Source organism: Methylobacterium crusticola (assembly GCF_003574465.1).
Taxonomy (GTDB): domain Bacteria; phylum Pseudomonadota; class Alphaproteobacteria; order Rhizobiales; family Beijerinckiaceae; genus Methylobacterium; species Methylobacterium crusticola.
The window spans coordinates 1-56,769 of sequence record NZ_QOWC01000006.1 but is presented as its reverse complement, the minus strand read 5'-3'; the positions used below and the strand labels follow the sequence as shown (position 1 = coordinate 56,769).

The following is a 56,769-nucleotide window of genomic DNA, read 5'->3' as shown; positions in this document are numbered from 1 at the left end:
GGGCCACCCCGAGTGGCCGGACGACCCGGACTTCGCGACCTTCGCGGCGCGCCTGCGCAACCGGCCCCGGGTCAACGCCGCGATCGACGAGGCGCTGTCGCACAGGACGACCGCCGCCTGGATGGCGATCCTCGGCGGCAAGGTGCCGGTGGCGCCCGTCCACGACGTGCGCGAGGCGCTGGAGAACCCGTTCGCGCACGAGCAGGAGCGGATCGTCGACTTCGCCCACGAGCGGCACGGCCCGGTCCGCGGCATCGCCTCGCCGGTCAGGGTCGCGGGCGCCGCGCACCCGACCGCGGCCGCGCCCGCGCTCGGCCAGGACACCGAGGCGCTCCTGCGCGCGGCCGGCTTCTCGGCCCACGCGATCGGCGACCTACGCGCGCGGGCCGTGGTGCGCTAAGACCCTCCCTCATGTCCCTGATCACGCCCCAGCCCCGCTACCTCCAGCTCGCCCAGACGCTCATCAGCGAGATCGAGACCGGCCGCTACCCCGTCGGCGGCCTGATGCCGACCGAGCTCGCGCTGTGCGAGCAGTTCGGGGCGAGCCGGTTCACCGTGCGGGAGGCCGTGAAGCGGCTCGTGGAGCTCGGGCTCGTGAGCCGGCAGGCGGGGGTCGGCACCCGGGTCCTGAGCACCCGGGCCCGCACGGCCTACCGGCAGGTCATGCAGGGCATGGCCGACCTCCAGCAGTACACGGCCGAGACCGAGCTCGAGATCGTGGACGTCGAGATGGCGCCCCTCGACCGGGAGATCGCCGCCCTGGCGCAGGCGCCCGCGGGCCAGTCCTGGCTCCACGTCCGGGGCCTGCGCCACCTCGAGGGGGCGCCGGCCCCGCCGCTCTGCGCGAGCGACATCTACATCCATCCGGCCTTCCGCTCCGTGCGCCAGCTCGGCGGGCGCTCCACCGTGCCGGTCTACGTCCGCATCGAGGAGCAGTTCGGCGAGACGGTCTCGGAGGTGCAGCAGCAGATCCGGGCGGTTCCGCTCTCGCCCGAGCAGGCGCGCCGCCTCGACGCCGAGGCCGGCTCGCCGGCCCTCTGGGTCTGCCGCCTCTACCTCAACCGCCGCGGCGAGGTGATCGAGGTGGCGATCAGCACCCATCCGGCCGACCGCTTCAGCTACTCGGAGGTCTTCCGCCGCGAGCGGCCGGGCGCGCGGGGCGGCGGGGAGGCCGGCGATGAGGCGTGAGCGCAGCTACCTGTTCTGCCCGGGCGACCGCCCGGAGCGCTTCGCCAAGGCCCTGGCGAGCGGGGCCGACCGGGTCGTGCTCGACCTCGAGGACGCGGTCCTGCCGGACGCCAAGGCGGGGGCCCGGGACGGGCTCGCGGACTGGCTCGCCGGGGCCCCGCCCGGATCCGCCATCGTGCGCGTCAACGCCCTCGGCACGCCCTGGCACGAGGACGACGTGCGCGCCCTCGCGGGCCTGCCGGGCCTCGCCGGGCTGATGCTGCCCAAGACCGAGGGCTCGGACGGGCTCGCGGCCCTGCGCGCCCGCCTGGCGCCGGAGCGGTCGCTCGTCGCCCTCGTCGAGACCGTGCGGGCCTTCGCGGACCTGCGGGGGCTCGCCGCCGCGCCGGGCCTGCACCGGCTCGCCTTCGGGTCGGTGGATTTCTGCACTGAGGCGGGCATCCGCGGCCACGACCGCGAGCTCGACTACGTCCGCAGCCGGCTCGTGCTCGAATCGGCGCTCGCCGGCCTCGCCCCGCCGGTCGACGGCGTGACCGTCGCGGTCCGCCAGGACGACGTCCTGGCCGGGGACGTGGAGCGGGCCCGCCGCTTCGGGTTCGGCGGCAAGCTCTGCATCCATCCGGGGCAGGTCGCCGCGGTGAATGCCGGCTTCTCCCCGAGCGCCGAGGAGGTCGCCTGGGCGCGGCGCGTGCTCGCCGCCTGCGCGGCCGGTCCCGGCGCGATCGTGGTCGACGGCAAGCTCGTCGACCGCCCGGTCCGCCTCCAGGCCGAGGCCATCCTGGAAGACGCCGCCTGAGCCGCGGGAGCGCCCAAGCGGACGGGGCCCCCGCAGGGCGCTCGAGGCCGTCGCGCAGGCGCTCGGGGGCCTCGACGGCTGCCCCCGTCCTCGACGTCGGCTGCGGCGCCGGCGCCGGCGCCCCCGCCCGGGCGCTCGCGGCCCGGGGCGCGCAGGGCACCGGGATCGGTCCCGAGGGGCCGGCGAGGCGCTGGGCCCCCCGGCGCCCCGGCGTCGGGCTTAGGGGGCGGGCTCAGCCCATCAGGCTCACCAGGGCCGCCATCGCGGCCCGGCCCTCGGGGCCGTCGAACGCGTCGGCGAGCCGGGTCGCGAAGCTCGCGACCGAGCTCGTGACGCCGCCCGCCGCCTCGATCTCCCGCAGGGCCGCCGCCTCGGTGCGGGGTGAGAACCCGCCGCTCGCGTCGAGGAGGACGTGGACGGCGAGGCCGGCCTCGCGGGCGCGCAGGCTCGCGTGCAGCACCACGACCTCGCTCGCGACGCCGGCGAGCACGAGGGTGCGCCGCCCCGTGCCCAGGATCGCGTCGCGGGTCAGGGCGTGCGCGAACACGGACGGCCCGCCGCGCGCGAGCACCGGGACGTCCGGCAGCGCCGCCGTGATCTCGGCGAGCGGACGCGGGTCGTCGGTCCCGAACGGCACCACGGAGGCGACGGCCGGGATGGCGAGGTCGCGGGCGAGCACGGCGAGCGCCCCGGCCGCCTTGCGGATCGCGGCCTCGCCGTTGGTGGCGCTGTGGCCGACGATGCTGTCCTGGAGATCGGCGAACAGCAGGACGACGTCGGAGGGAGCGAGGTTCGGCATGGGGATCGGGACCTCTCGGGTTGGCGGGGCCGCATCGGGGGATCGGGGTCGCGGGGCTCAGGACGGCCCGGGCTCCAGGCCGTCCGGGGGGCGCGGGTCGGCCCGGGGCACGACGGTGCTGAACCCGGCCCGCCCGAGCTGGCCCGGGACCGGGTGCCCGAGGGCGTCCTCGAGCCACGGCGCCAGGGCGGCGACGGCCGGGCCGTCGACACCCGTGCGCACGCCGAGCCCGTCCAGCAGGTAGATCAGGTCCTCGGTCGCGACGTTGCCGGTGGCGGCCGGCGCGAACGGGCAGCCGCCGATCCCGCCGGCGCTGGCGTCGAGCGCCGACACGCCCGCCGTCAGGGCCGCGTAGGCGTTGGCGTAGCCGGTGTTGCGGGTGTTGTGGAAATGCGCCCGCAGCGGGACCGCGCCGGCGACCGCGCGCAGGCGGTGGAACAGGTCGACGACCTGGGTCGGCACCGCGACGCCGATCGTGTCGGCGAGCGCGATCTCGTCCGGCCCCGCCGCGAGGGCCGCCTCCGCCAGGGCGACGACCCGGGCGGGATCGACGAGGCCCTCGAACGGGCACCCGAAGGCGGCCGCGATCGTGACCGTGAGCCGGCGGCCCGCGCCGCGGGCGATGGCGGCGATCCGGGCCCAGTCGGCGAGGGTGTCGGCGACGGAGCGGCCCTGGTTGCGCAGGCTGAAGCTCTCGGTCGCCACGACGACGGAGCCGATCTCGTCGCAGCCGGCCGCGACCGCGCGCTCGGCCCCCCGCGGGTTGAGCACGAGGCCCGCGTAGGCGACGCCCCGGTCCCGGGGCACGCCCGCCATCACGGCCTCCGCGTCCGCCATCTGCGGCACGCGGCCCGGATGCACGAAGCTCGTCGCCTCGATGCGGGTGATCCCGGCGGCGGCGAGGCGGCGGATGAGGGCGAGCTTGTCGTCCGTCGCCAGGCGCCGCGCCTCGTTCTGGAGCCCGTCGCGCGGGCCGACCTCGACCAGGGTCACGCGCCCGGGCAGCACCGGGCCGCGGGCGGGGGCGGCCGGGCTCACGCGGCGGCCGTCCGCGCCGGCGGGGCCGCGCCGACGACGCCCCGGCCCGCGAGCGCCTCGAGCCGGGCGGCATCGAGGCCGAGGAGGTCGCGCAGCACCTCCGCGTTGTGCTGCCCGAGCGCCGGGCCGGGCGTGCGCACCGCGCCGGGCGTCTCCGACAGGCGGGGCGCGACGTTCTGCATCTTGAGCGTCCCGAGCTGCGGGTGGAGGACGTCGACGATCGCCTGCCGGGCCTTGAAGTGGGCATCCTCCAGCATCTCGGGCGCCCGGTAGATGTCGCCCCGGGGGACGCCGTGGTCGTCGAGGAGGCGGCCGAGCTCCTCCCGGCCGAGGGCGCCCGTCCAGGCGGAGACCGTGGCGTCGAGCTCCGCCTGGTTCTCGCCCCGCGCCGTGTGGGTGGCGAAGCGGGGATCGTCCGCGAGCTCCGGCCGCCCCATGGCGGCGGCGAGGCGCTTGAACACGCTGTCCATGTTGGCGGCGATCAGCACGAAGATCCCGTCCCGCGTCGGGTAGACGTTCGAGGGCGCGATGCGCGGCAGGATCGCGCCCGTGCGCTCGCGGATGTAGCCCGTGCGGTCGTAGTCGGTCACGAGGCTCTCCATCACGGCGAGCACCGCCTCGTAGATCGCGCTGTCGACGACCTGGCCGCGGCCCGTGCGGGCGCGGGCGTGGATCGCCATCATCCCGCCGAGGCACGCGAAGGTCGCCGCCAGGGTGTCGCCGATGGAGATGCCGCTGCGCGAGGGCGGGGTCGAGGGGTCGCCGACGACGTAGCGCATGCCGCCCATGGCCTCCCCGATCGAGCCGTAGCCCGCCTTGTGGGCGTAGGGCCCGGTCTGGCCGTAGCCGGACACCCGGATCATGACGAGGCCCGGGTTGAGGGCCGCGAGGGCCTCGTAGCCGAGCCCCCAGCGCTCCAGGGTGCCGGGGCGGAAATTCTCGATCAGCACGTCGGAGCGCGCCACGAGGTCCCGGATCAGCGCCTGCCCGTCCGGCTCGCGCGCGTCGATCTCGACCGACTTCTTGTTGCGGGCGACCACCGGCCACCACAGCGCCGTGCCGGCATCCTTCTGGCCCCATTCCCGCATCGGGTCGCCGATTCCCGGCGCCTCGACCTTGATCACCTCCGCGCCGAAATCGGCGAAGAGCTGCCCGCAGAACGGCCCGGCCAGGAGCTGGCCCATCTCGACGACCCGCAGGTCGGACAGGGGACCGGTGCCCGTCGTCTGCTCAGCCATGTGCTCGCTCTCCCTGATGACGTCTGGTCGACCGCCCGCGCCCAGGCCCGCGGCGGGGCCGCGGGCGGGGGTCTGGCCCGCGGCGGGGTCCGTGCCGCGCGGGGCCCCTCGGCGCGCCCGCCTCCCTCACGGGTGCGCGCCCCGCGCCGCGAGGGGCGCGACCCCCGCCTCGGCGCCGTCCCGCTCCGCCTCCTCGAGGGAGGTAGAGCGCATCTCGACGGGCAGGAGCGCCACGCTCACGGCGAGCAGCGCGAGGGCCGTCACCACCATGCCGACCACGCCCGCCACGCCGAAGCCCGTGAACAGCGCGACGACGACGTAGGGCATCGTGATCGAGGCCAGCCGCCCGCAGGCATTCGCGAAGCCGCCGCCCCGCAGGCGCAGCGCCGTCGGGAACAGCTCGGGACCGTAGGAGTAGAACGCCACCGCGACCAGGAAGTAGATCGCGCTCACGAGCCCGAATCCCACGGCCATCACCGCCATCGGGTCGCTCACGTGGGGGTAGACCAGCGCGAACAGGCTGATGACCACGCAGACGCCGATCATCGAGGTCTTGCGGGGGATGCGGTCGGCGAGCAGGTAGCCCACGAGCGCGCCGAACGGCCCGCCGATGGTCATCAGCGTGGTGAAGCCGAGGGACTGGACCACCGACAGCCCCTGCTTGACCAGGAAGGTCGGGATCCAGGCGATCATCCCGTAGACCGAGACGTTGACGGCGACCTGCGAGAGCGCGGCCACGAAGGTGCGCGGGGCGAGGGCGCGCGAGAACAGCGCCCGCATGGGCATGTCGGGCTGGCGCAGGTCCCGGGTGACCGCGACCGCGGGAAGCGCGCCGACCTGCGCGCCCACCTCCGCCTCGATCCGCGCGAGCGTCGCCTCGGCCTCGGCGGTGCGGCCGCGCGACTCGAGCCAGCGGGGTGATTCCGGCATCTGCTTGCGCAGGATCCAGACGACGAACGCCCCGACCCCGGCGATCAGGAACATCACCCGCCAGGTGAATTGCGGGATCAGGAAGTACCCCGCCGCGTTCGCGGCCGGGAGGCCGACGTTGATCAGCATGCCCAGGAGGGCGCCCCAGCGCCCGCGATGGGAGGGCGGGATGAACTCGCAGAGCGTGCCGGCCGCCACCACGAGCTCGGCCCCGAGGCCGATGCCCATGACGAAGCGGCAGGCGATCAGCACCGTGATGCTGGGGGCAAAGCACGCCGCGAGCGAGGCGGCCCCGAAGATGGCGAGGTTCGCCTGGTAGGAGAAGCGGCGGCCGTAGCGGTCGCCGAGGTAGCCCGACGAGGCCGCGCCGATCAGCATCCCGAAGAAGCCGGAGGAGACGAACATCGCGCCGTGCGCGAGGTCGGAGAAGCCGTCCTTGACGATGGCGGCAACGACGCTGCTCGCGAGGTAGACGTCGAAGGCGTCGACGAAGCCGCCCGCCGCGATGAGCCAGAGCATGCGCCAGTGGAAGCGCGAGACCGGAAGGCGGTCGAGGCGCGCTCCCGCGTTGATGACGTCGGCCATGGGTGTGTCCTCTCCGGTTCGCGCGGCCTGTCCCGGCCGTCTCGATGCCCGTCGGGCGGGCGCCTCCCGCCCGCGCAGGCGGTCAGTGCCGGGCGAGGAAGCCCAGCAGGGCGTCGGCGAACTCGGCCTTGCGGCGGGAGCCGGCGATGACGTGGGCGGCCTGCGGCATGTCGAGGCCCTCCGCGTTCGGGATCGCCTCCTCGATCGGCCGGGTCGTGCGCGGGCCCGTCACCTGGTCGAGGCCGGCGTGCTGGACGAGGGTCGGCGCCCGGATGGCGCCGGCGCGGTCCCGGGCGTCGTGGGCGAGGCAGGCCTCGATGAAGCGGGCATGGGCGCCGACGCGGCCGTTGAGCTCGCTCCAGACGCCGGTCTCGCCGAGCAGCCGGTCGACGTTGCGGGCGTAGTAGTCGGGCTCGAACGACAGCAGCGAGACGATCTTCTGGAAGGGCAGGAAGCCGAAGTCGCGGTGGGCGGACAGGAGCATCGCGAGCTGGTCGCCGAGGAAGCGGTCGACGGCGATCCAGGCCCCGGTGTTCACCATCGACCGGGCGAGGTCGGGCCGGCGGATCGCCACCTCCTGCATGATGCAGGCGCCCATCCCGATGAGGCCGACGAGGTGCGCGCGCGCGACCCCGAGGTGGCTGGCCAGCCCCATCACGTCGTCGGCGTAGAGGGCCGTGGTCGCCGGGACCGCGAGGTCGTCGCCGGATTCGCCGATCCCGCGGTGGTCGAACAGGATCACGCTGTAGCGGTCCGTCAGCCCGGCCGGGAGGTGGCGCTCCTCGCCGTGGCAGAACGTGCCCCACCCGCCCGACAGGATCAGGGGCTCGCCCGTCCCGTGGACCTCGTAGTGCATCCGGTGTCCGTTGATCTGTGCGCTCGGCATGGCGTGTCCGTGGAGGCGGGAGGGATCATCGCGGGGCGGTCGGCGGCTTCGCGGCGGCGGCCCCGGGCGGGCGGTGCCCGGGGAGAGCCCGCCCGTGGCGGGCGCTGCCGGGAGGGCCCGTCCGCGGCGGGCGCTGCCCGGGCGGGGTCACGGAATCCGCCCGGACGCGGCGAAGCGCGCCATGCAGGCCTCGGCGTCGACCACGTCGGCGTAGCGCCGGCCGACGTCGAGGAGGTTCGCCTCGTGCGGCCCGGGCTCCATGTCGCCGCAGCAATCGGCCGGCACGATGGTGCGCAAGCCGTGCGAGAAGGCGTCGATGATCGAGGCGCGCACGCAGCCCGAGGTGGTGCAGCCCGCGACCACCACCGTGTCGACCCGGTTGCGCTGCAGGATCGCGGCGACGGGCGTCCCGAAGAAGATCGACGGCCCGGCCTTGACCAGGGTGACGTCGTAGGCGGGATCGTGGATCCGCGGGTCGAGCTCGGTGCCGGGATCGCCGTGGAACAGGCCCGTGCGCACCGCGGCGGTCTTCCAGGGGATCACGTCGCGCGCGCCGCACCAGGCCGTGCGGCAGGAGACGACGAGGATCCCGGCGCGCCGGGCGGCCGCGAGCAGCGTCGCGGTGCGCCGGACCGCCGCGTGGATGTGGGGCGAGCCGCCCGCCGGGAGGCTCGGGTCCGTGAAGGCGCGCTGGAAGTCGACCACGAGCACGGCCGGGCTGTCGCCGAAGCCGACCGGGATCGCGCCGTAGCCCGCGGCGTCGAAGCGGTCGCTCATCGCGCCCGCCCTCCCCGCTCCGCCAGGACCGCCCGCGTGTGCTCGCCGAGGGCGGGCTCCCGCAGGCGGGGCTCGGGCGGCTCGTCGCGGAAGCGGATCGCCGGCGCGACGTGGCGGCGGCCGGCCTCGTCGGTGAGGATCATGCCGCGGGCCAGGGCGTGCTCGTCGCCGAGCGCCTCCGGCAGGGTCTTGACCGGCGCGAAGCAGACGTCGAGGGGCGCGAACCACGCGATCCACTCGGCCTGGCTGCGCTCCCGGAACACGTCCCGCAGGAACGCGACGAGGGGCGCCTGGTGGGGCCCGGGCCCCGCCTCGCAGAGGGGCAGGAGGTCGAGCCGGTCGAGCCGGCCGAGCAGGGTGCGGACGAACTTGATCTCCTGGCCGCCGAGCACGACGTGGCGGCCGTCGGCGGTCCCGTAGATCTGGTAGAAGGCCGAGCCGCCCATGCTCCGCTCGTGCTTGGGCACGGGCTGGCGCCCCTCGGCGAGGGCGGGCCCGAGGACGTTCGGCATGGAGGCGAGCACGCTCTCGTGCATCGCGGCGTCGATGTAGTCGCCCCGGCCGGTCTGGTGCCGGCGCAGGAGCGCCATCAGCACCCCCGACAGGGCGTGGAGCGAGGCCAGCATGTCGGCCGCCGGGATGCCCGGGATCGCGGGCGCGTCGTCGCGCCCGAGGGTGAGGCCGACCGCCCCGGCGAGCGCCTCGGCGGCGAGGTCGTGGGCCGGGCGCGCCGCGTAGGGGCCGGTCTGGCCGAAGGCGCTGATCGAGCAGTAGACGAGGCGCGGGTTGCGCCCGCGCAGGGTCGGGTCGTCGAAGCCGAGGCGCGCCGCCACGCCGGGCCGGAACGTCTCGACGAACACGTCGGCCTCGTCGCAGAGCGCGAGCAGCGCCGCGCGGCCGGCCTCGGTCTTGAGGTCGAGGACGACGCTGCGCTTGCCGCGGTTGACGTTGCGGAAGAACACCGTCGAGGGCCCGTCCGCCGGGCCGATCTGGCGCCCCGGATCGCCCTCCCCCGGGGGCTCGACCTTGATCACCTCGGCGCCGTGATCGGCCAGCACCATGGTGAGGTACGGCCCGGGCAGGAACACCGAGAGGTCGACGACCTTGAGCCCCTCGAGCTTCATGCGACGCGCTCCGCCGGCGCGGGAGCGGGAGCGGGAGCGGGCGCAGCCGCGGGCGCGGCCTCGGCGAGGAGGCCGCCATCGGCGCCGAGGGCGCTGCAGGCCGCCTGCCCGGGGCGCCGGCCGTCGATCTTGAGGGGGTTGGCGAGCAGCCGCAGGTCCGGCCGCGCCGGGTGGGGCACGCGGGCGATCATCCCGACCTCCGCCACGAACGGGTTGGCGAGCGCCTGCGCCACGTCGTGGACCGGCGCGACGGGGAGCCGGCCCGCCAGGATCGCGAGCCAGGCCGCGGTCGGCTTGGCCGCGAAGGCCTCGTCGAGCAGAGCCGTCAGCGCGTCCCGGTGGTCGCGCCGGGCGGCCGCGGTCGCGAAGCGGGGGTCGGCCGCGAGGTCCGGGCGGCCGAGCCCGTCGAGGAGCGCGTCCCAGAACTTGTCCATCATGCAGCCGACGAAGATCCAGCCGTCGGCGGTGCGCAGGGTCTGGACCGGCGTGCGGGCGAGGTGGGCCCCCCGCGGCAGCCGGGAGGCGACCTCGCCCTCGTTGAGGTGCCAGGTGCCCGGATAGGTGAGCTGGTGCAGGGCGACGTCGAACAGGCTGGTGTCGACGTCGCAGCCCTGCCCGGTCGCCCGCGCCCGGATCACCGCCGCGAGCAGGCCCGTGACGCCGGTCATGCCGGTCATGAAGTCGATCATCGACACGCCCATGCGCGAGGGCGGCCCGTCCGGCTCCCCGGTCAGGCTCATCAGGCCGGCCTCGGCCTGCATCAGGAAGTCGTAGCCCGGCCAGCTCTTGCGGCCGTTGTCGCGGCCGTAGGCCGAGATGTGGAGGCAGACGATCCGGGGGTTGGCGGCCCGCAGGCCGGCGTAGTCGATCCCGAGCTTCTCGGGCTGGTCGCCGCGCAGGTTGTTGAGCACGGCGTCCGCGCTGCCCGCGAGCCGCAGCAGGGCGGCCCGGCCCTCCGGCGTCTTGACGTCGAGGGCGACGCTCTTCTTGTTGAGGTTGAAGGTCTGGAAGTACTGGCTGTCGTTCTCGCCAAGGAGGTGCGGGCCCATGTGGCGGGAGGCATCGCCGCCGGTCGCGGCGTTCTCGACCTTGATCACCTCCGCCCCGAGGTCGGCCAGGAACATGGAGCCGTAGGGCCCGGCGCCGAACTGCTCGAAGGTGAGCACCCTGAGGCCGTCGAGGAGGCTCATGACCTGCTCGCCCGGCGCGTGAAGGCCGCCGCACCGTGGACGATTTGTCCGGACGTATCTGGCACGTCACCCTCCCTGTCGGCTCTTTGTCCGGACAAAGTCGCACCGGTTCGCGGGGCTGTCAATCGCCTTTCCGCGAGCGGGCGCAGGGGCCCGGCTCGTTTTCGCGACCGGGCGCGGGGCCCGGCTTGCCAGGGACGGCGTGCGGGCCGTAGGATCCCGGCCCCATCCCGACGCGAAGGTGTTCGGACAAATTCCGACCCTTCGGCACCCGGAGACTCGGCCCCCGCCGCGATGACCGCCCTCGCCCCGCCCGTTCCCGTCCCGCCCCCGACGGCCGAGAGGCGGTCGGCCCGGGTCGCCCACGCGCTCAGGAGCGCGATCGCGCAGCAGCGCTACCCCGTCGGCTCGCCGCTGCCGACCGAGATGGAGCTCTGCCGCCACTTCGCGGTGGGCCGTCACACGGTGCGGGCCGCCCTGAAGGAGCTGAGCGACCTCGGCCTCGTGGCGCGGCGCCAGGGCTCGGGCACGCAGGTCGTGTCGGCGTCGCCGCGCAGCGCCTACGTCCAGTCGATGCGCTCGCTGCAGGAGCTGACGCAGTACGCCCGCGACACGATCCTGCGCATCGACCGGCTGGAGCCCGTCGCCCTGGCGCAGGCCGACGCGGACCTCGTCCCGGCCGCCCCCGGATCGACCTGGATGCGGATCGACGGCGTCCGCTGGGACGCCGGCGAGACGGCGCGGATCTGCGTCACCACCGTCTTCGTGCACATGCGGTTCCGGGAGGCCCTCGAGGCGGCGGGGACCTTCGGCGGCCCGATCTACGCCCTCGTGGAGGCGCGCTCCGGCGAGCGGATCGTCGGCGCGACGCAGGACGTCACGGCCCACCTGATGCCGCGGCCGGTGGCCAAGCGGCTCGCCGTCCCGGCCGGGCAGCCGGCCCTGCGCTTCGTGCGGCGCTACCTCGACGCCAGCGGCGTCCCCATGGTGGCCTCCGTCAACTGGCACGCGGCGGAGGGCTTCACCTACAGCACGCGCCTGAGCCTGGACGAGCGCTACGCCGGCGCGTGAGGCGGCCCCGCCCGCCCGCCCGCGCCGCGGGCCGGCGCCCCGGTTGCGGCGCCCTCCCTGGCCGCGGCGCCCCGGCGGGCCGGGCCGCCGCCGCGCGGGGACCGGCGCGCCCCGGGTCCTCAGCGCTCGTGCCCGGCCGTGGCGGTGGTCTCGCGGACCGGGGAGAGCACGTAGTCGATCACCCGCCGGCTGCCGGTGCGGATCTCCACCGTCGCGGTCATGCCGGGCGTCAGCGCCACGGTCTGGCCGTCGGCCGCGATGCTGCTGCGCGAGAGGGCGATCGTCACCGGGAAGATCAGGTTCTGCGTCCGCGGCATGCCGCTCACCGGCGAGAGCCCCTGGCCCCGCGCCACCGACAGCGCGTCGCTCGACCCGCTCGCGTCCCTGTCGTCCACCGCGTCGCGCGACACCCGCAGGACCGTGCCCTCGATCGTGCCGTAGCGGGTGAACGGGAAGGCGTCGATCTTCACCACCGCCTCCTGCCCCGGGATCACGAAGCCGATGTCCTTGTTCTGCACCTGCGCCTCGACCTCGATCGGGCCGTCGGAGGGCACCACGATCATCAGCGGCTGGCCCGCCGTCACGACCTGGCCCAACGTCGTCACGGCGAGCTGCTGCACGGTGCCGGCGATCGGCGCCGTCAGGGCCATGCGCGCCTGCTTGAGCTGGGCCTTGACCACGTCCTGGCGCAGGGCGTCGCGCTTCTGGGCCGCCTCGGTGAGGGACTGGTGCTGACGCGCCACCGTCTCGCTCGTCAGCTGCTCGATGCGCCGCTCCAGGGACCGCGCCCCCGCCCGCGCCTCGATCAGCTGGCCGCGGTCGTAGGCGAGGTCGGCCGCCACCTGCTCGACCTGCTGCACCGCGTCGATCACCGCCGCCCGCGTGCCGGCGGCCTTCGCCACCAGGGTCTCGCGCATGTCGGCCCGCTCCTTGAGCACCGCCCGCAGGCGCTCGCGCGCCTCGATGCTGGCCGCGAAGCGCTGCTGCGTCGCCTCCTTCTCGGCGAGCTGGGCCTGGAACGCCTCCCGGGTCGTCACGTACTGGCTGATCTCGGCCGCCATGGCGGCCTCCTCGCGGGCCTGGACCGCCGGCGGGATGTCGGGCGGGAACACCGGCCGGAGCTTCGGGGTGTTGGCCTCGAGCGCCGCGATGGTGGCGCGGCGCCGGGCGATCTGGGCCTCGAGCGCGGCGAGGTCGCCGCTGCGGGCGGCGAGGTCCGCGTCGGCCTCGGTCGGCTCCATGGCCACCAGGAGGTCGCCCGCCTTCACGCGGGTGCCGTTCTCCACGAGGACCGCCTGCACCTTGCCGGTGTCGTAGGGCTGGACGACCTTCGAGCGCCCGCTCGGCTGGATGCGCCCGGAGGCGACGGCGTGGATGTCGAGCCTGGCAAGGCAGCTCCACAGGAGCGCGCCGGCGAACATCAGGCAGATCGTCCAGGTGAACAGGACCGCGTAGGGCGAGGCCGGCGTGTCCAGGATCTCGAGGTGGGCGGGCAGGAACTCCTGGTCCTCCCGGTCGTCGGCGATGCGCCGGACCCGCTCGGTGAACGCGCGGGGGCTCAGGGCGCGCGAGGCGGCGGCGCCCGGCAGGCCGGCGCGCGGCGCACGGGCCGGCAGGCCGGGCTTGGCCGGCACGGGCTTGGCCGGCACGGGCGCGGCGGGTTGGGTGTCCGGGGCCTGGCTCACGCGGCCTCTCCCTGCTCGGATCCGTGGTCGGACTGCATGCGCCAGAGCCGGCCGTAGAGCGAGGCGGGCCGCTCCAGGAGCTCGCGGTGCGTGCCGTCCTCGATGATGCGCCCGTCCTGGAGCGCGATGATGCGGTCGCACAGCCGCACCGCCGCGAGCCGGTGGGCGATGATCACCACGGTGCGGCCGCGCACGATGTGCTTCATGTTGTCCTGGATGATGCGCTCGCTCTCGTAGTCGAGCGCCGAGGTCGCCTCGTCGAGGATCAGGATGCGCGGGTTGGTGGCCAGCGCCCGCGCGATGGCGAGCCGCTGGCGCTGGCCGCCCGACAGGTTGGCGCCGCGCTCCTCGATCGGGGTGTCGTAGCCGAGCGGGAGCCGGTTGATGAACTCGTCGGCGCCCGAGAGCCGCGCCACCTGCATCACCTGGGCGCGCGAGAGCCCCGGATTGGCGAGCGCGATGTTCTCGAACACCGTCTTGTTGAAGAGCAGGTTCTCCTGCAGCACGACGCCGATCTGGCGCCGCAGCCAGGCCGGGTCGACCTGGGCGATGTCGACGCCGTCGACCAGCACCTGGCCCTTCTCGGGCACGTAGAGGCGCTGGAGCAGCTTGGTGAAGGTCGACTTGCCCGAGCCGGAGGGCCCGACGATGCCGATGACCTGGCCGGCCGGGATCTCGAGGGAGATGTCGCGCAGCACCTCCGGGGTGCCGGGCTGGTAGCGGAACGAGAGCGTGCGCACCGAGACCTGGCCCTTGGCGGGGGGCAGGTGGGCCTGGGCCATGGAGCGGGTCTCGGGCGGGCAGTTGAGCACGTCGCCGAGGCGCTCGATGGACACCTTGACCTGCTGGAAGTCCTGCCAGAGCTGGGACAGGCGCAGGATCGGGCCGGTGACCTGGCCCATGATCATGTTGAAGGCGATCAGGCTGCCGACCGTCATCTCGCCGTTCATGACCGCGTAGGCGCCGAAGAACAGCACCAGGGCGGTCGTGACCTTGTTGATGTACTGGATCGCGTTCTGGCCCAGGCTGGCGAGCAGACCCGTGACGAACGAGGTCTTGACGTAGGCGGCCAGCCGCTCCTCCCACTGGTTCTTGAGGGTCGGCTCGACGGCGAGCGCCTTGATGGTGTGGATGCCCACCACCGACTCGATCAGGAACTGGTTGGAGAGGGCCGAGCGGTTGAAGCGCTCCAGCGTCTTCTCGCGCAGGATCGGGCGCAGCAGCACCGCCACCAGGATGTAGCACGGGATCGACAGCGTGACGATGAGCGCCAGGACGGGCGAGTACAGGAACAGGATGGCGACGAAGAGGAGCGTGAACGGGATGTCGATGGCCGAGGTCAGGGCCTGGCCGGTGAGGAAGCTGCGCACGGTCTCGAGCTCGCGCACCCGGGCCACGGTCTGGCCGGCGGGCCGGGTCTCGAAGTAGCCGAGCGGCAGCCGCATGAGGTGGTCGAACAGGCGCGCGCCGAGCTCGACGTCGATGCGGCTCGTGGTGTGGGTGAGGATGTAGCCGCGCAGGTACTGGAGCACGACGTGGAACAGGCCGAGCACCACGAGGCCGACCGCCACCAGGGTGAGGGTGGAGTAGCCGCGGTGGACCAGGACCTTGTCGATCGTGATCTGGAAGAAGATCGGCGTGATGAGGGCGCAGACCTGGATGAAGAACGAGGCGACCAGGACCGTGGCGAGGGGCCGGCGGTAGCGCCAGATCGAGGGCGCGAACCAGGTCAGGCCGAAATCGTGGATGACCTTCTGGAGGCTGGCGCGCCGGGCGACGAGCACGATGGCGCCGGTCCAGCGGGCCGCGACCTCGGCGGCGGGCAGGTGCTCGGCCGACCGGGCGGCGGCGTCGACGACGCGCAGCTTGCCGTCGTCGAGGCGGCGGCCGAGGACGAGGAAGCGCCCGTCGTCCATCTCCAGGATGGCGGGGAGCGGGATGGTGTCGAGGCGCTCGGGCTTCTGGGCCTGGAGCAGGCGGGCCTTGAGGCCGACCTTGCGGGCGGCGCGGACCAGGTCGACGACGCCCGCGGGCTGAACGCCGAGGCCGAGCTCGTGGCGCAGCTGGGCCGGCTCGCAGGCGACCTGGTGGAAGGAGGCGACGAGGGCGAGGGCGCTGAAGCCGGGATCGGGCCGGGCGCCGGGCAGGCCGGCCTCGGGGCCGGCACCCTGGCCCGGCGGCGGGCCGCCCGGGGGCGGGCCGGCCGGCGGCCGATCCGCAGGGGGGCGGCCGCCCGCCGGCACCGGTGCTTCTCCCGACATCCGCGTCTCCCTCACGATCCCACCCTCTCGCAGACCGCGGCTCGGTCAAGGGGCCGACGGCTCATCCATTCGTGGAAGCGACGACATGAAGCGACGGGGAGGCCTCGGCGTCCGTGATGTGTATCACATCGAACCCGCGACGCATGCCGCGCCCGCCAGCCGACGCAGCGAAGACGCCTGGGCACGCGCTTCCTTTAGCACGGCGCGCGCGGGTGCATCGACGACCCAGCCCGTCAGCCGGTCGGCCACCGCCCGATATCATCGTCCTGTGGCCATCATGTGACCACACCGCCCCGCCACGCGCGGAACAGGCAAGGCCCAGTGCCGGCAGGAGGCGGATGCAGTGCGTTTACCATGGCACGCCGCGGCGCGATCAGCCGTTCCTTGGTTTTGCGAGGCGCTCGACGAAAGCATCACAGGCCGACTTCGCAGCCGCACATCGAACCTCCACGCGCATCTTGTATCCATCACCGACGGGCTCGGGGATCTGGCACGCGACGGCGGGATGCGCAGGATTCGCACGCCTTGTGAATATGTATGAAGCCAATCTCTGTTTGTCCAAATAGATCACTGCCATAGCATCATCTGCGACTGGCTGATTTCTTGTTTCCAACATCAGACTTACACCTAGTTTCTCCAATGAATCGAATTGCCTGCCACACAGCATATCCGCAACGGCCTTACTTGGAACACTCACTGTCGTGAGCACGACGGCTGCGAGGACGTAGACCGCGTCCCTCTTTCGCGAGATCGCCATGCTCATCACCCCGGCTGAATATCAAGCGCTAGTTTATCTGGTCATTTTAACGCGATATGCTCTTTGTAAAAAAAATAGAAGACCCAAAAAAACGTCGATAATCCAATGATAATGGCGATCAATAAGAATCCTACGCCAATCAATGTTTTGTAACTTTGAATAAACAATGTGGTACTGCTTATGAATTTGTACGCTGTTACTAGAACAACAGCAATGACAGACGCTAAAAAACCAAATACAGTTAGAACAAGATAATTCGTTTTGGAGACAAACCTAAACAAAATGAATATGAAAAACCAAAATATCGGCAGAGGAGCGAAAAATAACGAACTTGTTATCCATGTCCATATCCAGATCCCAGAATGAAACCTGTAAACGGCAGAAGTATTTTGTCCATCAATCGATAGATATGAAAGCGACGCCCACGTTAGAACTGAGAACCCGGTTGCAATGATATAGGATGATGATATCGTTAGAATTAATACTATGATAAATTTCGTCTCATGTAGCACATTATCGTGAGGTGTACTTCGATAACGAGAATGTTGAACGGAATGCCACATTCTTTATCTATTAAAAAATGGATGTTGATACAATTAATTACAACAAGCATCAGATGCTGTCAAACAATTCCGATCTGAACGATCAAGTTGTTGTTTTTGTTTAATGCAACTTCCTGTATCAAAATTTGATCAAACCCTACTGATGCGGCAATACGTAGCGGAAATCAGTGCCATCCTGAAGCATTATCCCATGTGGCAGGCACTGCGTAATCACTGAAGAACCCCGGCAGTCCCATACTCTCGCCGACAGTCAGGGCACTCCATGCACCGCTGCTATTTTCCATCCGCGTGCGAGCCACGAAACCTGAACTAGGAAGGCGGCCTCCATCAGCGGAAAAACCGGGCGTCCGTCCGTTTGTGATCTACGCAGAGCCGACGCCAGCCGCATACCAGATATCCAGCCTTCGCCGCTGCTCGCGACGAAACAATGATTGATCTGTGGGTCCCGCAGATTATCGGAGCATAAATCAAGGACCCCAGATACCAAAAAACTCTCTTGCGCGTACCAGAACCTCAGATCGTCTGGTTGTAGGCGCCGACCTGCGGGTTCTCGCGCAGGATCGCGTCGAGACCGTGGAACATCGCCTTGAGGCGCGCCTCGGAGACCGGGCTCTCGACCACCACCACCAGCTCCGGCTTGTTGGAGGAGGCCCGCACCAGGCCCCAGGTGCCGTCCTGCGTCATCACCCGCACGCCGTTCACCGTCACGAGGTCGGTGATCGCCTCGCCGGCCACGGGCTCGCCCGCCGCCTGCATGGCGCGCAGCCGCGCCGTCACGGTCTCGACCACGCCGTACTTCACCTCGTCGGCGCAGTGCGGCGACATCGTCGGCGAGCCCCAGGTCTTGGGGAGCGCCGCGTAGAGGTCGGACAGGCTGCGGCCGGGGTTGCGGTCGAGCATCTCCAGGACCGCGATGGCCGTGAGCAGGCCGTCGTCGTAGCCCCGGCCCACCGGCTCGTTGAAGAAGAAGTGGCCGGACTTCTCGAAGCCCGCCAGGGCGTTGAGCTCGTTGACGCGGCGCTTGATGTAGGAGTGGCCCGTCTTCCAGTAGTCGGTCACGACCCCGCGCCCGCGCAGCTCCGGGTCGGTGGCGAACAGGCCGGTCGACTTGACGTCCACGACGAAGCGCGCCCCGGGGTGCTGGAGCGAGAGGTCGCGGGCCAGCATGACCCCGACCTTGTCGGCGAAGATCTCGTGGCCCTTCTCGTCCACCACGCCGCAGCGGTCGCCGTCGCCGTCGAAGCCGAGGCCGAGGTCGGCGCCGGTCTCCCGCACCGTGTCGGCGATGGCGTGCAGCATCGCCATGTCCTCGGGGTTGGGGTTGTAGCGCGGGAAGGTGGCGTCCGCCTCGACGTCGAGGGGCACCACCTCGCAGCCGAGGGCCTCGAGCAGGCCCGGCGCGAAGGCGCCCGCCGTGCCGTTGCCGCAGGCCGCCACCACCTTGATCTTGCGCGTGAGCGGCCTGGCCCGGGCCAGGAGGTCGTCGAGGTAGACCTTGGGGAAGCCCTCGACGAACTCGTAGGCGCCGCCGCTGCGGTACTGGAACGCGCCCGAGAGCACGATCTCCTTGAGGCGGCTCATCTCGTCGGGGCCGAACGTCATCGGGCGCTCGGCGCCCATCTTGACGCCGGTCCAGCCGTTGTCGTTGTGGGAGGCCGTCACCATGGCGACGCAGGGGCAGTCGAGGGCGAACTGGCCGAAATAGGCCATCGGCGAGAGGCAGAGCCCGATGTCCTTCACGCGCAGGCCGGCCGCCTGCATGCCGGCCACCAGCGCGAGCTTGATCGCGGCGGAGTAGGCCCGGAAGTCGTGGCCCGTGACGATGTCGGGCCGCACGCCGCGCTCGTGGATCAGGGTGCCGAGGCCGAGGCCGAGGGCCTGGACCCCCATCAGGTTCAGGTCCTTGGGGAAGAGCCAGCGGGCGTCGTACTCGCGAAAGCCCGTGGGTGCGACCAGAGGCAGGGCCTCGAACGCGAAGGTGTTCGGGGTCAGCGACGGGTGCGGCTTCGGAAACATCGACGGCCCTCGGGGAATGCTCGGATGGGTTGCGTCTCTAGCAGATCCCCGCAGCCGAGCCAAAACCGGCCCGGCCGGGTGCCGGCGCCGCGGGGGCGTCCCGCGGGCGGTCGCCCGTGTTATTCAGGCCGCCGCCGGGGCCCGCCCGGCCCGGGGGCCGCCCCCGGAAGGCCGGGCCGGCCCGCATCCTGCATCGGCGCCGGCCCCGAGACGACGAGGGTGACAGAGTGCCGACACGGACCGGACCGCGCCCGCCCGCCCTGCCGCCGGGGGGGCCGGCATGACCGTCGTGGTCCTGGGGGGTGCGGGCTTCGTCGGGCTCAACCTCGCCCGGGCGCTGCTCGCCCGGGGCGGCGCCGTGCGGCTCCTCGACCGCGCCGCCCCTCCGCCCGCGCTCCTGCGCGCCCTCGCGGCGCCGCCCGGGGCGCTCGAGGTGCGGACGGGCGACGTCACCGATCCGCGGGCGGTCGCCGAGGCGATCGGCCCCGGCACCGACGCCGTGGTGCTGGCCGCCGCCGTCACGGCGGACGCGGCCCGCGAGGCGGCGGCCCCCGGGGGCATCCTGGCCGTCAACCTCGACGCCGTGGTGCCGGCGCTGGAGGCCTGCCGGCGGGCGGGCGTGCGCCGCGTGGTCAACCTCTCCTCGGCGGCCGTCTACGGCGCCGCCCGGGCCGACCGCCTCGCCGAGACGCTGGCACCCGAGCCCGAGAGCCTCTACGCGGTGACGAAGTTCGCGGCCGAGAAGGTGGTGGCGCGGCTGTGCGCGCACTGGGGGCTCGACGGGGTCAGCGCCCGGCTCAGCGCCGTGTTCGGGCCCTTCGAGCGCGACACGGGCTGGCGCGACACCCTGAGCCCGCAGGCGCAGATCTGGGCCGCCATGGCGCGGGGCGAGGCCGCCCTGCTGCCGCGGCCGGGCCTGCGCGACTGGCTCTACGCGCCCGACGCCGCCGAGGCGGTGGCGCGGCTGATCGCGGCGCCGCGCCCGGCGCACCGCCTCTACAACGTCTCCGCCCCGGAGGCCTGGCCGGTGCTCGCCTGGGGCGAGCGCCTCATGCGGGCGAGGCCCGGCTTCGTCTGCCGCCTCGCGCAGCCCGGCGAGGCCCCGACCATCGCGCTCCACGGAGACGCCGACCGGGCGCCCCTCGCGGTCGCGCGGATGCGCGACGAGTTCGGCTGGCAGGCGGCGCACGGCCCGGCCTCCTCCCTCGACCACCTCGTGGCCTGGCATCACGGCGTACAGGAGCGTGCCGCGTGACCCTGGAAGGCAGAATCGCCGTCGTCACCGGCGGCGGCTCCGGCATCGGGGCGGCGACCGCCCGGCTCCTCGCGGAGGCGGGCGCCCGGGTGGCGGTGATCGACCGCGACCGGGACGCCGCGCAGGCGAGCGCGGCCGCGATCGCCTCGGCCGGCGGCACGGCGCTCGCCCGCGCCTCCGACGTCGGCGATCCGGCGGCCTCGCTCGCCGACGCGGCGGCGGTCGCCGCGCAGTGGGGCGGGATCGACGTCCTGGTGGCGGCGGCCGGCTTCTCCTGCGGGGGCACCGTCGAGACCACCGACCCGGCCGACTGGGACGCGGTCTTCCGCACCAACGTCGGCGGCACCTGGCTCTGGGCGCGGGCCGTGATCCCGAGCATGCGGGCGCGGGGCGGCGGCGCCATCGTGACGCTCGCCTCCCAGCTCGCCCTGGCGGGCGGGCGGGGCAACAGCGCCTACATCGCCGCCAAGGGCGCGATCCTGAGCCTGACCCGCACCATGGCGCTCGACCTCGCGGGCGACCGCATCCGGGTCAACGCCCTCGTGCCGGGCGCCATCGAGACGCCGATGCTGGCGCGCAGCTTCCGCCGGGCCGCCGACCCGGACGCCGTCCGGGAGGCCTCGCGGGCCCGCCACCCCCTCGGGCGCTTCGGCCGGGCCGAGGAGGTGGCCCGCGCGGCCCTGTTCCTGGCCGGCGACGCCTCCTCCTTCACCACCGGGGCGGCGATCCCGGTCGACGGCGGCTGGCTCGCCGCATGAGCGAGGCCTGCCGCCCGCGCCTCGACGCCCTCGCGGCCCGGATCCGCGACGACCTCGCCCGCACCGCCCACCCGCGCGCGCCCTGGCTCGCCCCCCGGGCCGGGCCGGACGGCGCGCCCGCCCGCGACGTGATCGTGGTCGGGGCCGGGCAGTCGGGCCTCGCGGTGGCGTTCGGGCTCCTGCGCGCGCAGGTGACGAACATCCTGGTCCTCGACCGGGCCGGGCCCGGGCGCGAGGGGCCCTGGCTCACCTACGCCCGGATGCGCACCCTGCGCAGCCCCAAGGATTTCACGGGTCCCGACCTCGGCCTGCCGAGCCTCACCTACCAGTCCTGGCACGAGGCGCGGTACGGGGCGGCGAGCTGGGCCGACCTCGGCCTGATCGCCCGGGAGGACTGGGCCGCCTACCTCGCCTTCGTGCGCGAGGTGACCGGCGTGCCGGTGGAGAACGGCGCCGCGGTGTCCGGGATCGCGCCCGCCGGCGGCCTCCTCGCCGTGACGGCGGCGGACGGCCGGGTGTGGCACGCCCGCAAGGTCGTGCTCGCCACCGGCCAGGAGGGGGCCGGGCGCTGGTCGCTGCCGCCCGCGCTCGCCGGCCTGCCGGAGGCGCGGCGCGCCCAGGCGTCGGAGCCCATCGACTTCGCGGGGCTGGCGGGCCGGCGCGTCGCCGTGGTGGGGGCGGGCGCCTCGGCCTTCGACAACGCCGCCACGGCCCTCGAGGCGGGGGCGGCGAGCGTCCACCTGCTCTGCCGGCGGCCCGAGCCGCAGGTGATCCAGCCCTACCGCTGGCTCACCTTCGCGGGCTTCCTGCGCCACCTCGGCGACCTCGACGACGCCTGGCGCTGGCGCTTCATGAGCGCGATCCTGCGGATGCGCGAGGGCTTCCCGCAGGCGACCTGGGACCGCTGCGCGCACCACCCGCGCTTCCGCTTCGAGCCCGGGGCGCCGGTCCTGTCGGCCGCCCTGGCGGACGACGCGGTCGTGCTCGCGACGCCGCGGGGCCGGCTCGCGGTCGACTTCGTCATCGCGGCGACCGGCATCGAGATCGACTTCGCGGCCCGGCCCGAGCTCGCGGCCTTCGCGCACAACATCGCGACCTGGGGCGACCGCTACGACCCGCCGGAGGAGGAGCGGGACCCGCGCCTCGCCGCCTACCCCTACCTCGCCGACGACTACGCCTTCGTGGAGCGCGAGCCGGGGCGCACCCCCTACCTCGCCGACATCCACCTGTTCGGCATCGCCTCGACCATGAGCCACGGCCCCTCGGGCTCCTCGATCAACGCCATGACGACCGCGGTGCCGCGGCTGGTGGCGGGCCTCACCCGCGGGCTGTTCGTCGCCGACCTCGACCGCCACTGGGCGGATTTCCGGGCCTACGACGTGCCGCAGGCGGTGCTCCAGGGCCGCCGGCCCGACCCCCGCGACCCCCTCGGCGCGCCCGAGGCGGGCCCGGCGCCGAGCCCCGGCCGGCACGGGGCCCGCGCGGAGCCGTAACCGCGCGGCCTCCCGCGGCGAAGAATCCGGCCCGCGGCGGGGAAGCCCGCGCCGCGCCGGCGCCCCCGCCCGATCCCCCGCCCCATGAGAGGACCGCCATGCCGCGCGCCCGACGCCCCGCCCCGCTCCCCGCCCTCGCCGCCCTCGCCCTCGCCGGGGGGCTCGGCCTTGCCGCCGCGGGCGGCCTCGTCAGCGCCGGGGAGGCGGGCCGCCGCCTGCCGGAGGCCATCGTCCCGGCCCGCGGCGAGGCGGGCCTCCGAACCGCCGTCCTGGCGGGCGGCTGCTTCTGGGGGGTGCAGGGCGTGTTCCAGCACGTGCGCGGCGTGCGCCAGGCGGTCTCGGGCTACGCCGGCGGCGACCGCGCGAGCGCCGATTACCGCGCGGTCTCGTCGGGGCGCACGGCCCACGCGGAGGCCGTGCGCGTCACCTACGACCCGGCGGTGATCCGCTACGACGAGCTCCTGCGGATCTTCTTCTCGGTCGCCCTCGACCCGACGCAGGTGGACCGGCAGGGGCCGGACGCGGGGCCGCAATACCGCTCGGCCCTGTTCCCCCTGGACGACGAGCAGGCGCGCGTCGCCCGGGCCTATATCGGGCAGCTCGACGCGGCCGGGACCTACGCCCGGCCCATCGCCACGCGGATCGAGCCGGCCGCCGCCTTCTACCCGGCCGAGGATTACCACCAGGACTACATGGCCCTGCATCCGACACACCCCTACATCGTGGCGAACGATGCCGGAAAGGTGCGCGACCTCGCGCGCCTCTTTCCCGAGTACGCGGCGCCGGCCCCCGTCCTCGTCGGCCGCCCGCCGGCCTGATGGCGCGCGCGCCGGCCGGGGGGCGGGGCCGCGGGCCGCCCTCCCCATCGCCCCTGGAATGTGATTTGCTTGATCTCCGGCGCGATCACACGCAGGAAGGGATCGGCGTGACGAAGACCAGCATACAGGCCCGCGGCCTCGCGGCGGCGGCGCTCCTCGCGGCCAGCCTCGGCACGGTGGGCGCGGCCCGGGCCCAGAGCCGGGCGGAGACGCTGCGCTACGTCACCGGCGCGGCGGTCAACACCCTCGACCCGACGATGCCGGGCACCACCCGCGAGGCCTTCGCCATCAGCCTCAGCACCTACGACCGGCTCGTCACCTTCGGCCGCAAGAAGCTCGGCGACAGCTTCGTGTTCGACCTCGACAGCGTGCGCGGCGAGCTCGCCGAGCGCTACGAGGTCAGCCCGGACGGCCTCACCCTCACGTTCGTCCTGCGCCCCGACGCGAAGTTCCAGGACGGCACCCCGGTCACCGCCGAGGACGTGAAGTGGTCCCTCGACCGGGCGGTGTCGGCGAAGTCGCTCGCCGCGCCCCAGCTCCTCACGGGCTCGCTCACCAGCCCCGACCAGTTCAAGGTCGTCGATCCCCGCACCTTCCAGGTCACCCTGCCGAAGCCCGACCGGCTGGCGCTGCCGAACCTCGCGACCGTCTACGCCATCATCATCAACGCCCGGGCCGCCAAGGCCCACGCCACGCCCGAGGACCCCTGGGCGCAGGGCTGGCTCAAGGACCACGCCGTGGGCAGCGGGGCCTACAGCGTCGACGTGTTCAAGCCCGGCGAGCAGGTCGTGCTCCGGCGCAGCGAGGCCTGGACCGGGGCGGCGCCGGACAAGCCCGCCGGCTTCAAGCGCATCATCGCCCAGACCATCCCCGACCCGGCGACCCGCGCCAACCTCGTGGAGAAGGGCGACGCCGACATCGTCATCGACCTCCAGGCGAACGACGCCCAGGCCCTCAAGGAACGCGGCAAGCTCAAGGTGATCGCGACGCCGCAGTTCAACGCGCTGACGCTGATCTCCTTCAACACCCGCCTGCCGCCCTTCGACAAGCTGGAGGTGCGCCAGGCCGTCGCGTCCGCCCTGCCCTACGACGCGATGTTCAAGGCGGCCCTGTTCGGCCGCGGCAAGCCCCTGTTCGGCGCCACCTGGGGCGAGGGCGACCCCAAGCCCGTGTTCCCGGTGCCCCAGCCGGTGACGCTCGACCTCGACAAGGCGAGGACGCTCCTCGCGGCGGCCGGGCTGCCGGACGGGTTCTCCACCACCTTCAGCTTCAACCTCGGCCAGGCCGCCACCGCCGAGCCCATGGCGGCGCTGATCCGCGAGTCGCTGGAGAAGATCGGCGTCAAGGTCGAGATCCAGAAGCTGCCCGACGCGCAGATGTCGACCCAGATCAGCGAGAAGAAGCTGCCGTTCTTCACCGAGGGCATCGTCGCCTGGCTGCCCTCGCCGGACTACTTCTACCGCAACTTCTACACCGGCAACCAGCGCTGGAACTACAGCTCGGTCGACGACCCGGTGATCAACGAGCTGGCCAACAAGGCCCGCTTCGAGCGTGACGCCGCCAAGTACGACGAGGACGCCCGGGCCCTGAACCTGCGCCACCTCGCCCTGATGCCGCAGATCCCGATCTGGCAGCCGAACCAGGACGCCGTGATGGCCCCGTCCGTCGAGGGCTACACCTACCAGTTCCACCGGCAGGTCGATTATCGCGACCTGTCGCGCAAGTAGCCGGATGAGCGCGGTCTCGGGCATCGCCCGGCGCGCCGGGCGGCGCCTCCTGTCGTCGCTCCCGGCGCTCCTTGGCGTCCTCGTCCTCACCTTCCTGCTGATGCGGGTGCTGCCGGGCGATCCCGCGGTGTTCTTCGCCTCGGGGCCGAATGCCGGCCAGGCCGAGATCGAGGCCATCCGCCACCAGATGGGCCTCGACCGGCCGGTGCCCGAGCAGCTCGTGCGCTACCTCGGCGACGTCGCGACCGGCAACCTCGGACGCTCGATGACCACCGGCCAGCCGGTGCTCGCCGACCTCCGCCAGCGCCTGCCGGCCTCTCTGGAGCTCACCGTCACGGCCCTCGTGCTCGCGCTCGCCCTCGCGCTCCCCCTCGGGATCGCCGCGGCCCTGCGGCCCGGCTCGGCGGTCGACCACGCCGTGCGCTTCCTGTGCGCCCTCGGGGTCTGCGTGCCGACCTTCGTGTCGGGTCTGCTCCTGATCTACGTCTTCTACTACCTGCTCGGCCTCGCCCCCGACCCGACCGGGCGCATCGACGTCTTCGCCTCGAGCCCGCCCGACATCACGGGCTTCTACCTCGTCGACTTCCTCCTCGTGGGCGACCTCGAGGGCTGGCGCACCGCCGCCGGCCAGCTCGTGCTGCCGGCCCTCACCATGGCGCTGTTCGTGCTCGCGCCGCTGGCGCGCATCACCCGCGCCTCGATGCTGGCGGTGCTCGGCGCCGACTTCGTCCGCACCGCCCGCTCCCTCGGCCTGCCCCGGCGCCGGATCGTCGTCACCTACGCGCTGCGCAACGCGATCCTGCCGGTGCTCACCATCGCGGGCATCGTGTTCTCCACCATGCTGGGCGCCAACGTGCTGGTGGAGAAGGTGTTCTCCTGGCCGGGCGTCGCCTCCTACGCGCTCGACGCGCTCTTGTCCTCCGACTACGCGCCGGTGCAGGGCTTCGTGCTCCTGATGGCGAGCCTGTTCGTGCTCGTGAACCTCACGGTCGACGTGCTCTACGGGCTGGCCGACCCGCGCATCTCGGTCGAGTGAGGCGCCCCATGAACGTGCTGAGCCAGCCCCTCGCGCGGCCCGCCCGGCCGAGCACCCTGCGGCACGCCGCCTTCGTCCTGCGCCACAACCCCGTCACGGCGCTCGCCGCCGCGGGGGCGGCGGGGCTCTGCCTCGTCGCGCTTCTCAGCCCCTGGCTCGTCCCCTACGACCCGGTCGCCTCCGACGTCTCGGTGGCGCTCCAGGCGCCGAGCGCCGCCCACTGGGCCGGAACCGACCAGCTCGGCCGCGACGTGCTGAGCCGGATCATCGCGGCGACGCGCCTCGACCTCGCCATCGCGCTCTCGGCCGTCGGCCTGTCCTTCGCGGCCGGCGCGGTGGTCGGGGCGCTCTGCGGCTACGCCGGCGGCCGGCTCGACCGGGTGGTCGGGCGCGTGGTCGACGTGCTGATGGCCTTCCCGCTCTTCGTCCTGGCGATGGCGCTCGTCGCGGCCCTCGGCAACCGGGTCGAGAACATCGTGGTGGCGACCGCGATCATCAACCTGCCGTTCTACGTCCGCTTCGCCCGGGCGGAGGTCAACGTGCGCCGCGACGCCGGCTACGTCGAGGCGGCCAGGGCCGGGGGCGAGGGCCATGTCGGGGTGGTGCTGCGCTTCCTCCTGCCCAACGTGCTGCCCGCCATGGCGGTGCAGATCTCGCTCAACCTCGGCTGGGCCATCCTCAACGCCGCCGGCCTGTCCTTCATCGGCCTCGGGGTGCGGCCGCCCACGCCCGAATGGGGCATCCTCGTCGCGGAGGGCGCGCGCTTCATCACCACCGGCAAGTGGTGGCTCGTCGCCTTCCCGGGCCTCGCCCTGATGCTGGCGGTGCTCTGCTTCAACCTGCTGGGCGACGGCCTGCGCGACATCCTCGACCCGCGGATGCGCACCTGATGCCGGCGCCTCCCCTCCCGACGCCACTCCTCCCGACGCCTCCCCTGGCGGCGCCCCTGCTCGCCCTCGACGACCTGCGGGTCACCTTCGCGACCCGCCAGGGCCCGGTCGAGGCCCTGCGGGGCGTCACCCTGGCGGTCGCGCCGGGCGAGACCCTCGGCCTCGTCGGCGAATCGGGCTCGGGCAAGTCGGTGACGGCCTTCGCGGCGGCCCGCCTCCTCGACCGGGCCGGGCGCATCGCCGGGGGCCGCATCCGCTTCCGCGGCGGCGACGTCACGCGCCTCTCGGCGGCCGACCTGCGGGCGGCGCACGGGGCGGCGATCGGCATGATCTTCCAGAACCCGCGCGCGGCCCTCAACCCGATCCGCACCGTCGGGCGCCAGCTCGCCGACGTGCTGCGGGCGGGCGGCCTCTCGGGCGCGGCGGCGCGCCGGCGCGCCCTCGAGAGCCTGGAGGCGGTGCGCATCCGCGACGCCGTCCGGCGCCTCGACGCCTACCCGCACGAGCTCTCGGGCGGCATGTGCCAGCGGGTGATGATCGCGCTCGCGCTCGCCGGCGCGCCGGCGCTCCTGATCGCCGACGAGCCGACGACGGGCCTCGACGTCACCACGCAGAAGACCGTGATGGACCTCGTCGCGCGCCTGATCGCCGAGCGCGGCATGGCGATGATCCTGATCACCCACGACCTCGGCCTGGCGGCGCAGTATTGCGGCCGCATCGCCGTGATGGAGGCGGGCCGCCTCGTCGAGGAGGGCGCCCCCGACGCGCTCTTCGCCGCGCCGCGCCACCCCTACACCCGCCGCCTCGTCGCCGCCTCGCCGACCCCGACCTCGACGCTCGACGCGCTGGTGCCGGAGGCGCCGCGCGCGGTGCCGCTGGCGCCCAGGCCCAGGCCCGCCCCCGGCACGCCGCCCCTCCTCGAGGTGCAGGGCCTGGGCAAGCGCTTCGCCGGCGCCGTGGCGGTGGAGGACGTCTCGTTCAGCCTCCGGGAGGGCGAGAGCCTCGGCCTCGTCGGCGAATCGGGCTCGGGCAAGAGCACCACCTCGCGGATGATCTGCCGCCTCCTCGACGCCAGCGCCGGCGAGATCCTGTTCGAGGGCGGCTCGATCGGCGGCATCCCGGCCCGGGACTTCCACCGCTCCCCCCACCGCCGCGCGATCCAGATCGTCTTCCAGGACCCGACCGACAGCCTCAACCCGCGCTTCAGCGCCTTCGAGAGCATCGCCCACCCGCTGCGGCGCCTGACGGACCTGCGCGGGGCGGCGCTCCACGGGCGGGTGGTCGAGAGCGCCGAGCGCGCCGGCCTCGGCCTCGGCCTCCTCGAGCGCTTCCCCCACCAGCTCTCCGGCGGCCAGAAGGCCCGCGTCGGCATCGCCCGGGCCATCGCGGTGCGGCCCCGCCTCCTGGTGCTCGACGAGCCGACCGCGGCCCTCGACGTCTCGGTGCAGGCCGGCGTGCTGCGCCTCCTCGACGATCTGCGCCGGCAGGACGGCCTCGCCTTCCTGTTCGTGAGCCACGACCTCAACGTGGTGCGGATGATGTGCGAGCGCACCATCGTGCTCCAGGGCGGCCGCGTCGTCGAGGCGGGCCCGAGCGCCGAGCTGTTCCGCGCGCCCCGGACCGCCTACACCCGCGAGCTCCTGGCCGCGATCCCGCACTTCCGGCCGGGCGTCCCGCGGGAGGCCGTCGCCGGGGCGGGGTCGGTGGCGTGAGACCACCCCCCCGCGCGGGCCCGCGCGGGCCGGGGCCGACGGCGCCCGCCGCCCGGGCCGGGGTCCCGCCCGCGGCGCGGCCCGGCGCGCGCCGCCCTCGCCCTTCACCCACCCCGCGGGCCCAGCCCCAGGAGTTCCCATGCGCGTGATCCGCACCGCCGCCGCCCAGCTCGGGCCGATCCAGAAGGCCGAGGACCGGGACAGCGTCGTCGCCCGGATGATCGCCCTGATGGACGAGGCCAAGCGCCAGGACGCCGACTTCGTCGTCTACCCGGAGCTCGCCCTCACGACGTTCTTCCCGCGCTGGTACCACGCGGACCGGGCCGAGGCCGACCCCTGGTTCGAGGCCGCGATGCCCAACGCCGCGACCGCGCCGCTCTTCGCCCGGGCCCGGGAGCACCGGATGGCGATGTCGTTCGGCTACGCCGAGCTCACCCCGGAGGGGCGCCACTTCAACACCTCGATCCTGGTCGACCGCGACGGCCGCATCGTCGGCAAGTACCGCAAGGTCCACCTGCCCGGGCACGAGGAGTACGACGACGCGCGCAGCCACCAGCACCTGGAGAAGCGCTACTTCGAGCCCGGCGACCTCGGCTTCCCGGTCTGGCGCATGCTCGGGGGCATCCTGGGCATGTGCATCTGCAACGACCGGCGCTGGCCCGAGACCTACCGGGTGATGGGCCTCCAGGGCGTCGAGATGGTGGTGCTCGGCTTCAACACGCCGTCCGTGAACGCGCAGCGCGGCGCGGAGGGGCTCGGGCAGCGCCTGTTCCACCACCGCCTCTCGGTCCAGGCCGGCGCCTACCAGAACGCCACCTGGGTGGTGGCGGTGGCCAAGGCCGGCGACGAGGACGGCCACCACCTCACCGGCGGCACGCTCATCGTCGACCCGAACGGCAGCGTCGCGGCCGAGCTCGAGGGCGAGGCGGACGGCGTCATCGTCCACCCCTGCGACCTCGACGAGACCCGGTTCGGCAAGGAGACGATCTTCGACTTCGCCCGCCACCGCCGCGTCGAGCATTACGGCCGCATCACCGGCCAGACCGGCGTCGTGCTGCCGGAGTGAGGCCCTCAGCCCACGGCGACGAGGCCGAGCGCCATCGCGACCGCCGCCTGGGTCGGGTCGATCACCGGCACGCCGAGCTCGTCCTCGAGGGCGCGCCGGTGCGCCGCCATGCCGGCGCAGCCCATCACGACGGCGCCGGCCCCGTCGCGGTCCCGCAGGTCGCGCCCGACCGCGATCATCCGGGCGAGGGTGTCGCGCCCGCCCGCGGTCTCGGCCACCGACATCTCGAGCGCCCGCTCGCCCGCGAGCCGGTCGATCACCGCCATCTGGCGGAGCTGGCGCAGGTGGCGCGGGATCGAGCGGGCGCGGATCGCGATCACCCCGAACCGGTCGGCGCGGGCGAGCGCGGTCAGGACGCCGCACTCGGCGATGCCGAGGACCGGCCGGGGGGTCGCCTCGCGGCAGACATGCAGGCCCGGATCGGAGTAGCAGGCGATCACGGTGGCGTCCGCGGCCTCGCGCACCACGAGGTCGCGCAGCGGCAGCGTCACCCGCTCGACGTCGGCCTGGGTCTCGATGCCGAACGGGCCTTCCGCGAGGGTGCGGCACGCGATGGCGATGTCCGGCCGGGCGAGGGGCGCCAGCGCGGCCTCCAGCCCACGGGTGACCGCGTCGTTGGAATTGGGGTTGATGACGAGGATGCGTCGCGCGGCCGGCATGGGACCTCCGGGTGTGCCAAGGCCCGATCCTAGCAAGTTTCGGGCGCGCGCGAGGTCTGGACGAGGAGCGTTGCGATGACTGAGCCTGCCTTCGACACCGTGATCCGCGGCGGCACCGCCGCCACCGCGAGCGACGTGTTCCGGGCCGATATCGGCATCCGGGACGGGCGCGTGGCGGCCCTCGGCCTCGGCCTGCCGCCGGGCCGGCGCGAGATCGACGCCGCCGGCAAGCTGGTGCTGCCGGGGGGCGTCGACAGCCACGCCCACATCGAGCAGCTCTCGGCCTCAGGCCTCATGAACGCCGACACCTGGGAGAGCGCCACCCGCTCGGCGGCCCTCGGCGGCACCACGAGCGTCATCGCCTTCGCGGCCCAGCACGTCGGCATGGACCTCGCCCGGGTGGTGGAGGATTACGCGGCCCTCGCGGCCCGGGGCGCCGTCGTCGACTACGCCTTCCACCTCATCATCGCGGACGCGACCGAGAAGGCCCTCAAGGTCGACATCCCGGCCCTGGTGCGGGCCGGGCACACCTCGCTCAAGGCCTTCATGACCTACGACCGCCTGCGCCTCGCCGACGAGGCGCTGCTCGACGTCATGGCGGTGGCCCGCGACGAGGGGGCCCTCGTCTGCGTCCACGCCGAGAACCACGGGCTCATCGCGTTCGCGAGCCGGCGGCTGCTCGCCGCCGGCAAGACCGCGCCGAAGTACCACGCCGAGAGCCATCCCCGCCTGTCGGAGACCGAGGCCTTCGAGCGCGTGGTGCGCTTCTCGCTCTTCCTCGACCAGCCCGTGATGGTCTTCCACGTCTCGACGCAGGAGGGCGCGGCGATCCTGCGCCGGGCCCGCGGCGAGGGCGCCCGGATCCTGGCCGAGACCTGCCCGCAATACCTGTTCCTCACCGCGTCCGACCTCGACCGGCCGGGCACCGAGGGCGCGAAGTGGATGTGCTCGCCCCCCTTGCGCGAGGCCCGCGACCAGGAGGCCCTGTGGCGCGCCCTCGACCTCGGCGACCTCCAGACCGTCTCGTCCGACCACGCGCCCTACCGCTACGACGAGACCGGCAAGCTCTCGGCCGGCGCGAACCCGACCTTCAAGCAGATCGCCAACGGCATGCCGGGCCTGCAGATGCGCCTGCCGCTCCTCTTCGACGCCATGGTGTCGGGCGGGCGCCTGGGCCTGCGCAAGTTCGTCGACCTGACCGCGACGGCGCCGGCGCGGCTCTACGGCCTCAGGGACAAGGGCTCGGTGGCCCTGGGGGGCGACGCCGACCTCTGCGTCTGGGACCCCGCCCGGCGCGTGACGCTCAGCGACGCCATGGTGGCCGACAACACCGGCTTCACGCCCTATGTCGGCCGCACCCTCACGGGCTGGCCGGAGACGGTCCTGTCCCGGGGCCGGGTGATCGTGGAGGAGGGCCGGGTCACCGCGGAGGCGGGCACGGGCGGGCTGATCCCGCGGGGGTGAGGCGGTCCCGGGCGCGCGGCGCCTCCTGAGCCGCGGCGCCTCCTGAGCCGCGGCGCCTCCTGAGCCGCGGCGCCTTGCGCTGCGCGCAGCGCCGGTGGAACAATCGGGCACAACCGCGACCCGGCGGTCCGCCGGGCGAGGTCGCGGCCGGCACCGGCTTTCGCACGCGGCGGCGAGCAAGGGGCGACGCGCCGGGCTGGCTGACGGAGGCGCGCCATGGAGCACGACCCGGCCCCGGAGGACGGCCTCTCGCGGGAGCAGTACGCGGCCATCGCGGCCTTCCGCTACCAGCTGCGGCGCTTCCTCGCCACCAGCGAGGCGGCGGCGATGCAGGCGGGCCTGCCGCCCCAGCAGCACCAGGCCCTCCTGGCGGTGGCGGGCCACGCCGGCGGGGAGCCGCCCACGGTCGGGGTGCTGGCCGACCAGCTCCTGGTCGCCCCCCACACCGCGGCCGAGCTGGTCACCCGCATGGTCCAGGCCGACCTGATGACCAAGACGCCCGCCGTCCGCGACCGCCGCCGCATGGAGCTCGCCCTGACCCGGAAGGCGGAGGCGCTGCTGCGGCACCTGACGGCGGCGCATCTCGACGAGCTCGGCACCCTGGAGCCGGCCCTGGTGCGCGCCCTCGGGCGCCTCGGGCGGGCGCGGCCTTCTCCCTGAGGGCCCCCTCGCGGGCGCCGGGGCGGGACGGCCGGCGGGGCGCCGGCCTGCCCTCCCGCAAGTTGTCCGTATTGACAGACAGGAAGCTGTCTTCATATTAGGACAGGAGGCGGGCTCCCGAGGGGCCTTGCAAGCCGCGAGCCAGGGATGGCCCCGTGACCTCCGCGATCGAGCCCCACAAGGCGCGCAGGCTCTACCTCCTGCTGCGCGACCAGATCTCGAGCGGCCGCCTGGCGAACGGGGCGCGCCTGCCGGGCGAGCCGGCGCTCGCGGCCGAGCACGGCCTCTCGCGGGCGACGGTGCGGCGCGCCCTCGACCTGCTGGCGAGCGAGGGACTGGTGCGCAAGCGCGCGGGCTCGGGCACCTTCGTGCAGTGCGCCGCCGGCAGCCGGCCGGTGGTGGCCGACCTGCCGAACCTCCTCTCGGGCCTGATCGCGATGGGGCGGGCGACGGGGGTGCGGCTGCTCGCCTTCGAGTACGCCCCCGCCCCCGCCCCCATCGCCGAGGCCCTGGTGCTGGCGCCCGGCGAGCGGGTGCAGCGCTCGGTGCGGGTCCGCCTCATCGACGGCCAGCCCTTCTCCTACCTCACCACCCACGTGCCGGAGCGGGTCGGGCTGTCCTACTCGGAGGGCGACCTCGCGGCGACGCCGCTCCTCGAGCTCATGGAGCGCTCCGGCGTCACCGCGGCGCGGGCCACGCAGGCGATCAGCGCCACGCTGGCGGGCCCCGAGGCGGCGGAGGCCCTCGACCTCGACCTCGGCTCGGCGCTGATCGCGCTCACCCGGGTGGTCTACGACCCCTCGGGCCGCGGCGTCGAGCATCTGCACGCCCTCTACCGGCCCGACCGCTACGCCTTCCAGATGGACCTCGTCCGCACGGGCGACGCCGGGCAGCGGCGCTGGGCGCCGGCGAGCCCCCGTTCGCTCAAGCCCGGCCTCAAGCCCGAGCCGGGGGTCCGCCCGGTCCGCCACGCCCCGCACAGGAGACCCACGCCATGACGCCCTTCGACGCGAAGCCCGGCCGCCGCTCCGTGCTGCGGGGCGGCCTCGCCGCCGCCTCCCTGGTGGCGATGCCGGCGGTGCTGCGGGCGCAGGCGCCGGTGGTGAAGCTCGGCATCATCCAGCCCGTCACCGGGGCGCTCGCCAACGACGGCGACCTCGGCCGCCTCGGCGCCGAGCTCGCCATCCAGGACCTCAACGCGGCCGGCGGCCTGAAGGCGCTCGGCGGCGCCAGGCTCGAGATGGTCTTCGCCGACAGCCGCTCGAACCCCGAGACCGCCGCCCAGGAGACCGAGCGCCTGAACGGCGAGGGCGTCGCCGCGATCGTGGGCGGCTTCGCCAGCGGGCTCTGCGCCACCGCCACCCAGGCGGCGGCCCGCTACGACCTGCCCTACATGATCGACGTCGGCGTCGCCGACCAGCTCACCCAGCGCGGCCTCAGGAACACCTTCCGGTTCGCCCCGAGCTTCGGCATGGTCACGGGGGCGGCCCTCGACCGCCTCGTGGCGCTGAACGAGGCGGCGGGCAAGCCCGCCCGCACGGTGGTGATCGTGCACGAGGACGGGCTGTTCGGCTCCGGCCTCGCCAAGCTCCTCCAGGCCGAGCTGCCGAAGCGCGGCTTCGAGATCCTCGAGACCATCGCGCACCCGACGCCGGCCCGCGACATGGCCAACGTCGTGCTGCGCATCCGCTCGCTCCAGCCCGACCTCGTGATCCCGTCGCACTATTACGGCGAGTTCGTGCTGATGGCCCGCACGCTCCAGCAGCAGCGGGTGCGCCCGAAGGGCATCTACGCGATCCTGGGCGGCGCCGCCTCCAGCCTGCGCTTCGTCAAGGAGTTCCCGCAGGCGGCCGAGGGCGTGATGGACTGCAACCACTGGCCCGATCCGCGCAACCCGAAGAGCGCCGAGCTGCGCCGGCGCACCGAGGCGGCGGGCCGCTCCTTCGCCTACAACGTGCCGATGAACTACTCGGCCGTGTGGCTGATGGCCGAGGCCATCGAGAAGGCCGGCGGCGCCGACCGGCTCAAGATCATCGAGGCCCTGTCCACGGGCAGCTTCGGCAGCGGCGTGATGCCCTACGGCCAGTCGAGGTTCGACAAGGGCCAGAACACCAGCGCGATGCCGCTCAACACCCAGGTCCAGGGCGGCGACGTCAAGGTGATCGCGCCGGCCGAGTACGCCGAGGCGAAGCCCAACTTTCCCCTTAAGGCGTGAGGCGGGATGTACGCCCCCCAGATCCTGATCGAGGCGGCCCTCAACGGCCTGATGACGGGGGCGGTCTACGCGCTCATCGCCCTCGGGCTGACCCTGGTCTACGGGGTGCTGCACATCATCAACTTCGCGCACGGCGCGCTCCTCACCTGCGCGATGTTCGCGGTCTGGGGCGCCTCCGCGTGGCTGCGCCTCGACCCCTACGCGGCCATGCTGGCGGTGGTGCCGCTGATGTTCGGGGCCGGCTACGCCCTCCAGCGCTGCGTCATCGGCCCGGCGAGCGGGGGCAGCGACAACAACATCCTGCTCGTCACCCTCGGGCTCTCGATCGTGCTCGAGAACGGGCTGCTCGCGATCTTCCGGTCCGACACCCGCACGCTCGATTCCGACGCCGCCCTCCAGGTGGTGGAGGTCGGGCCCCTGCTCCTGTCGACCCCGCGGCTGATCGGCTTCGCCACGGCGCTCGCCGTGACCGGGCTGCTCTGGCTCCTCCTCGAGCGCACGGACACGGGCCGGGCGATCCGCGCGGTGGCGCGGGAGAAGCTCGGCGCCCGCCTCGTCGGCATCGACGTCGACCACGTCTACGCGGTGACCTTCGGGCTCGGCTGCGCCTGCCTGGCGGTCGCGGCCTGCCTGCTGATGCCGACCTTCTACGTCAACCCGCGCTCGGGCGCGGCCTTCGTGCTCGTCGCCTTCACGATCGTGGTGCTCGGCGGCATGGGGTCGATCGCCGGGGCGCTCGTCGGCGGGCTCGTGGTCGGGGTGGTCGAGAGCTTCTCGGGCCTGTTCCTGGGCGACAGCCTCGGCCAGATCGGCATCTTCCTCATCTTCATCCTGGTGCTGCTCGTGCGGCCGACGGGCCTGTTCGGGGTGCGCGGATGACGCGTCGCGATGCCCTGCCGCTCGTCGCCGCCCTGGCGCTCCTCGCCGTGCTGCCCTTCTGCGGCCTCCCCGGCAGCGCGCTCAACTTCCTCGTCACGACGCTGATCATCGCCCTCGCGGGCCTCGGCTGGAACGTGCTCGGCGGCTTCGGCGGCCAGTACTCGTTCGGGCACGCGGCCTTCTTCGGCACCGGCGCCTACGCGACGGCGGTGCTGCAGCTCAGGTTCGGCTGGAACGCCTGGGGCGGGCTCGCCGCCGGGATCGGGCTCGGTACCCTGGTCGGGCTCGCCATCGGCTACCTGAGCTTCCGGGCGGGCCTGCGCGGCTCCTACTTCGCCCTCGTGACCCTCGCCTTCGCGGAGGTCTTCCGGATCCTCGCCAACGCGGCCGACCTCACGGGCGGCGCCGCCGGGCTGCTGCTGCGGCTCGAGCCCGGTCTCGCGACCCTGCAGTTCAGCGACCGGCGCCTGTTCTACCTCCTGGTCCTCGCCTTCGTGGGAGCGGCCCTCCTGGCGTCCCGCTGGATCGAGCGCTCGCGCTTCGGCGCCCACCTGATCGCCGTGCGGGAGAACGAGGAGGCGGCCCGGGCCCTGGGCGTCGACGCCCTGAGGGTCAAGCTCGGCGCCATCGCGCTCTCGGCCGGCATCACGGCGGCGGCGGGCTGCCTCTACGTGCAGCACTTCCTCTACCTCGACGCGGGCGTCGCCTACGGCACCTGGATCTCCGTCGAGGCCCTGCTCGCCCCGATCGTGGGCGGCATCGGCACGGCGCTCGGCCCCCTCGTGGGGGCGCTCGCCCTCCAGGGGCTCGGCGAGGCGACGAAGCTCCTCGCCGGCGGGGTGCCGGGGATCGACCTCGTGGCGTTCGGCGCCTGCCTGATCGCCGTCATCGCGTTCGCGCCGCAGGGGGTGGTCGGGCTCGTCCGGCGCCTGCGCGGCCGGCGCCCGGCGGAGGCGTGACGATGCTCGCCGTCGAGGCCCTCACCAAGCGCTTCCAGGGGCTCGTCGCCGTGCGCGAGGCCTCGCTCGCCGTGCCGGCGGGCTCCATCACCGGCCTCATCGGCCCCAACGGCGCCGGCAAGACGACGCTGTTCGGCATGATCTCGGGCTTCCTCCAGCCGACCTCCGGCCGCGTCCTGTTCGAGGGGCAGGACATCACCGCCGAGGCCCCGCACCTGCGGGCGCGCCGGGGCATCGCCCGCACGTTCCAGATCGTGCAGCCCTTCGCGGGCCTCACGGTCGCCGAGAACATCGCGGTCGGCGCCTACCTGCGCCACCCCCGGCGGGCGGACGCCGTGGCGCGGGCGCGGGCCGTCGGCCGCCGCGTCGGGCTCGGGGCGGAACTCGACAAGCCCGCGTCCAGCCTGACGGTATCGGGGCGCAAGCGCCTCGAGGTCGCCCGCGCGCTCGCCACCGAGCCGCGGCTCCTCCTCCTCGACGAGGTGCTGGCCGGCCTCAACCCCTCGGAGATCCGCGACATCCTCCCGGTCATCCGGGCGATCCGGGACGAGGGGGTCACGATCCTGATGATCGAGCACATCATGCAGGCGGTGATGAGCCTGTGCGAGGCGGTGCACGTGCTGGCCGAGGGCCGCATGGTGGCCTCCGGCCCGCCCCGGGAGGTCTGCGCCGACCCGCGGGTGATCGAGGCCTATCTCGGCAAGGGCGCGGCCGCGCGGCTCGGCGCGGAGGCGGCCGATGCTTGAGGTGAGGGGCCTGCGCGCCGGCTACGGCGGCACCGAGGTCCTGCGGGGCATCGACCTCGCGGTCGGGGCCGGCGAGATCGTGGCGGTGCTCGGCGCGAACGGCGTCGGCAAGACCACGCTCAACAAGGTGCTGTCGGGCCTCGTGCCGGCGGCCGCCGGCGAGATCCGCTTCGAGGACCGCCCGATCGCCCGCGCCTCGGCGGCGGCGATCGTCGAGGCCGGGCTGATCCACGTGCCCGAGGGCCGCAAGATCTTCCCCAACCTGAGCGTGCGCGAGAACCTCGTGCTCGGCAGCTACCGCCGCGGGCGGGCGCGCCGGGGCGCCAACCTCGAGCGCGTCTTCGCGCTGTTCCCGCGCCTGAAGGAGCGCGCGCGCCAGGCCGCCGGCACGCTCTCGGGCGGGGAGCAGCAGATGCTGGCGATCGGCCGCGGCCTCATGGCCGAGCCCCGCCTCCTCATCCTGGACGAGCCCTCCCTCGGCCTCTCGCCCCTCCTCGTCGAGGAGATGTTCGCCCTCGTCAAAGACCTCAACCGGGAAGGACTGCCGATCATGCTGGTGGAGCAGAACGTGGTTCAGTCGCTCGACCTCGCGTCCCGCGCCTACATCCTGGAGAACGGCACCGTGGCGCTCTCGGGCGCGGCGTCGGCGCTCGCCGCCGACCCGGCCCTGCGGCGCGCCTACCTGGGGCTCTGAGGCCATGGGCATCGTCACCCCGGGCGTGGTCCCGGCCTCCCGCCTCGTCGCCGACGCCGCCCCGGCCTGGCTCGAGGACTGGACGGCCTTCGCGGCCGGCCTGTCCTTCGCCGACCTGCCCGAGCCCGTCGTCGCCCGCACCCGCCTCGTCCTCCTCGACTGCCTCGGCGTCGTCGCGGCCGGGATGCAGGAGCCGGAGATGCGCGCCCTCGTGGACCGCCTCGCCGGGCGGCGGCCGGGCGCGGCGGTCGCGATCGGGTCCGGGCGCGGGCTCGACCCCCGCGACGCCGCCCTCGCCAACGGCGCGGCCGGCACCATGCTGGAGCTCGACGAGGGCAACCAGTACGCCCGCGGCCACCCGGCCATCCACGTCGTGCCGGCGGCCCTCGCGGCCGCGCAGGAGCGCGGCGCCTCCGGGCCCGCGCTGATCGCCGCGATCGCCCTCGGCTACGAGATCGGGGCGCGGATCGGCATCGCCTCGCGGCTGCGCGTCACCATGCACCCCCACGGCACCTGGGGCACGGTCGGCGCCGCCCTCGCGGTGGCCAAGCTCCACGGCGCCGACGCCGCCGCCATCGGCCAGGCGATCGGCATCGCCTCCTCGCTCGGCCTCAGCACCAGCCGGCGCACGATGCTGGAGGGCGCCAGCGTGCGCAACACCTACGCGGGCTTCTCCGGCCAGCTCGGCCTCGCCGCCTGGGACCTCGCCGCGAGCGGCTTCACGGCGGAGCGCGACGGGATCGGCACCGTCTACGGCAGCGTCATCGCGGAGGACTTCTCCGCCGCCGCCATGACGGAGGAGCTCGGGCGGCGCTGGGAGATCGCCCGCAACTACTTCAAGCGCCACGCCGCCTGCCGCTACACCCACGGCGCCCTCGACGCGCTGGCCGCGATCGTGGCCGAGGCCGGCGGCCGCATCGACCCGGAGGCCGTGCGCTCGATCGAGGTCGAGACCTACGTCTGGGCGGCGCAGCTCGACCACCCGGCGCCCCGGACGATGCTGGCGGCGAAGTTCTCCCTGCCCTTCGCGCTCGCCGCCGCGCTGGTGCGGGGCGCGGCCGACGTCGCGGCCTTCCGGGACGCGGCCCGGGCCGACCCCCGCATCCTCGCCCTCGCCCGCCGGGTCGCGGTGCGGGAGGACCCGGCCCTGACCGCGCAGCTGCCCGGCCTGCGGCCCGCGCGGGTGAGCGTGACCCTGGCGGACGGGCGCCGCCTGACGGCCGAGACCCTCACCAACCGGGGGGATGCCGAGGACCCCTACGCCGACGCGGAGGTGGTGGACAAGTTCCGCGACCTCGCCCGGCCGGTCTGGGGGACGGCGCGGGCGGAGGCCGTCGTCCGGGCGGTCGCGGAGCTCGACCGGGCCGAGGACCTCCGCCCCCTCCTGGCGCTGATCGCGTGAGGGCGGCCCGCCCCGCACGGGCAGAGACGACGCGCGACCACGACGCGCAACCCGCCGCCGGATTCCGGGCGAGCCCGGGGCGGGACCCGATGAACCCCGATCCCCTGCGGTCGCGGCGCACCCCGGAGCCCGGGGCCGGCGCGCCCGGGGGCCCCGCGCCCTCCGACCCGCTCCCCGCGCCGCCGACCGCGCCAGGAACACCCGAGCCATGAGCCTGAGAACCCGAGCCATGAGCCTGAAGACCCGCCTTGCCGAGGACCGCGTCCTCGTCGCCCCGGGCGTCTACGACGCCCTCACGGCCTCGCTCGCCGCCGATGCGGGCTTCGAGGCGCTCTACCTCTCGGGCGCCGCCATCGCCTACACCCGGCTCGGCCGGCCCGACATCGGGCTCGTCTCGATGAGCGAGGTGGCCGAGGTCGTCGCGCTGGTGCGCGACCGGGTCGCGACGCCCCTCGTGGTCGACGCCGACAACGGCTACGGCAACGCGCTGAACGTCGAGCGCACGGTGCGGCTGTTCGAGCGCGCCGGCGCGAGCGCGATCCAGCTCGAGGACCAGAGCTACCCCAAGCGCTGCGGCCACCTCCAGGACAAGTCCCTGATCGCGGCCGACGAGATGGCGGGCAAGATCCGGGCGGCCCTCGACGCCCGGCTCAGCCCCGAGACCCTGATCGTCGCCCGCACGGACGCGGTGGCGGTGGAGGGCCTCGAGCGGGCCCTGGACCGGGCCCGGCTCTACGCCGAGGCGGGGGCGGACGTGCTGTTCGTCGAGGCGCCGCGGTCGGCCGGCCAGCTCGCCGCCGTGACGGCGGCGCTCGGGCCCGTGCGCCCCCTCGTCGCCAACATGGTGGAGGGCGGCGACACGCCGCTCGCGGCGGCATCCGACCTCGGCGCCCTCGGCTTCCGGCTCGTGATCTTCCCGGGCGGCATCGTGCGGGCCCTCGCCCGCACCGCCCGGGACTACTACGCCTCCCTGGCGCGGGCGGGCACGAACGCGCCCTTCGCCGAGCGGATGTTCGACTTCACCGAGCTGAACGCCCTCATCGGCACGCCCGAGATGCTGGCCCGCGGCGAGGCCTATGCCGGCCGCCAGGAGGATGCCGCGTGAGCGCGATCGACCCCGTCACCCTGGCGGTCCTGAAGGGGCGCCTGGAGCAGATCGCCGACGAGATGGACGCGACGCTCTACCGCTCGGCCTTCAACCCGATCATCGCCGAGGCCCGGGACGCCTGCCACGGCCTCTACCACGCCGAGACCGGCGACACGCTGGTGCAGGGGACCAAGGGCCTGCCGATCTTCGTCGGCGCCATGGCGTTCGCCGTGCGGGCGGTGATCGCCAAGGTGGCCCGCGACGGCGGGCTCGCGCCCGGCGACACGTTCCTGTTCAACGACCCCTACGACGGCGGCACCCACCTCAACGACTTCCGGCTGGTGCGCCCGGTCTTCCGGGCCGGCCGGCTGTTCTGCTGGCTCGCATCGGTCGGCCACTGGCTCGACATCGGCGGCAACGTGCCGGGCGGCTACAACCCCAAGGCCACGGAGAGCTTCCAGGAGGGCGTGCGCTTCCCGCCCGTGAAGCTGATCGCGGCCGGGCGGCTGAACCAGGACCTCGTCGACATCCTGGCGGCCAACACCCGGGTTCCGACCTCGAACTGGGGCGACCTCAACGGCCAGCTCAACGCCCTCGACCTCGGGGAGCGCCGCTTCGGGGCGCTCCTCGAGGAGTACGGCGACGCCACCGTGGAGGCCGCCTTCGCGGCCTTCTCGGAGCGGGCGGACGCCCTGATGCGCGCCGCGCTCCGGGCGCTCCCGGACGGGACCTACGCGTTCGAGGACGTGCTCGACAACGACGGCATCGTCGACGCGCCGCTCACCATCGCGCTCGACCTCACGGTCGCGGGCGACCGCATGGTGCTCGACTTCGCGCGCTCCTCGCCCCCCGCACAGGGGCCGATCAACATCTCGTACGCCACCGCGGTGGCGGCCTGCTACGTCGCGCTCAAGCACGTCTTCACCGACGTGCCGGCCAATGCCGGCTGCCTGCGGCCGATCACCTTCGTGATCCCCGCCACCACGCTCCTGGGGGCCGGCGCCCCCAAGCCGATGGCGGGCTACACCGAGACCATCCTGCGCCTCATCGGCGTGATGCTGGGCGCCCTCGCGCAGGCCGACCCGGCCCGGGCCACCGCCGCGCCCTTCGGCACCATCAACGCGCTCTCGCTCGCCGGCCACCGGCCGGACGGCAGCCGCTGGGTGATGTTCTCGTTCTTCGGCGGCGGCCTCGGCGGCAACCCGGAGACCGACGGGCTCAGCCACGCCAACAACCCGATCTCGACGGCCACCATCCCGCCGGTCGAGATCCTGGAGGCCGCCTACCCGGTGCTGTTCACCGAGTGGGCCCTGCGCCCCGACAGCGCCGGCCCCGGCACCCATCGCGGCGGCCTCGGCGCGGTCTACGAGATCGAGGCGCTCACCGACGCGGACGTCTTCCTGCTCGGCGAGCGCGGCAAGGTCGCGCCCTTCGGGGTCGTGGGCGGCGGCCCGGCCGCCCTCAACCGCTTCGCCTGGCAGACCCGGGAGGGCTGGGCGAGCCCCCCGATGGTCTCGAAGGTCACCGACGTGCGCATCGAGGCCGGCCAGCGGGTGCGCCTGGAGACCCCCGGCGGCGGGGGGTGGGGACCGCCCGGCGGGCGGGCGCCCGAGGCCCTCGCCCGCGACCTGCGCCTCGGCTACGTCAGCCCCGGGGGGGCGGCGCGCGATTACGGGCAGGAGACTGGGCAGGACACTCGCCAGGAAACTGGGCAGGAGGCCGGGCATCAGCCCGGGCGCGAGACCGGAGAGGCCCGATGAGCGCGGCAGCGAGGACCATCGTCGGCGTCGACGTCGGCGGCACCTTCACCGACCTGTTCTTCTACGACGAGGCCCGGGGGCGGTTCCGCACCGGCAAGGTGCCGTCGAACCGGGGCGACGAGGCGGTCGGGTTCCTGGCCGGCCTCAGGGGGTTCGGGCCGGTCGCCGACCTCGCCTCCATCGTGCACGGCACCACGGTCGGCACCAACGCGCTCCTCGAGCGCAAGGGGGCCCGCATCGGCCTCATCACCACGCGGGGCTTCCGCGACGTCCTGGAGATGCGCCGGCGCGACCGGCGCCACACCTGGGGGCTCTGGGGCGACTTCGTGCCGGTGGTCGAACGCGACCTCAGGGCGGAGGTGGACGAGCGCACCCTCGCCGACGGCACGATCCGGACGCCGGTCGACCCCGCCGAGGTGGCGCGGGCGGCGCGCCGCCTCGCGGCGGAGGGCGCCGAGGCCCTGGCGATCTGCTTCCTCAACGCCTACGCCAACCCGGAGAACGAGCGCGCCGCCCTGGCGGCCGCGGCCGCGGTCTGGCCGAACCCGAACGTCGCCTGCTCGTCGGGCATCCTGCCGGAGATCCGCGAGTTCGAGCGCACCTCCACCACGGTGCTCAACGCCTACCTCCAGCCCGTCGTCGGCAGCTACCTCGAGAAGCTCGACGGCGCCCTCGCCTCCGAGGGCTTCTCCGGCCGCTTCCACATCGTGCAGTCGAACGGCGGCGTGATGTCCACCGCCACCGCCCGGCGCCTGCCGGTGCGCACCGCGCTCTCGGGCCCGGCGGCCGGCGTCATCGCGGCGGCGGCGATCGCCAAGGCGGCGGGCTTCCCCAACGTGATCACGGGCGACCTCGGCGGCACCTCCTTCGACGTCTCCCTGGTGGTCGAGGGCGAGACGGCGCTCAGCCCCCAGACCACGATCGATTTCGGCCTCGTCATCCGGACCCCGATGATCGAGATCAGCACGATCGGGGCCGGGGGCGGCTCGATCGCCCACGTGGACGCGGGCGGCCTGCTGCAGGTCGGGCCCGAGAGCGCCGGCTCGCGCCCGGGCCCGGTCTGCTACGGCCAGGGCAACACCCGCCCGACCCTCACCGACGCCAACGTGGTGCTCGGGCGCATCAACGCCGAGCGGCCGATCGGCGGGGCGCTCGCGCGCCTCGACGTCGCGGCCGCGCGGGCGGCCATCGCCCGGCACGTCGCCGAGCCCCTCGGCCTCGACCCGATGGCGGCCGCGGAGGCGATCGTGCGGGTGGCGGACGCCAAGATGGCGGGGGCGATCCGCCTCGTCTCGATCGAGCGCGGGCACGACCCCCAGAAGTTCGCCGCCGTGCCGTTCGGCGGCGGCGGCGCGCTGCACGTCGGCGCCCTCATCAAGGACGTGGGCCTCAGGGGCGCCCTGGTGCCGCGCTACCCGGGCGTGACCTCGGCGCTGGGCTGCGTCATCGCCGACATCCGGCACGACCAGGTCCAGACCGTGAACCTGAGCCTCGCGGGCCTCGATGCCGCCGCCCTCGACCGGCGCATGGTGGCGGAGGCCGCGGCCGCCCGCGCGGTGGTCGAGGCGGCCGGCCTCGCGGTCGAGCGCATCGACACCGTGTTCGAGCTCGACATGCACTATGTCGGCCAGACCCACACGGTCGCCGTGGCCCTGCCGGTCGCCGTGCGGGACGGCACCACGGGCCTCTCCGGGGCGGCCATCCAGGCAGCCTTCGAGGCGGCCTACCAGACCTCCTTCAGCCGGCTCCTGCCGGGCGTCCCGGCCCGGATCGTCAACCTGCGCACCGCCGCGATCGGGCGCCGGCCCCACTTCGACCTGGCGGCCCTGGCGCCCGGCCCCGAGGCCTCCCTGGCGGCCGCGGGGCTCGGCACCCGGCCGGTCTGGTTCGGCGGTGCCTGGCACGAGGCGGCGGTCTACGCCCGCCTCTCGCTGCCGGTGGGCGCCGAGATCCCGGGCCCCGCCATCCTGGAGCAGCCGGACGCCACCACGGTGGTGGATCCGGGCCTCACCGCGCGGGTGGACCGCCTCGGCAACGTCGTGGTCACGCGCAACGGAGCCGCCGCATGAACCAATCCGCGATCCCGGCCGCCCGCACGGCGCTGCTGCTCTGCGACCTCCAGAACGACTTCCTGCACCCGGACGGCGCCTACGGCCGCGCCGGCCAGGGCGCCCCCGAGATCGCGGCCGTGCCCGGGCGGGTGCGGCCCCTCGCCGACCTCGTCCGGGCGCGGGGCGGCACCATCGCGTCGACCCACTTCACCCTGGTGCCGGGCAAGGGCGGCGAGCCCCTGATCGCCCCCCACCTGCGGGAGCTGCGGCCGTTCCTCGGGCGCGGCGACTTCCTGCCCGGGGCCTGGGGCCACGCCCTCGTGGACGCGCTCCAGCCCGCCGACCTCGCGGTCGAGAAGGTCGCCTACTCGGCCTTCTACATGACGCGGCTCGAATGGGTGCTGCGCCGGTGCGGCATCGAGCGGCTGCTCGTCGCCGGCATCGTCACCAACGGCGGCGTCGCCTCGACGGTGCGCGAGGCCCACGTGCGCGACTTCGCCGTCACGGTGGTGGCGGATGCCTGCGCGGCCTTCTCGCCGGCCGTGCACGCGACGGCGATCGAGGCCCTGCGGCCGGTCTGCCGCGTGGCGGACGTGGCCGAGCTCCTCGGGGAGCTCGGCGCATGAGCGTCGCGCCCGCCGCCTCCGCCCGCTTCGATGCCGCAATGCCGGTCGTGGTGATCGGCGCGGGCGCGGCCGGCCTCGTCGCGGCGCTCTCGGCCCGGGAGGCCGGCGCCGAGGTGCTGGTGCTCGAGCGCGACCCCGTCCCGCGCGGCTCCACGGCCCTCTCGGCCGGCCTCGTGCCGGCGCCCGGCACCCGCTGGCAGCGCGCGGCCGGGATCGCCGACGACCCGGAGCGCTTCGCCGCCGACATCCTGCACAAGGCCGCGGGCGAGCCCGACCCGAGCCTCGTCGGGCTCCTCGCCCGGCAGGCCGGCCCGGCCCTCGAGTGGCTCGCCGACGCCCACGGCCTCGCCTTCTCGGTCATCACCGACTTCCGCTATCCGGGCCACTCCGCCCACCGCATGCACGGCCTGCCGACCCGCTCGGGCGAGGAGCTGGTCGACCGCCTGCGCGGGGCCGCGGAGGCTGCCGGCATCCCGATCCTGTGCGAGGCGCGGGTCGAGACCCTGTTCACCGAGGCGGGGGCGATCCGCGGCGTCGGCTTCGCCCGGCCCGACGGCTCGCGCGAGGCGGTGGCCTGCGAGGCCCTGGTGCTCGCCTGCAACGGCTACGGCGGCAGCAAGCCGCTCGTCGCCGCCCACGTGCCGGAGCTCGCGGGCGCGCTCTACTTCGGCCATCCGGGCAACCAGGGCGAGGCGATCCTGTGGGGCGAGGCCCTCGGCGCCGCGACCCGGCACCTCTCGGGCCACCAGGGCCACGGCTCGGTGGCGCACCCGCACGGCATCCTGATCACCTGGGCGACGATCACCGAGGGCGGCGTCCAGGTGAACCAGGAGGGCCTGCGCTTCTCGGACGAGAGCCGGGGCTATTCCGAGCAGGCCGCCGAGGTCCTGCGCCAGCCGGGCGGGACCGCCGTCACGGTCTTCGACGCGCGCATCGCCGGGATCGCCCGCCAGTTCGAGGATTTCCGCCGGGCCGAGCAGGCCGGTGCCATCGTGGAGGCCGCCACGGCGGCGGACCTCGCGGCGCGCCTGCGCCTGCCGGCCGAGGCGCTCGCCGCGACCCTCGGGGCGGTCGAGGCGTTGAAGCGGGAGGGCGGCACCGACGCCTTCGGCCGCGCGTTCTCCGGGGTGCCCCCGCTCGCGCCGCCCTACCGGGCGGTGCGGGTCACGGGGGCGCTGTTCCACACCCAGGGCGGCCTCGTGGTGGACGGGGCCGCCCGGGTGGTGCGGCGGGACGGCGGCTGCGTGCCCAACCTGTTCGCGGCCGGCGGCGCCGCCTGCGGGGTGTCGGGGTCCGGGGCGGCGGGCTACCTCTCGGGCAACGGGCTCCTGTCGGCCGTGGCGCTCGGGCGCGTCGGCGGCCGGGCCGCCGGAGCGATGGCGGCCGGCGGCTGAGGGCCCGGCCGCCGACGAGGCCACGACGGATCGAACCCCGGAGGAGACGCCCATGACAGCAGAGCCCCGCACGCTCCTCGACAAGGTCTGGGACGCCCACGTCATGGCGACGCGCCCGGACGGGCAGGCGCTGCTGGCCATCGACCGCCACCTGCTGCACGAGGGCTCGTTCCACGCCTTCGGGATGCTCGACCATGCCGGCCGGGCGGTGCGCCGGCCCGACCTGACCTTCGCGGTGGCCGACCACTACGTGCCGTCCCGGGACAGGGGCGCGCCGATCCCCGACCCCGAGATCGCCACCATGGTGTCGGGCCTCGCCGGGAATGCGGGCCGGCACGGCATCCGGCATTTCGGGCTCGAGGATCCCGGGCAGGGCATCGTGCACGTGATCGCCCCCGAGCAGGGCCTGACGCTGCCGGGCCTCACCGTGGTGTGCGGCGACTCGCACACCTCGACCCACGGCGCCTTCGGGGCCCTCGGCTTCGGCATCGGGGCGACCGAGGTGGCGCACGTCCTGGCGACCCAGGCCCTGTGGCAGCGCCGGCCGAAGTCCCTGCGGGTCACGATCGACGGCAGGCTCGGCCCCCACGTCGCCGCCAAGGACGTCGTCCTGGCGATCATCGCGGCGCTGGGCGCCGGGGGCGCGGTCGGGCACGTGCTCGAATACGCCGGCAGCGCGATCCGCGGCCTCTCGATGGAGGGCCGGCTGACGATCTGCAACATGTCGATCGAGGCCGGCGCCCGGGCCGGCATGATCGCGCCCGACGACACCACCTTCGCGTTCCTGGAGGGGCGCCCCTTCGCGCCGCGGGGCGACGCCTTCGCGCGCGCCGTCGCCGCCTGGCGCGCGCTGCCGACGGACGACGGCGCGCGCTTCGACCGCGAGGTCGTCCTCGAGGCGGGCGCCATCGCGCCGACGGTGACCTGGGGCACGAGCCCCGAGACCGCCGTCCCGGTCACCGCCGCCGTGCCGGACCCCTCGGCCGAGGCGGACGGGACCAAGGCCGGCCAGATGCGGGCGATGCTCGACTACATGGGGCTCGCGCCGGGTACGCCCCTCGAGGCGGTGGCCATCGACCGGGTGTTCATCGGCTCCTGCACCAACTCGCGCATCGAGGACCTGCGGGCCGCCGCCGGCGTGCTGCGGGGCCGGCGGGCGGCGGTGCCGGGCCTCGTCGTGCCGGGCTCCGGCCCGGTGCGGCGCCAGGCCGAGGCCGAGGGGCTCGACGCGGTCTTCCGGGACGCCGGCCTCGAATGGGGCGAGCCGGGCTGCTCGATGTGCGTCGGCATCAACGGCGACCTCGTGCCGGCGGGCGAGCGCTGCGCCTCGACCACCAACCGCAACTTCCCCGGGCGGCAGGGCCCCAACGCCCGCACCCACCTCATGAGCCCGGCCATGGCGGCGGCGGCCGCGCTCACGGGGCGCCTCACCGACATCCGCCGCCTCGGAACGCCCTGACGCCATGCAGCCCTTCACCACGCTCCGGGCCGTCGCGGTCGCGCTCGACGTCGCCAACGTCGACACCGACCAGATCCTGCCGGCCCGCTTCCTCAAGAAGCCCCGCAGCGCCGGCTACGGCGGCTTCCTGTTCCACGACGAGCGCCGCCGGGGCGACGCCTTCCCGCTCGACCGGCCCGGGAATGCCGGCGCCGGCATCCTGGTGGCGGACCGCAACTTCGGCTGCGGCTCCTCCCGCGAGGGCGCGGTCTACGCGCTCGTCGATGCCGGGATCCGCTGCGTCGTGGCCCCGAGCTTCGGCGACATCTTCGCGTCGAACGCCGCCAAGAACGGCCTCCTGACGATCACCCTGCCGGAGGACGCGGCGGCGGCCCTGCGCGCGCGCCTGGGCGCGGAACCGGGCACCGTCCTCACGGTCGACCTGCCGGCCGAGACGCTGACCGGCCCGGAGGGCGGGGCGATCCCGTTCCCCATCGACCCGTTCCGGAAGCGCTGCCTCGTGGAGGGCCTCGACGACGTCGACCTGACGCTCGAGCACGCCGACGCCATCGCGGCCTACGAGGCGGCGGTGGCGCGGGACGAGCCCTGGCGGGTGCCGGCGCGCACCTGAGGGCGGCCCGGGGTTCCGGCCGGCTCACGCCCCGGCGGAGCCGGGCGCCTCGCCCTCGCCCTCGAGCGCGTCCGCGATGCGGCGCAGGAGGTCGACCAGCTCGGCCTTGCGCTCCGGGCCCACGATGGCGTCGAGGCGGGCGTCGTGGCGGCCCGCGCAGGCGCGCAGCGCCGCGAGCCGGGCCTCGCCCGCCGCCGTCAGGCGCACCTGGCGGCTGCGGCGGTCGCGCGGGTCGGTGCTGCGGGCGACCGTGCCGTCCGCCTCCAGCTCCCTGATGAGCGGCGTCAAGGTGGTCTTGTCGAGGCCGACGCCGCGGCTGAGGTCGGTCTGGCTCAGGCCCGGGTTGTCGTGGACCAGTTGCAGCAGGGCGTAGTGGCCCGGCTTCAGGCCGCCCGAGCCGGCGGCGGCCGCGAAGGCCGCGAACGAGGCCTGCTGGGCGAGGCGCAGGTTGTAGGCGATGGCCCCGGCGAGGCTCCCGAGGCGGAGCGGCCGGGGCGCGGCCGCGGCCGCGCCATCCTCCGGCGTCCTCACCGCGCCGGCCCCGCCAGGGGAGGCGCGTGGGCCGGGGCGGCCGGCGCCGCGCCGTCGAGAGGCGGCAGCGGGTTGCGCAGGGCGGCGAGGCCGAGGGTCGCCCCGAGCATCGCCAGGGCCAGGACGCCCAGGAAGGCCGTGCCGCCCCCCGCCGTGATCACGGCCGCGCCCGCGAAGGCGCTCAGGACGGCGCCGAGGCGCCCGACGGCGAGGGCCGAGGCCGTGCCGGTCGCCCGCACGCCCGTGGGGTAGACGTGCATGCAGACCGCGTAGAGCGTCGACTGCACGGCGTTGACGAACAGCCCGTGCAGGCCGAGGCCGACGACGAGCAGCGTCGGGTCGTGGATGCCCCGCAGGAGGAAGGCGCTCAGCGCGCCGCCGAGCCCGCACAGGATCTGCGGCCCCCGCGAGCCGAAGCGCGCGATGGCGGCCGCGCAGCCGAGTGCGCCGAACACGCCGCCGAGGTTGTAGGCGGTCAGCCCGGCGCCCGCCGTCGCCACGTCGAGCCCCTCGGCGGTGAGCATGGCCGGCAGCCAGCTGAAGGCGCCGTAGACGGCGAACAGGCAGAGGAAGAACGCGGCCCACAGCGCCAGCGTGTCCCGCCGCCGGGCCGGCGCGAACAGGGCCGCGAAGCCGGGCTTCGCGGGGACGCAGGGCCTGGCGGGAAATCCTGGCTTCACGGGAAGACCGGGCTTCACGGGAAGGCGCGGCTCGGCCGCGTCGGTGAACACGCTGTCGCGCGGGACGGGCCGGCCGAAGCGGTGCAGGAGCCCGACGAGCTCGTCCCAGCGCGCCGGCCTGCGGGCGAGGAAGCGCGGGGATTCCGGGAGCGTCGCGGCGAGCAGCAGGCTGTAGGCGACCGGCAGGGCGCCGCCGACGAGGAAGAGCCCGCGCCAGCCGAGGGCCGGGAGCACCAGCGCGGCGAACAGGCCCGCCAGCATGCCGCCGAGGGGCACGCACACGATGGTGGCGGTGACCGCCAGGGTGCGCCGGCGCGCCGGCGTGAACTCGGCCGCGAGCGTCGTGCAGGACGGCAGCGCGCCGCCGATGCCGAGCCCGGCCACGAAGCGAAGGAGCGCCACGGCCGCGAGGCTCTGCGAGAGCCCGATGGCGCAGGTGGCGACCCCGAACACGAGCACGCTCGCCAGCACGGCGACCCGGCGCCCGACCCGGTCGCCGACGGGCCCCGCGACGGCGCAGCCGATCCCCATGCCGATCAGGCCCGCGGCCACCACCGGGGCGAAATCCCCCCGGGTCACGCCCCACTCGCGGATCAGCACCGGGATGGCGAAGCCGATGAGCTGGCCGTCGAAGCCGTCGAGCACGACGGACAGGGCGGCGAGGACGACGACCCGCTTCTGGAACGGGGTCCAGGGCCCGGCATCGAGGGTGCGGCCGATGTCGACCGTCAGCGGGCGTGCCGTCATGCGGCGCCTCCCGGGCCGGGGATCCGGGCGCGCGGCGGGACGGGGGGCGTGACGACGGCCGGCACGGGGACGGTCGGCTCGGGGCCGCTCGGCATGGGCGTGTTCCTCTCACCTCGGGCCGCCCGTGTGTCCGGAGCGTGCCCTCCGGCAGAGTAGCGCCGGACCCCGCCGCGGGGCAAGAAAGTAGGGGGTCAAACCATCTTGGCGGCGGGAGCGGGCGCGCCTACAGCGCCGCGAGCAGGGCCCGGGCCTTGGCGGCCACCGTGGCGGGCGCGTCGCCGGGCTTGTAGAGCGCGGAGCCGCAGCCGTAGCCGCTGGCGCCGGCGGCCCGCCAGGCGGGCAGGCTCAGGGCGTCGACGCCGCCCACCGGCAGCAGCGGCACGTCCCCCGGCAGCACCGCGCGCAGGGCCCGCAGCATGGCGGGACCGCCCGCCTCGGCGGGAAACAGCTTGAGGGCGTCGGCGCCGGCATCGAGCAGCGCGAAGGCCTCCGCCGGGGTGAGGAAGCCCGGCATCGCCACCATGCCGCGGGCCTTGGCGGCGCGCACCAGGGCCGGGTCGGCGTGGGGCGTCACCAGGAGGCGGCCGCCGGCCTGCGCCACCGCCGCGACCTCGGCCTCGCGCCGGAAGGTGCCGGCGCCGACGAGGGCCCGGTCGCCGAGGCGGGCGGCGAGCCGGCGCACGCTCTCGACGGGCTCGGGCGAGTTGAGGGGCACCTCCAGGATCACCACCCCCTCGCCCACCAGCGCCTCGCCGACCGCCTCGACCTCGTCGGGCCGGACGCCGCGCAGGATCGCCACCAGGGGGCAGCGGCGAAGCCAGTCCATCACGTCCATGCGGTTCTCTCCCCGATCAGCGCGAGGCCGCGCGCCGCGGCGTCCGGATCGCCCACGAGGGCGCTCCCGCCCCTCAGGCCGATCGCCCGGGCGTAGAGCGCCGTCAGGGGCCCGGCCCCCACGAGGCGCACCGCCTCGCCGGCGGCCGGCGCGTCCCGCGGCGTCCCCCCGGCCGGAAGGGCCGCCGCGGCCGGAAGGGCCGCCGCGACTTCGTGGCCGATGAGCAGGCCCGACAGGTAGCTCGCGGCATCCGCGGGCCCGAGGCGGCCGAAGAGGCCGAGGCTGCGCGCGCCGAACAGGTGGTGCAGCAGCCCGCCCGCCTCGGCGGCCCGCGCCACGCCGGCATCGAAGGCGGCGCCGGGCTCGGCCGGTCCCTCCATCATGCGGCCCAGGATGGTGTGGCCGCGCAACGCCGCGTAGGCCTCGCCCGTCATGCTGGTGGAGAAGCCGGCGATGCGGCCCCTCTCGACGCGCACCCACTTGGCGTGGCTGCCGGGCAGGCAGAGGAGCGCGTCCTCGTCCGGGCGGGCAAGCGCCCCGAAGGCCTGCACCTCCTCGCCGCGCATCACCTCGGGCACCCCGGCCGCGTCCTCGGCGCTCAGGCCCGGCACGAGGCGGACCACCGCGCCCTCGAACGGCACCGCCGCGAGGCCCGCCGCCAGCGCGTCGAGCCCGACCGGGCAGGCGAGGTAGGGCGCCTCCTGCCAGCCCTGGCGGCTGCCGACCATGCCGGAGAGCAGCACCCGCGCCTCGCCGTCCTCGAGCCAGTCGCCCACCATGGCGCGCAGCTCCGCCCCGAAGCCGCCGGCCGCGACGTGCAGGATGCCCCGCGCCCCCTCGCGCCGCGCCAGGACGGCGCCGTCCCGGCCGAGCCGGTAGGCGCGGGCGCTGCTGGTTCCCCAATCGATCCCGATCATGCCGGCACGCTGCCTGACCCGGGCGCCGAGGGCAACGGGTCGCGGCGCGGTTCGCGGCGGCGCGGTTCGCGCCGGCGGAGGGAGCGCGGCGGCGGGCCCGGCTCCCGCCGCAGGCCCCCGGGCCCGGCGCCGGCCTGGCGGCGGCGCGCGCAGGTGCGATTAGTCACGGGCGAGGATCGGCGGCCGCGCAAACTCCTCGCCAAAATACAAAACTGTGGTAATACTAGAAGATCCACCGTTCAGCGCTCGGCATGCTGCCGCAGCGCAAGTCGCCGCCGCCAATGAAGCAAGCGTGGTCGACATGATTTGCTGGATATCACAACGAATGCTCACCTTCGTCAAGCAGTGCGTGCCTGCTGCCATCATAGGAGCCCTGGCCATGACCTCACCCGCGTCCGCTCAGACGAGCCAAGACGGTCACCAGATCATCCAGCTTCTGCTGAATGCTCCCGACCTGCAGCAGTACTACCACTTCGCCGAGAGGCCCGAGCGGGTCCCGCTCCGGGTGGTGAACCTCAGCGGCACGGAGGTGGACGGGTCCGGCTGGACGGTCGCCGGCGAGAAGGCCGTGCTGTCGAGCGGGAAGGATCCGAAGGCGCTCGAGATCAGCGCGCTCGAGCTGTCGGGCGACACCGCGGTGGTCAAGTTCGCGTTCGGGGCCGAGGGGCTCCTCGGCGAGGGCCGCTTCAGCCGCCGCGGCGGGACCTGGGCCGTCGACAAGGTCGAGGTCGGCGAGCGCTGAGCGGGCCGGTGCGGCCTCGCACAGGCGCGCCGGACGCGATCTGCTTCAATAGCTTCGTCCTCGGAACATCGACGTCCACGAGCTGCCGGATCCTCGCGCACGATGCGCGCGGGGGCTTCGCGCAGGTGCGTGGGAACCGCCTCGACGCCCGCCCGCGGCGCTCCCCCGGGTTGCGTCGCGCGCGGTCGATGCGGACCGCAGCGAGCCGGACCGTCTCCCGCGCCCGCGGGGTCGCAAGGCCCGTCCGGGCGCCGGGAGGATCGCCATGGGCTGGCCCGAGCCTCGGGACAGACGCAACGGGTTTTTCCAGCAACCGGGAGAGTGCGCGATGATCATGAGCAGGTCCGACCAGACGCGATTTCCGAAGTTCACCAAGTACGTCCGCTACTCGCTGCCCCAGGTCGTCGACGTGAAGGCGATCGTGGCCGGCTTCGCGAAGTACGGCCAGATCGACCGGGCGACGCTGAAGCGCGCCCTGACCTGGGGCAACGAGCCCCACATCGTCATCAAGCCGCTCAGCGGCGCCATCGGGCTGTTCAACGCCTCGGTCGATCCGAACGTCATCAACATCCACACCCGGATCGTGCAGGAGTTCGAGGACGGACACGGGCTCCGCAAGACGAAGTGGAACAAGGACGTCTTCCTGGTCGGCGTCACCCTGCTGCACGAGCTCGTCCACTGGGCGGACAACCTGGACGGCATCGACTTCCCCGACGAGGAGGGCGAGCAGTTCGAGACCGACGTCTACGGGATGGTGATCAACGAGTGACGCCGCGGCCGGGACCGGGGTTTCCTCCCCGGGGGCCTCGCCCACGGGCAAGGCCCCGGAGACCCGCGGGCCGCCCCGTGCTGCGCCCCCGGGCCGCGCCCGCCACGCCGGCCGGACCCCTCGAGAATTCCGGGCCGCGCGGCTGGACGAACGCGACCGGGTGCCGTCCTATGTCCTCCCGACACCACGATCACGCCAGAACACGATCGAGGGAGGAAACGACATGCTGCGCTGCGTGGCGGCCCTGGCCGCCCTCGCCCTCGCGGTCCCGGCCCTGGCCGAGGAGCCGCTGCGCTTCGAGGTCGACCCGGCCTGGCCCAAGCGCCTGCCGAACGACTGGATCATGGGGCAGGCCGCGGGCGTCGCGGTCGACGCGCAGGACAACGTCTGGGTGGTCCAGCGTCCCCGCACCCTCACGGACGACGAGAAGGCCGCGAGCCTCGACCCGCCGCGGACCCGCTGCTGCAAGCCCGCCCCGCCGGTCCTCGTCTTCGACCAGGCCGGGACGCTCGTGAAATCCTGGGGCGGTCCCGGCCCGGGCTACGACTGGCCCCAGAACGAGCACGGCATCCACATCGACCACAAGGGCTTCGTCTGGCTCGCCGGCAACGGCGACAACGACGGCCAGATCCTGAAGTTCACCCAGGACGGCCGCTTCGTGATGCAGATCGGCAAGCAGGGCCCGCAGACCGACAGCCGGGACACCACCCGGCTCGGCAAGCCGGCCGGCATGATGGTCGATCCGGCGACGAACGAGCTCTACGTGGCCGACGGCTACTACAACCACCGGGTCATCGTGTTCGACGCCGAGACGGGCGCCTTCAGGCGGATGTGGGGCGCCTACGGCCGGCCGCCGACCGACGAGAAGGTCGGCCCCTACGACCCCGCCGCCGCGCCGGCGCAGCAGTTCCGCAACCCGGTCCACTGCGTGCAGGTGGCCCGCGACGGCCTCGTCTACGTCTGCGACCGCACCAACAACCGCATCCAGGTCTTCCGGAAGGACGGCACCTTCGTGAAGGAGATGTTCGTCGAGCCGGGCACGCGGGCCAACGGCTCGGTCTGGGAGCTCGCGCTGTGGCCGGACGAGCGCGAGACCTACCTCATCAACGCCGACGGGGCGAACAACGAGGTCCGCACGCTCAGCCGCGAGACCGGCGAGATCCTCGGCCGCTTCGGCCGCAACGGGCGCATGGCCGGGGACTTCCACTGGGTCCACAACCTCGCGGTGGACGCGAGGGGCAACGTGTTCACGACCGAGGTCGACACCGGCAAGCGGGCGCAGAAGTTCCTGTTCCGGGGCGACATGGTGCTGCGCAAGCGCGCCGCCGCGCCGTGAGGAGGCCGCCGATGATCAGTGCCTCCGAGCCGCCGGGCGCTCCCGGCTGCGCCTGCTGCCAGCCGCGCCGCGGCTTCCTGCGCGGCCTCGCGGGCGCCGGCGCCGCCGCGGCGCTGGCCGCCCGGCCCGGCCCGGCGGCGGCCCAGCCCGCGCCGGGCGCGCGCTACGCCGGCCTCGTGATCGACTGCCACGGGCACTACACCACCGAGCCGCCCGCCATGCTGGCCTGGCGCAAGCGCCAGGTCGACGCCGTCAACGACCCCGCGCAGTCGCCCTCGCCGTCCGCCCTCAAGGTCAGCGACGACGAGGTGCGGGCGAGCGTGGCGGACCGCCAGCTCAAGCTCCAGGCCGAGCGCGGCATCTCGCTGGCGCTGTTCTCGCCCCGGGCCGGCGGGATGGGGCACCACGTCGGCAACGCCCGCACCAGCCTCGACTGGTCGATCGTGTCGAACGACATGATCCACCGGGTCGCGACCCTGGCGCCGCGCAACTTCGTGGGCGTCTGCCAGCTGCCGCAGACGCCGGGCGTGTCCCCGGCGAACTGCACGGCGGAGCTCGCGCGCTGCGTGACGGAGCTCGGCTTCGTCGGCTGCAACGTCAACCCGGACCCCTCGGGAGGCTACTGGACCGACCCGCCGCTCTCCGACCGCTACTGGTATCCGCTGTGGGAGAAGATGGTCGAGCTCGACGTTCCGGGTATGATCCACGTCAGCGCCTCGGCCAACCGCAACTTCCAGGCGACGGGGGCGCATTACATGAACGGCGACACCACCGCCTTCATGCAGTTCGTCACCTCCGACCTGTTCCGGGACTTCCCGACCCTGCGCCTCATCATCCCGCACGGCGGCGGGGCGGTGCCCTACCACTGGGGCCGCTACCGCGGCCTCGCCCAGGACATGAAGCGCCCGCCCCTGACGGAGCTGATGCGCAACGTGTTCTTCGACACCTGCGTCTACCACCAGGCCGGCATCGACCTCCTGCTCAAGGTCGTGCCGGTCGACAACGTGCTGTTCGCCTCCGAGATGGTCGGGGCGGTGAACGGGATCGACCCCGAGACCGGCCACGCCTACGACGACACCAAGCGCTACGTCGAGGCCGCGGCGGTCTCGGACGCGGACCGGGCGAAGCTCTACGCCGGCAATGCCGGCCGGGTCTATCCGCGCCTCGCCGCCCGCCTCAGCGCCGCCGGGGTGTCGCCGTAGCGTCCCGGGGCGCCGTCACGGTGCCGCCGTCACGGGGCGCCGTCACGGTGGCGCCGTCATGGCGCGGGCCCGGCGCAGGAGCGCCGCGATGAGCCCGTCGAGGGCCGCCCGCTCGGCGGGCCCGAGATCCGCGGTGAGCCGCTCGGCGTAGTCGAGGGCGAGGGGCACGATCTCGGCGTAGACCCGCTCTCCCTCGGGGGTGAGGGTCAGGAACGCCTCGCGCAGGTCCTCGGCGTTGGGCCGGCGCCGGATGTAGCCCCGCGCCTCCAGGGCGGCGGCGGCGCGGCTGACCTTGACCTTGCCCATCTCGGCGTGGCGGCCGACCGCCTTGGCGGTGATGGCGCCGAACTCGCCGACCGTCGCCAGCACCCGCCATTCCGGGATGCCGATGCCGAAGCGCGCGCCGTAGAGCCGCGCCAGCCCGTCGCTCACCACCGCGGTCACCACGCTCAGGCGGTAGGGCAGGAACGTCGCGAGCGCGAGGCCTGCGGGGCTCCCGGGCGTCCGGGCGCTTGACGTCCGTTTCAAGTGCAACTATCCACTCGGCATCGGTTTCGAATGAAACTAAATGCCGGGGCAGGAAAGGGCAACCGCCATGAACATCCAGGCGCCATCCGGGCTGACCGCGGCCGCCACGGGGTCAGGCCTCACGCCGGGCTACATGTCGGGCTTCGGCAACGGCTTCG

The 56,769-nt window shown here is 74.2% G+C and carries 50 protein-coding genes (1 of these 50 only partly in view); 33 read left to right on the top strand and 17 right to left on the bottom strand.

Going from position 1 to position 56,769, the window contains the following annotated elements:
- The 3 genes in view from DT057_RS08710 to DT057_RS08700 are tightly spaced (at most 11 nt apart) and all read left to right on the top strand, a layout consistent with a single transcriptional unit that may run on beyond the window.
- Positions 1–400: the 3' portion of a CaiB/BaiF CoA transferase family protein gene (locus DT057_RS08710; RefSeq protein WP_128561693.1), read on the top strand. The gene continues 797 nt to the left of window position 1, outside the view; 400 of the gene's 1,197 nt are visible here — the last part of the coding sequence; its start codon lies beyond the left edge, outside the window; the stop codon is at positions 398–400.
- Between the two features lie 11 nt (positions 401–411).
- Complete coding sequence (locus tag DT057_RS08705; protein WP_128561692.1) at positions 412–1,188, top strand: GntR family transcriptional regulator; 777 nt, start codon at positions 412–414, stop codon at positions 1,186–1,188.
- Positions 1,178–1,984 (top strand): HpcH/HpaI aldolase/citrate lyase family protein, encoded by an 807-nt coding sequence (locus DT057_RS08700; RefSeq protein WP_128561691.1) that lies wholly within the window; start codon positions 1,178–1,180, stop codon positions 1,982–1,984. The genes DT057_RS08705 and DT057_RS08700 overlap by 11 nt, the downstream gene beginning before the upstream one ends.
- Positions 1,985–2,216: 232 nt before the next feature.
- On the opposite strand, the gene DT057_RS08695 is transcribed toward DT057_RS08700, so the two are convergent.
- The 8 genes from DT057_RS08695 to DT057_RS08660 all read right to left on the bottom strand — a co-directional run bounded on the left by DT057_RS08695 (position 2,217) and on the right by DT057_RS08660 (position 10,551).
- Positions 2,217–2,783 carry an isochorismatase family protein gene (locus tag DT057_RS08695; protein ID WP_128561690.1) on the bottom strand — a complete coding sequence of 189 codons (567 nt, stop codon included), beginning with the start codon at positions 2,781–2,783 and terminating at the stop codon, positions 2,217–2,219.
- A gap of 57 nt (positions 2,784–2,840) precedes the next feature.
- Complete coding sequence (locus DT057_RS08690) at positions 2,841–3,821, bottom strand: hydroxymethylglutaryl-CoA lyase (RefSeq protein ID WP_238313895.1); 981 nt, start codon at positions 3,819–3,821, stop codon at positions 2,841–2,843.
- Complete coding sequence (locus DT057_RS08685; RefSeq protein ID WP_128561689.1) at positions 3,818–5,059, bottom strand: CaiB/BaiF CoA transferase family protein; 1,242 nt, start codon at positions 5,057–5,059, stop codon at positions 3,818–3,820. The genes DT057_RS08690 and DT057_RS08685 overlap by 4 nt, the downstream gene beginning before the upstream one ends.
- A gap of 126 nt (positions 5,060–5,185) precedes the next feature.
- Complete coding sequence (locus DT057_RS08680; protein WP_128561688.1) at positions 5,186–6,574, bottom strand: MFS transporter; 1,389 nt, start codon at positions 6,572–6,574, stop codon at positions 5,186–5,188.
- Positions 6,575–6,656: 82 nt separating this feature from the next.
- Positions 6,657–7,460, bottom strand: coding sequence for an alpha/beta fold hydrolase (locus DT057_RS08675; protein ID WP_128561687.1), 804 nt, complete (start codon positions 7,458–7,460; stop codon positions 6,657–6,659).
- Positions 7,461–7,607: 147 nt separating this feature from the next.
- Positions 7,608–8,237, bottom strand: a complete 630-nt coding sequence (locus DT057_RS08670) for an isochorismatase family protein (RefSeq protein WP_128561686.1) — start codon at positions 8,235–8,237, stop codon at positions 7,608–7,610.
- Positions 8,234–9,361, bottom strand: a complete 1,128-nt coding sequence (locus DT057_RS08665; RefSeq protein ID WP_128561685.1) for a CaiB/BaiF CoA transferase family protein — start codon at positions 9,359–9,361, stop codon at positions 8,234–8,236. Before DT057_RS08665 ends, DT057_RS08670 begins: the two co-directional genes overlap by 4 nt.
- Complete coding sequence (locus DT057_RS08660) at positions 9,358–10,551, bottom strand: CaiB/BaiF CoA transferase family protein (protein WP_128561684.1); 1,194 nt, start codon at positions 10,549–10,551, stop codon at positions 9,358–9,360. Before DT057_RS08660 ends, DT057_RS08665 begins: the two co-directional genes overlap by 4 nt.
- 294 nt (positions 10,552–10,845) lie before the next feature.
- Here DT057_RS08660 and DT057_RS08655 point away from each other — a divergent pair, with 294 nt between their 5' ends.
- Positions 10,846–11,622: a GntR family transcriptional regulator gene (locus DT057_RS08655; RefSeq protein ID WP_128561683.1), complete on the top strand. Its 777-nt coding sequence runs from the start codon at positions 10,846–10,848 to the stop codon at positions 11,620–11,622.
- Between the two features lie 119 nt (positions 11,623–11,741).
- Here the strand turns inward: DT057_RS08655 and DT057_RS08650 are convergent, their stop codons facing one another.
- The 3 genes from DT057_RS08650 to DT057_RS08640 all read right to left on the bottom strand — a co-directional run bounded on the left by DT057_RS08650 (position 11,742) and on the right by DT057_RS08640 (position 18,904).
- Positions 11,742–13,307: an HlyD family type I secretion periplasmic adaptor subunit gene (locus DT057_RS08650; RefSeq protein ID WP_238313893.1), complete on the bottom strand. Its 1,566-nt coding sequence runs from the start codon at positions 13,305–13,307 to the stop codon at positions 11,742–11,744.
- Positions 13,304–15,568, bottom strand: a complete 2,265-nt coding sequence (locus DT057_RS08645) for a type I secretion system permease/ATPase (protein ID WP_128561682.1) — start codon at positions 15,566–15,568, stop codon at positions 13,304–13,306. Before DT057_RS08645 ends, DT057_RS08650 begins: the two co-directional genes overlap by 4 nt.
- A gap of 1,833 nt (positions 15,569–17,401) precedes the next feature.
- Entirely contained in the window at positions 17,402–18,904 is a 1,503-nt protein-coding gene (locus DT057_RS08640; protein WP_128561681.1) for a phosphomannomutase/phosphoglucomutase, read from the bottom strand.
- A gap of 280 nt (positions 18,905–19,184) precedes the next feature.
- On the opposite strand from DT057_RS08640, the gene DT057_RS08635 reads away from it, so the two are divergent.
- From DT057_RS08635 to DT057_RS08595, 9 genes are all read left to right on the top strand, one after another.
- Entirely contained in the window at positions 19,185–20,159 is a 975-nt protein-coding gene (locus tag DT057_RS08635; RefSeq protein WP_128561680.1) for an NAD-dependent epimerase/dehydratase family protein, read from the top strand.
- Entirely contained in the window at positions 20,156–20,917 is a 762-nt protein-coding gene (locus tag DT057_RS08630) for an SDR family oxidoreductase (protein WP_128561679.1), read from the top strand. The genes DT057_RS08635 and DT057_RS08630 overlap by 4 nt, the downstream gene beginning before the upstream one ends.
- On the top strand, positions 20,914–22,410 hold the full coding sequence (locus DT057_RS08625; RefSeq protein ID WP_128561678.1) for an NAD(P)-binding domain-containing protein: 1,497 nt from the start codon (positions 20,914–20,916) through the stop codon (positions 22,408–22,410). Before DT057_RS08630 ends, DT057_RS08625 begins: the two co-directional genes overlap by 4 nt.
- Before the next feature lie 98 nt (positions 22,411–22,508).
- Complete coding sequence (gene msrA / locus DT057_RS08620) at positions 22,509–23,228, top strand: peptide-methionine (S)-S-oxide reductase MsrA (RefSeq protein ID WP_128561677.1); 720 nt, start codon at positions 22,509–22,511, stop codon at positions 23,226–23,228.
- A 107-nt stretch (positions 23,229–23,335) separates the two neighbouring features.
- On the top strand, positions 23,336–24,955 hold the full coding sequence (locus DT057_RS08615) for an ABC transporter substrate-binding protein (protein WP_407068127.1): 1,620 nt from the start codon (positions 23,336–23,338) through the stop codon (positions 24,953–24,955).
- 4 nt (positions 24,956–24,959) lie between these two features.
- Positions 24,960–25,991, top strand: a complete 1,032-nt coding sequence (locus DT057_RS08610; protein WP_128561675.1) for an ABC transporter permease — start codon at positions 24,960–24,962, stop codon at positions 25,989–25,991.
- Positions 25,992–25,999: 8 nt separating this feature from the next.
- Positions 26,000–26,881: an ABC transporter permease gene (locus DT057_RS08605; RefSeq protein WP_128561674.1), complete on the top strand. Its 882-nt coding sequence runs from the start codon at positions 26,000–26,002 to the stop codon at positions 26,879–26,881.
- A complete protein-coding gene (nikE, locus tag DT057_RS08600) occupies positions 26,881–28,593 on the top strand; it encodes a nickel ABC transporter ATP-binding protein NikE (protein WP_128561673.1) in 1,713 nt (570 codons plus the stop codon). Before DT057_RS08605 ends, nikE begins: the two co-directional genes overlap by 1 nt.
- A gap of 139 nt (positions 28,594–28,732) precedes the next feature.
- On the top strand, positions 28,733–29,659 hold the full coding sequence (locus DT057_RS08595; RefSeq protein WP_128561672.1) for an N-carbamoyl-D-amino-acid hydrolase: 927 nt from the start codon (positions 28,733–28,735) through the stop codon (positions 29,657–29,659).
- Between the two features lie 5 nt (positions 29,660–29,664).
- On the opposite strand, the gene DT057_RS08590 is transcribed toward DT057_RS08595, so the two are convergent.
- Entirely contained in the window at positions 29,665–30,318 is a 654-nt protein-coding gene (locus DT057_RS08590; protein WP_128561671.1) for an aspartate/glutamate racemase family protein, read from the bottom strand.
- A 75-nt stretch (positions 30,319–30,393) separates the two neighbouring features.
- Between DT057_RS08590 and hydA the strand changes: the two genes are divergently transcribed.
- The 16 genes from hydA to leuD all read left to right on the top strand — a co-directional run bounded on the left by hydA (position 30,394) and on the right by leuD (position 48,324).
- Positions 30,394–31,782 (top strand): dihydropyrimidinase, encoded by a 1,389-nt coding sequence (hydA, locus tag DT057_RS08585; RefSeq protein ID WP_128561670.1) that lies wholly within the window; start codon positions 30,394–30,396, stop codon positions 31,780–31,782.
- Between the two features lie 216 nt (positions 31,783–31,998).
- Positions 31,999–32,442 (top strand): MarR family winged helix-turn-helix transcriptional regulator, encoded by a 444-nt coding sequence (locus tag DT057_RS08580; protein ID WP_128561669.1) that lies wholly within the window; start codon positions 31,999–32,001, stop codon positions 32,440–32,442.
- A 155-nt stretch (positions 32,443–32,597) separates the two neighbouring features.
- Positions 32,598–33,440, top strand: coding sequence for a GntR family transcriptional regulator (locus DT057_RS08575; RefSeq protein WP_128561668.1), 843 nt, complete (start codon positions 32,598–32,600; stop codon positions 33,438–33,440).
- Entirely contained in the window at positions 33,437–34,657 is a 1,221-nt protein-coding gene (locus tag DT057_RS08570; RefSeq protein WP_128561667.1) for an ABC transporter substrate-binding protein, read from the top strand. Before DT057_RS08575 ends, DT057_RS08570 begins: the two co-directional genes overlap by 4 nt.
- A gap of 6 nt (positions 34,658–34,663) precedes the next feature.
- On the top strand, positions 34,664–35,536 hold the full coding sequence (locus DT057_RS08565) for a branched-chain amino acid ABC transporter permease (RefSeq protein WP_128561666.1): 873 nt from the start codon (positions 34,664–34,666) through the stop codon (positions 35,534–35,536).
- A complete protein-coding gene (locus DT057_RS08560) occupies positions 35,533–36,495 on the top strand; it encodes a branched-chain amino acid ABC transporter permease (protein WP_128561665.1) in 963 nt (320 codons plus the stop codon). Before DT057_RS08565 ends, DT057_RS08560 begins: the two co-directional genes overlap by 4 nt.
- A 2-nt stretch (positions 36,496–36,497) precedes the next feature.
- Positions 36,498–37,241 carry an ABC transporter ATP-binding protein gene (locus tag DT057_RS08555; RefSeq protein ID WP_128561664.1) on the top strand — a complete coding sequence of 248 codons (744 nt, stop codon included), beginning with the start codon at positions 36,498–36,500 and terminating at the stop codon, positions 37,239–37,241.
- Positions 37,234–37,935 (top strand): ABC transporter ATP-binding protein, encoded by a 702-nt coding sequence (locus DT057_RS08550; protein WP_128561663.1) that lies wholly within the window; start codon positions 37,234–37,236, stop codon positions 37,933–37,935. Before DT057_RS08555 ends, DT057_RS08550 begins: the two co-directional genes overlap by 8 nt.
- A 4-nt stretch (positions 37,936–37,939) precedes the next feature.
- Complete coding sequence (locus DT057_RS08545; protein WP_128561662.1) at positions 37,940–39,337, top strand: MmgE/PrpD family protein; 1,398 nt, start codon at positions 37,940–37,942, stop codon at positions 39,335–39,337.
- Between the two features lie 229 nt (positions 39,338–39,566).
- On the top strand, positions 39,567–40,442 hold the full coding sequence (locus DT057_RS08540) for an isocitrate lyase/PEP mutase family protein (protein WP_128561717.1): 876 nt from the start codon (positions 39,567–39,569) through the stop codon (positions 40,440–40,442).
- A complete protein-coding gene (locus DT057_RS08535; RefSeq protein ID WP_238313891.1) occupies positions 40,439–42,184 on the top strand; it encodes a hydantoinase B/oxoprolinase family protein in 1,746 nt (581 codons plus the stop codon). The genes DT057_RS08540 and DT057_RS08535 overlap by 4 nt, the downstream gene beginning before the upstream one ends.
- Positions 42,181–44,253 carry a hydantoinase/oxoprolinase family protein gene (locus DT057_RS08530; RefSeq protein ID WP_128561661.1) on the top strand — a complete coding sequence of 691 codons (2,073 nt, stop codon included), beginning with the start codon at positions 42,181–42,183 and terminating at the stop codon, positions 44,251–44,253. The genes DT057_RS08535 and DT057_RS08530 overlap by 4 nt, the downstream gene beginning before the upstream one ends.
- A complete protein-coding gene (locus DT057_RS08525; protein WP_128561660.1) occupies positions 44,250–44,861 on the top strand; it encodes a cysteine hydrolase family protein in 612 nt (203 codons plus the stop codon). Before DT057_RS08530 ends, DT057_RS08525 begins: the two co-directional genes overlap by 4 nt.
- Positions 44,858–46,255 (top strand): FAD-dependent oxidoreductase, encoded by a 1,398-nt coding sequence (locus tag DT057_RS08520; protein ID WP_128561659.1) that lies wholly within the window; start codon positions 44,858–44,860, stop codon positions 46,253–46,255. The genes DT057_RS08525 and DT057_RS08520 overlap by 4 nt, the downstream gene beginning before the upstream one ends.
- Before the next feature lie 52 nt (positions 46,256–46,307).
- A complete protein-coding gene (gene leuC / locus DT057_RS08515) occupies positions 46,308–47,714 on the top strand; it encodes a 3-isopropylmalate dehydratase large subunit (protein WP_128561658.1) in 1,407 nt (468 codons plus the stop codon).
- 4 nt (positions 47,715–47,718) lie between these two features.
- Positions 47,719–48,324 (top strand): 3-isopropylmalate dehydratase small subunit, encoded by a 606-nt coding sequence (gene leuD, locus DT057_RS08510; protein WP_128561657.1) that lies wholly within the window; start codon positions 47,719–47,721, stop codon positions 48,322–48,324.
- Between the two features lie 24 nt (positions 48,325–48,348).
- Here the strand turns inward: leuD and DT057_RS08505 are convergent, their stop codons facing one another.
- The 4 genes from DT057_RS08505 to DT057_RS08490 all read right to left on the bottom strand — a co-directional run bounded on the left by DT057_RS08505 (position 48,349) and on the right by DT057_RS08490 (position 52,034).
- Positions 48,349–48,855: a MarR family winged helix-turn-helix transcriptional regulator gene (locus tag DT057_RS08505; RefSeq protein ID WP_128561656.1), complete on the bottom strand. Its 507-nt coding sequence runs from the start codon at positions 48,853–48,855 to the stop codon at positions 48,349–48,351.
- On the bottom strand, positions 48,852–50,282 hold the full coding sequence (locus DT057_RS08500; RefSeq protein ID WP_128561655.1) for an MFS transporter: 1,431 nt from the start codon (positions 50,280–50,282) through the stop codon (positions 48,852–48,854). Before DT057_RS08500 ends, DT057_RS08505 begins: the two co-directional genes overlap by 4 nt.
- Before the next feature lie 223 nt (positions 50,283–50,505).
- Positions 50,506–51,117, bottom strand: coding sequence for a 2-dehydro-3-deoxy-6-phosphogalactonate aldolase (locus DT057_RS08495; protein WP_128561654.1), 612 nt, complete (start codon positions 51,115–51,117; stop codon positions 50,506–50,508).
- Complete coding sequence (locus DT057_RS08490) at positions 51,108–52,034, bottom strand: 2-dehydro-3-deoxygalactonokinase (protein ID WP_128561653.1); 927 nt, start codon at positions 52,032–52,034, stop codon at positions 51,108–51,110. The genes DT057_RS08495 and DT057_RS08490 overlap by 10 nt, the downstream gene beginning before the upstream one ends.
- Before the next feature lie 379 nt (positions 52,035–52,413).
- On the opposite strand from DT057_RS08490, the gene DT057_RS08485 reads away from it, so the two are divergent.
- From DT057_RS08485 to DT057_RS08470, 4 genes are all read left to right on the top strand, one after another.
- A complete protein-coding gene (locus DT057_RS08485) occupies positions 52,414–52,776 on the top strand; it encodes a hypothetical protein (RefSeq protein ID WP_128561652.1) in 363 nt (120 codons plus the stop codon).
- Positions 52,777–53,104: 328 nt separating this feature from the next.
- Positions 53,105–53,545 carry a hypothetical protein gene (locus tag DT057_RS08480; RefSeq protein ID WP_162501354.1) on the top strand — a complete coding sequence of 147 codons (441 nt, stop codon included), beginning with the start codon at positions 53,105–53,107 and terminating at the stop codon, positions 53,543–53,545.
- Positions 53,546–53,768: 223 nt separating this feature from the next.
- Positions 53,769–54,881 (top strand): NHL repeat-containing protein, encoded by a 1,113-nt coding sequence (locus DT057_RS08475; protein WP_128561650.1) that lies wholly within the window; start codon positions 53,769–53,771, stop codon positions 54,879–54,881.
- 11 nt (positions 54,882–54,892) lie between these two features.
- Positions 54,893–56,083: an amidohydrolase family protein gene (locus tag DT057_RS08470; protein ID WP_128561649.1), complete on the top strand. Its 1,191-nt coding sequence runs from the start codon at positions 54,893–54,895 to the stop codon at positions 56,081–56,083.
- Positions 56,084–56,125: 42 nt separating this feature from the next.
- On the opposite strand, the gene DT057_RS08465 is transcribed toward DT057_RS08470, so the two are convergent.
- Positions 56,126–56,611, bottom strand: coding sequence for a MarR family winged helix-turn-helix transcriptional regulator (locus tag DT057_RS08465; RefSeq protein ID WP_128561648.1), 486 nt, complete (start codon positions 56,609–56,611; stop codon positions 56,126–56,128).
- Positions 56,612–56,769 lie beyond the last annotated feature (158 nt).

Bases quoted from the DNA above. Each gene is read 5' to 3' on its own strand.
- DT057_RS08705 (WP_128561692.1), top strand. From the start codon at position 412: ATGTCCCTGATCACGCCCCAGCCCCGCTACCTCCAGCTCGCCCAGACG.
- DT057_RS08700 (WP_128561691.1), top strand. From the start codon at position 1,178: ATGAGGCGTGAGCGCAGCTACCTGTTCTGCCCGGGCGACCGCCCGGAG.
- DT057_RS08695 (WP_128561690.1), bottom strand. From the start codon at position 2,783: ATGCCGAACCTCGCTCCCTCCGACGTCGTCCTGCTGTTCGCCGATCTC.
- DT057_RS08685 (WP_128561689.1), bottom strand. From the start codon at position 5,059: ATGGCTGAGCAGACGACGGGCACCGGTCCCCTGTCCGACCTGCGGGTC.
- DT057_RS08680 (WP_128561688.1), bottom strand. From the start codon at position 6,574: ATGGCCGACGTCATCAACGCGGGAGCGCGCCTCGACCGCCTTCCGGTC.
- DT057_RS08675 (WP_128561687.1), bottom strand. From the start codon at position 7,460: ATGCCGAGCGCACAGATCAACGGACACCGGATGCACTACGAGGTCCAC.
- DT057_RS08670 (WP_128561686.1), bottom strand. From the start codon at position 8,237: ATGAGCGACCGCTTCGACGCCGCGGGCTACGGCGCGATCCCGGTCGGC.
- DT057_RS08665 (WP_128561685.1), bottom strand. From the start codon at position 9,361: ATGAAGCTCGAGGGGCTCAAGGTCGTCGACCTCTCGGTGTTCCTGCCC.
- DT057_RS08660 (WP_128561684.1), bottom strand. From the start codon at position 10,551: ATGAGCCTCCTCGACGGCCTCAGGGTGCTCACCTTCGAGCAGTTCGGC.
- DT057_RS08655 (WP_128561683.1), top strand. From the start codon at position 10,846: ATGACCGCCCTCGCCCCGCCCGTTCCCGTCCCGCCCCCGACGGCCGAG.
- DT057_RS08645 (WP_128561682.1), bottom strand. From the start codon at position 15,568: ATGTCGGGAGAAGCACCGGTGCCGGCGGGCGGCCGCCCCCCTGCGGAT.
- DT057_RS08640 (WP_128561681.1), bottom strand. From the start codon at position 18,904: ATGTTTCCGAAGCCGCACCCGTCGCTGACCCCGAACACCTTCGCGTTC.
- DT057_RS08635 (WP_128561680.1), top strand. From the start codon at position 19,185: ATGACCGTCGTGGTCCTGGGGGGTGCGGGCTTCGTCGGGCTCAACCTC.
- DT057_RS08625 (WP_128561678.1), top strand. From the start codon at position 20,914: ATGAGCGAGGCCTGCCGCCCGCGCCTCGACGCCCTCGCGGCCCGGATC.
- msrA (WP_128561677.1), top strand. From the start codon at position 22,509: ATGCCGCGCGCCCGACGCCCCGCCCCGCTCCCCGCCCTCGCCGCCCTC.
- DT057_RS08610 (WP_128561675.1), top strand. From the start codon at position 24,960: ATGAGCGCGGTCTCGGGCATCGCCCGGCGCGCCGGGCGGCGCCTCCTG.
- DT057_RS08605 (WP_128561674.1), top strand. From the start codon at position 26,000: ATGAACGTGCTGAGCCAGCCCCTCGCGCGGCCCGCCCGGCCGAGCACC.
- nikE (WP_128561673.1), top strand. From the start codon at position 26,881: ATGCCGGCGCCTCCCCTCCCGACGCCACTCCTCCCGACGCCTCCCCTG.
- DT057_RS08595 (WP_128561672.1), top strand. From the start codon at position 28,733: ATGCGCGTGATCCGCACCGCCGCCGCCCAGCTCGGGCCGATCCAGAAG.
- DT057_RS08590 (WP_128561671.1), bottom strand. From the start codon at position 30,318: ATGCCGGCCGCGCGACGCATCCTCGTCATCAACCCCAATTCCAACGAC.
- hydA (WP_128561670.1), top strand. From the start codon at position 30,394: ATGACTGAGCCTGCCTTCGACACCGTGATCCGCGGCGGCACCGCCGCC.
- DT057_RS08580 (WP_128561669.1), top strand. From the start codon at position 31,999: ATGGAGCACGACCCGGCCCCGGAGGACGGCCTCTCGCGGGAGCAGTAC.
- DT057_RS08570 (WP_128561667.1), top strand. From the start codon at position 33,437: ATGACGCCCTTCGACGCGAAGCCCGGCCGCCGCTCCGTGCTGCGGGGC.
- DT057_RS08565 (WP_128561666.1), top strand. From the start codon at position 34,664: ATGTACGCCCCCCAGATCCTGATCGAGGCGGCCCTCAACGGCCTGATG.
- DT057_RS08560 (WP_128561665.1), top strand. From the start codon at position 35,533: ATGACGCGTCGCGATGCCCTGCCGCTCGTCGCCGCCCTGGCGCTCCTC.
- DT057_RS08555 (WP_128561664.1), top strand. From the start codon at position 36,498: ATGCTCGCCGTCGAGGCCCTCACCAAGCGCTTCCAGGGGCTCGTCGCC.
- DT057_RS08550 (WP_128561663.1), top strand. From the start codon at position 37,234: ATGCTTGAGGTGAGGGGCCTGCGCGCCGGCTACGGCGGCACCGAGGTC.
- DT057_RS08545 (WP_128561662.1), top strand. From the start codon at position 37,940: ATGGGCATCGTCACCCCGGGCGTGGTCCCGGCCTCCCGCCTCGTCGCC.
- DT057_RS08540 (WP_128561717.1), top strand. From the start codon at position 39,567: ATGAGCCTGAAGACCCGCCTTGCCGAGGACCGCGTCCTCGTCGCCCCG.
- DT057_RS08530 (WP_128561661.1), top strand. From the start codon at position 42,181: ATGAGCGCGGCAGCGAGGACCATCGTCGGCGTCGACGTCGGCGGCACC.
- DT057_RS08525 (WP_128561660.1), top strand. From the start codon at position 44,250: ATGAACCAATCCGCGATCCCGGCCGCCCGCACGGCGCTGCTGCTCTGC.
- DT057_RS08520 (WP_128561659.1), top strand. From the start codon at position 44,858: ATGAGCGTCGCGCCCGCCGCCTCCGCCCGCTTCGATGCCGCAATGCCG.
- leuC (WP_128561658.1), top strand. From the start codon at position 46,308: ATGACAGCAGAGCCCCGCACGCTCCTCGACAAGGTCTGGGACGCCCAC.
- leuD (WP_128561657.1), top strand. From the start codon at position 47,719: ATGCAGCCCTTCACCACGCTCCGGGCCGTCGCGGTCGCGCTCGACGTC.
- DT057_RS08500 (WP_128561655.1), bottom strand. From the start codon at position 50,282: ATGACGGCACGCCCGCTGACGGTCGACATCGGCCGCACCCTCGATGCC.
- DT057_RS08495 (WP_128561654.1), bottom strand. From the start codon at position 51,117: ATGGACGTGATGGACTGGCTTCGCCGCTGCCCCCTGGTGGCGATCCTG.
- DT057_RS08490 (WP_128561653.1), bottom strand. From the start codon at position 52,034: ATGATCGGGATCGATTGGGGAACCAGCAGCGCCCGCGCCTACCGGCTC.
- DT057_RS08485 (WP_128561652.1), top strand. From the start codon at position 52,414: ATGACCTCACCCGCGTCCGCTCAGACGAGCCAAGACGGTCACCAGATC.
- DT057_RS08480 (WP_162501354.1), top strand. From the start codon at position 53,105: ATGATCATGAGCAGGTCCGACCAGACGCGATTTCCGAAGTTCACCAAG.
- DT057_RS08475 (WP_128561650.1), top strand. From the start codon at position 53,769: ATGCTGCGCTGCGTGGCGGCCCTGGCCGCCCTCGCCCTCGCGGTCCCG.
- DT057_RS08470 (WP_128561649.1), top strand. From the start codon at position 54,893: ATGATCAGTGCCTCCGAGCCGCCGGGCGCTCCCGGCTGCGCCTGCTGC.